This is a genomic window from Caulobacter sp. BE264 (assembly GCF_031457805.1).
In the GTDB taxonomy this organism is placed as follows: domain Bacteria; phylum Pseudomonadota; class Alphaproteobacteria; order Caulobacterales; family Caulobacteraceae; genus Caulobacter.
Genome location: NZ_JAVDXI010000001.1, coordinates 113,992 through 171,662 on the forward strand (window position 1 = coordinate 113,992; position 57,671 = coordinate 171,662).

The following is a 57,671-nucleotide window of genomic DNA, read 5'->3' on the forward strand; positions in this document are numbered from 1 at the left end:
CCCCAGGGCGTCGGCACGGATCTGCTCTTCGTCCATGATGGGCAGTTCGGCTTCAGTCTTTATACGCCGCTGCTGGCGCGCCTGATCGATGGTCTGGGGATCTCGGGCGGGACGCTTGCTGTCGTCCTCCTGACACTCGCACTTTGGTTCGCAGCCCTGGTGCTGCTGGTCGAGCGGCTGCTGGTTGATCGGTCGCCCGGAGTGCGATGGGCCGCCCTGGTCTTCGCGGTCGCCTTGCCCTCACTGTACGGACCGCTCGATGTGATCGGCTTCGGCGAGCCCTACGCCACGCCGCGGGGCCTGGCCGAGGCGATGGGCTTGCTGGGCATGGCCGCCTACCTTTCTGGGCGACGCGTCCTGGCTCTCTGCGTCTGCGCCGCCGGCATGCTCTTCCACCCGATCATGGGTCTTTGCGCGGCCGCCGCCATTAGCCTGGCCATCGCCTTGGAGGACCGCCGCTGGCTCTGGGCCGGTCTGGCCGCCCTCGCAGCCGTGACGGTTGGAGGGCTGCTGCACCTGCCCGTGGCCGACCGGATCGTGACGGTGATGGACCCTTCCTGGCGCGCCATCGTCGAGACGCGCAGCCCGATCCTCTTCCCCAGCCTGTGGTCTAGCGAGGCTTGGGGGCGACTGACGGTGCAGGCCTGCACCCTGGCCGCCGCCGCCAGCCTGTTCAGCGGCGCGCCGCGCAGGCTGGCGCTGGGCGCCTTGATCGCGGGGCTTGCCGGCGTCGTCGCTACGGCCGTCCTGGGCGATGGTCTGTCGTTGCTGCTCTTCCTACAGGCCCAGACGTGGCGAACCCTGCAGCCCTTGGCGGTTCTGTCGCTGATCGGTTTGACGGTCCTCTGCGCCGAGCTTCCCAGACGCGACGCAAGCGGTCTGATCGCGCTGGCGTTTCTTGGCGTGGCCTGGATGGTTCGTGACATTGGCGATCTTGGTCTGTTTGCCGCCCCGATCGGACTCGCCTTTGTGCTGCTAGGCGATCGGATGCGTCTGAGCCGGCCGCAGATCTACGCAGGCGCGGCGAGCGGCCTGCTGGCGCTGGCGGCTATTGGCTATGGGGCGCTCAGAAGCGTTGCACTGGAACGGGCTCTGGTGCGAATGCCAGACAGTTGGCCGTTCAGCCAGGGCTTCGTCTGGGGCAGCGATCTGCCCAGCATGGCGATCGCGATCGTAGTCGGGCTATCGCTAGCGAAAGGCTGGAAGGGGCCTAGCCTGTCCTTGCGCTGGGCGGGTCTCCTCGTTGTCGGCCTTCTGGCCTTGGCGCTGTGGGATGACCGATCCGCCTATGTCCGTCATCGTGACGCGGGGCGCGATCCGGACCTCACAGCCCTGATCGCTAGCCGGCCCGGCGAGCTGCTCTGGCTGGCCGGGGATGTCGAACCGTGGGTGCTGGCGGGGCGCCCGAGCTGGACGAGCAAGGTTCAGAGCGCTGGCGTGGTCTTTTCTCAACCCTTGGCCGAGGCGCTTTGGAGCAGGGCGCAGCGCCTGGAGGCGGCCGGTCTTGTCGGGCCCGATTGGATCCGGCCGCTGACGACGACGGCCCTGAAACCGCCGCCTATTGAAATGTCCAAGGTGCGGATCTTCTGCGCCGCGCCGGATGCGCCAGCCTGGATCGTATCGCCGATCTGGGACGGACAGGAGGCGCTCGTCTCACTCTCCGGCGTGCGTCAGTGGTCTCCGCAAGCCCCGTATGTCGAGGACCTCTCGGACGACGCAGGGCGTCGCTGGATGACGGCGCGCCGCTACGCGGTGATTCCGTGCCGAGCGGCCTGAACCGGTTCGTCGGCGGCGCGGGGCGCTGTCAGTCGGGTGGCGCCCCAGCAGACGAAATGCACAAAGGCGTCGGCGAGGCCAACGATCGCCGCCAGCACGAAAATGCTCGAAATCGCCAGGATCGCCAGAACCGACATGGTGGATTCTCCTCTTTTCCAACAAGTCGGAAGGCGCGCTGAAGTTCCTTGGGCGAGGCTTAAAACACCAGAAAATCCACGCATATGGTTGACAACGTTGTCACGTTTCCGGTGAATGCGACATCCGCGCGAAGACGGATCTGACATATCGTCACTAGGGAGTGGTGCAGTGATTGCGTTCCTGACGTTCAACCTCGGAGGTGTCGGCCAATGACCGACGCCGCGATCGCCAAGACCACGACCAAGGGCGGGGGCGTTAAACTCGCCGTCGTCTACGTGACGTGCCTGTTCTTTATCTGGGCGCTGGTCACGAACCTGCTCGACCCGCTGCTGAAGACCATGAAGACGGTCTTCACCCTGACGCCGGTGGAGGCCAGCCTGACCGGTTTCGCCTTCTTCATCGCCTACGGGATTATGTCGCTGCCGTCGGCGGCGTTTCTCTCCAAGCTGGGCTACGCCCGCTCGGTGATGGTGGGCCTGGGCGGCATTGTCGCCGGCTGTTTCATCGCTATCGCCGCCGCCAAGCTTCACATCTTCGGCGTCTTCCTGGTGGGTCTCTTCGTGATGGCCTCGGGCGTGACCCTGCTGCAGGTCGCCGCCAATCCGCTGATCGCCTCGATGGGCAAGCCCGAGGAGTCCTCGTTCCGCCTGAACCTTTCGCAGGCCTTCAACTCTCTGGGCGCGGCCTGCGGCCTGTGGTTCGGCGCGAACTTCCTGCTCAAGGGCGAGATCTTCGAGAAGGATGTGGTGATCACCGACGCCATGCGTGAGCAGGCGCTGGGCTTTGTCAGCAACGTCTACCTCGCCATCGGTCTGGGGCTGGCGCTGTTCATCCTGCTGATCTTCATGGTCCGCCAGAAGATCACCGACGCCGCGCCCAAGACCGGCCAGCTGGTCAATCCGTTCACCGCCCTGACGTCCAAGTGGGCGAACCTCGGCGCGATCGGCATCTTCCTTTATGTCGGCGCTGAAGTGGCGATCTCGCTGCACCTGCTGCTGTTCCTTGAGCAGGCGCACATTCTCGACATCTCGTCCGAGCAGGCCGGCAAGCTGACGACCTTCTACATGGTCTTTGCCATGATCGGCCGATTTGCGGGTTCTGCCCTGCTGAAGACGATCAAGGACTACACCATGCTGGCCATCGTGGCCGTGGGCGCGATCGCGCTCTGCGTGGTCGTCATCCTGACCAAGGACATGACGCCCAGCGCGCACGCCGGCACGGTGAACCTGCTGCTGGCCTCGGCGCCGGTGACGACGGGCCTGATCCCGGCCTTCGCGGCCCTGCTGGTCGGCCTGTTCAACTCGATCATGTTCCCGACGATCTTCACTCTGACCCTGCAGCGTTCTTCGGCGCCGACCTCGGCGACCTCGGGCCTGCTGTGCATGGCCATCGTCGGCGGCGCCTTCCTGCCGCTGGCCTTCGCCAAGATCGAGGAACTGACGGGCTCAATGGCCATGGGCTTCGCCGCCCCGCTGGTCTGCTACGTCTATGTTCTGTGGTTCGCCCTGGTCGCCAAGAAGGCTCCGACCCACGAGATCCAGGAGGGCGTGGCCGGCGGCCACTAACCCTTCGCCTGAAACTGCCCTGCAAGCGCCCCCGGGAGGTTCGTCCTCCCGGGGTTCTTTTTGGGGCGAGGGCGTGAGCGCCACGTAGAGGATCGCCACGTTTTTAGGCGCTTCAGTTTTCCTGGGGTCGCCCTTCGAAAAACCTCGCTCGTAAATCCGATTGCGCAACACGACATTGCCCGACGATACGATTGTCGAGGAACGTCATGGCCGCCACGAACACTAAGAGCAGCCGCTTCATCAGCGGGTTCGGGGCCCAGGTTCTGATCGCCATGGTCGCGGGTCTCGGCCTCGGGCTTCTGGCCCGGCACCTTGGACCGGCCGAAGGGCAGGGCGGCTACGCGCTTGCCGAGACGCTTCGACAGGTGGGCCAGATTTTCGTCCAGTTGCTGCGTGTCCTGGTCCCACCGCTGGTTTTCACCGCCATTGTCGCCAGCATCGCCAACATCGCCCAGATGCAGAACGCCGCCCGGCTGGTTTGGCGGACACTGTTCTGGTTCGCGGTCACGGCCCTGATCGCGGTGCTGATCGGGATCGCGCTTGGTCTCATCCTGCAGCCGGGCCTGCACGCCAGTCTCGACGCCGCCGCCGCCAAGGCGCCCAAGACGCATGGCTCATGGCTGGACTTTCTGACGGGTCTTGTGCCGGTCAACATCCTGGGCCTGGCGGCCTCCACCAAGATTTCCGACGCGGGCGCGGCTAGCACGTCGCTGTCATTCAATGTTCTGCAGATCGTGGTCATTTCGCTGGTCACGGGCGTCGCGGCCTTGAAGGTCGGCGAGGCGGGGGAGGCTTTTCTGAAGTTCAACGCCTCGGCCTTGGCGATTGTCCGCAAGGTGCTTTGGTGGGTGATCCGCCTGACGCCGATCGGCACGGTCGGCCTGTTCGGCAATGCCGTCGCCCAGTACGGCTGGACCACCCTGGGGCAGTTGGGCGCCTTCACGGTCGCCATCTATGCCGGCCTCGGTCTCGTGCTGCTGGTGGTCTATCCGAGCCTGCTGGCGTTGAACGGCCTGAACCCGATCCGATTCTTCCAGGGCGCCTGGCCGGCCATTCAATTGGGCTTTGTCTCGCGCTCGTCCATTGGCACGCTGCCGGTGACCGAGACCGTGACCGAAACGCGCCTGGGCGTGCCCCGCGCCTATGCCGCCTTCGCCGTTCCGCTGGGCGCGACCACCAAGATGGATGGTTGCGCGGCCATCTATCCGGCCATCGCCGCGATCTTCGTCGCCCAGTTCTTCGGCGTGCATCTGGCCTGGTCGGACTACGTCCTGATCGTCTTCGTGTCGGTGATCGGCTCGGCGGCGACGGCGGGTCTCACGGGCGCGACGGTGATGCTGACCCTGACTCTGTCCACCCTGGGACTGCCCCTGGAAGGCGCGGGCCTCCTGCTGGCGATCGATCCCATCCTCGACATGGGGCGCACAGCGGTGAATGTCGCTGGTCAGGCGTTGGTCCCGACTCTTGTCGCCAAGCGTGAGGGCATTCTGGACCTGGAGGCTTACAACGCCCCGGGTTCCTCGCCCGACGGCGTGCTCCACGCGGCCGAATAGGCGAGCGCGGTTGCGCGGCGATGCTTTAACGGCGAGTTTGCCCGCCTCGTGAAGCGTCCCCGGGGGATTCCATGGTTTTGAAGGCGAAGACCGGCGGCCCCGTGGGGCCGAGCCGACGCGGATTCCTGTCAGGCGCAGTCGCGCTGGCGGGGCTGGCCGTGACGGCGCCCCCGGCCTTCGCCCGCGCCTCGGGACGCGTCGAGGCCCTGCTGGCTCAAATGACGCTCGAGGAGAAGGCCGGCCAGCTTTCGTGCTTCGCCGACATGATCCGTCCGCCGATCGGCGACATCAACCCGCTGGTCAACATCCGCAACGCCCAGACACTGACAGCGGAGATTAAGGCGGGGCGGATCGGAACGCTGATGAACGGGGTCGGGGCCCAGGCCGCGCTCGAGACCCAGAAGGCGGCGGTCGAGGGCTCACGTCTGAAGATCCCGCTGCTGTTCGCTGCGGACGTCATTCACGGCTTCCGGACGGTCTATCCGATCCCCCTGGCCGAGGCGGCCAGCTTCGATCCGCATCTGGCCGAGCGCACCGCTCGCGCCGCAGCGATTGAAGCCTCGGCCTCGGGCCTGCACTGGACCTTTGCGCCGATGGTCGACATCGCGCGTGACCAGCGCTGGGGCCGCGTGGCCGAGGGCGCGGGCGAGGATGTCTATCTGGGCGAGGTCATGGCCGCCGCCCGCGTGCGCGGCTTCCAGGGGGGCGACCTGAAGGCCGACGACAGCATGCTGGCGACGCCCAAGCACTTTGCCGGCTACGGCGCAGTCATGGCGGGCCTCGAATACAACTCGGTGGAGATGTCCGAGGCGACGCTGCGCGAGACGCATCTTCCGCCGTTCCGGGCGTCTTTCGCCGCCGGGGCCATGACCACCATGTCGGCCTTCAACGACATCAACGGAATCCCGGCCACCGCCAACCGTCGCCTGCTTACGGATATTCTGCGCGGGGAGTGGGGCTTCAAGGGGGTCGTCATCTCCGACTACACCGCCGACCAGGAGCTGGTGGCGCACGGCTATGCGGCCGACGATCGAGACGCCGCCCGGCTGGCCATTCTGGCGGGCATCGACATCAGCATGCAGAGCGGTCTCTACATCCGCTATCTGCCCGAGCTCGTCTCATCGGGCGCGGTGCCCGTCGAGGCCGTCGACCAGGCGGTCCGGCGCGTTCTGGCGCTGAAGGAGGCGATCGGCCTCTTTGACAATCCGTACCGGTCGCTGAACCCTGAAGCCGAGCGGAAGCATACCGCCACTGCTGCGATGCGCGCGCTGAGCCGCGAGTCCGGGGCGCGGTCGATCGTGTTGCTGAAGAACGAACAGGGCCTGCTGCCCTTGCCTAAAAGCGGCAAGCGTCTCGCCCTCATCGGTCCGTTCGCTGACGATCGTGACAATGTTCTGGGCGCGTGGGGCGGCTTTTTCGCCGATCGCAGCCTGAACATCGACCTCGCCACGGGACTGCGCGCCCAGATGGCGGATCCGGCCAGCCTGATCGTGGAGCGCGGCTGCGAGGTCGAAACGACCATCGCCGGCGGCTTTGAGCGCGCCGTCGCTGCGGCGCAGGCCGCCGACATCGTCCTGCTGGCCGTGGGCGAAAGCCAGGACATGACGGGCGAGGCGAAGTCCCGCACCGACATCCGCATCCCGCCAGTGCAGCAGCGGCTGGCCGAAGCGATCGCAGCCACCGGCAAGCCCGTGGTGGTGCTGCTGCGACACGGTCGCGCCATCGCGTTGGAAGGTGTCGTCAGAGACGCACCGGCTATCGTGGCCACATGGTTCCTGGGCAGCGAGATGGGCCACGCGGTGGCTGACGTTCTGTTTGGAACGGTGAATCCGTCCGGTCGCCTGCCGGTCAGCTTTCCGCTGGATAGCGGCCAACAGCCGTTCTTCTACAACAGCCGCACGACCGGCCGCCCCGCGCCCGCTGATCCGAATGCGCAGGAGTACAAGGCGCGCTGGCGGTCGATCCGCAACGACGCCCTCTATCCGTTCGGCTTCGGGCTGGGCTATGCGAGCTTTGCGCTATCCGATCTCAGGCTCAGCACCGCGAGGCTGGGGTGGGACGAGACGCTGCGTGTCAGCGCCACGGTTCGCAACACGGGCCAGATCCACGGCGAGCATGTGGTGCAGCTCTACATTCGCGATCGGTTGGCCAGCCGTACGCGTCCGGTGCGCGAACTGAAGGGCTTTCAGCGGGTCGCGTTGCCGCCCGGCGCCGAGCATGAGGTCCGGTTCGAGCTCAAGCGGGAAAACCTGATGTTCGTCGGCGACAACGATTATTGGGTCGTCGAACCCGGAATGTTTGACGTCTGGATCGCCAATTCCTGCGTCGATGGGCTTATGGGCGGGTTCGAGCTCTTGCCCCTCGATCGGCGCTGATCACCGAATCGGGTGTCTTAACCAAACAACCGCTGAGACCCCTCGATCGTGCTTGGATGGGGTGATTTCACGGCGAATGTTAGTCCCCTAGTAAGAGATCGAGCGGTCTGCAGGTACTGCAGCGCCCTCAACTCAAACAGAGCGCGACGCTTTGACCTGAAAGGGTTTTTCCGCATTCGGGCCGCGGCGCGATGAGTTCTTCTGGTTGCGTAAAGCGGCAAAGTCGATCTGCGGCCGCGTGTCTCGTTGAAAGGTGTTGGAAAGGAAATATGGTTACCAACATGTGGCCGACTGTGGCCGCATGGGGGCGCTTGCGTATCGGGGCGTCTAAACATTGCTCGGACGCGCGTTGGGGGCGTCCACCAGCAAGGATGGACGAATGGCGATCTCGAGTCTTTCCGCCGCGCAGATCTCGGCCCTTTCGGTCACCGCGATCCAGGGTCTGACGACCACGGACATACAGTCCCTCAACGGCACACAGATCGCCGCGATCAGCGCGACCGGCATCGGCGCGCTCGCCGACACCCAGGTCGCCGCTCTTTCGACCACCCAGGTCAAGGCGCTGACGGCCACCCAGATCCCGAAGTTTGCAACTTCGGTGGTCTTCGACGTCACCCAACTGACGCAGCTTTCCACCCAGCAGGTTTCCGCGCTGACCTCCACCCAGCTGGCGGCGCTCGACACCTCCCACATCGCTGTTCTGAGCGCGACGCAGCTCGGCGCGCTGTCGGCGACCAACTTCTCAGGCCTGGACGCCACCCAGGTCGGCGAGCTCAATGAGACCCAGGTCAAAGGGCTGACGGCCAGCCAGATCAAGGGCCTGACCACCACAGATATCGCCGAGCTTGCTGGAACCCAGGTTGCGGCGCTTTCGGCCGACCGCGTCGCCGCGCTCAGCGTCACCAACCTGTCGGCGCTCGACGCGACGCAGGTCGGCGCGCTCAGCACCAGCCAGGTCGCGGCGCTGTCGACGACCCAGCTCAAGGGGCTCACCACCACCGATATCGGCGAGCTGGCGACGACCCAGGTGGCCGCGCTGTCCGCGGCGCAAGTCGGCGCGCTGTCGGCGACGAACTTCTCGGCGCTCAGCGCCACGCAGGTGGGCGCGCTGTCCGTGACTCAGGTCAAGGGCGTCACGATCGACCAGATCAAGGGGCTGACGACCACTGACATCGGCGAGTTGGCCGACACCCAGGTGGGCGCGCTCAGCACGGCGCAGATCGGCGCGCTGGCGACCACCCAGACTCAGCAGCTCTCAACGACGCAGCTGGCCGTCCTGGCCTCGACCCAGGTCGCCGCGCTGAGCGCTACGAATTTCTCGGCGCTGAACGCCACGCAGGTTGGGTCTCTCACCGAGACGCAGGTCAAAGGGCTGACGGTCGCGCAATTGGCCGCACTGACGACGACCGATGTCGGTGAGCTCGCGGATACGCAGATCGCGGCGCTGTCAGCGACCCAGCTGGGTGCGATTTCCGCGACCGCCTTCTCGGCGCTGGACGCCACGCAGGTTGCCGCGCTGTCGACCACCCAGGTCAAGGGTCTGACAACGACGCAGCTCAAAGGGCTGACGACGACGGATATCGGCGAGCTGGCCGACACTCAGATCGGCGCTCTCGCCACCAGCCAGTTGGCGGGCGTGACCGCCACCAACATCTCGGCACTGGACGCCACCCAGGCGGCCGCGTTGTCGGTGACCCAGATCAAGGGGCTGACGGCTGACCAGTTGAAGGGTCTGTCGACCACCGATGTGGGCGAACTCGCCGATACGCAGGTGGCGGCGCTCTCCGCGGACCAACTGAAGAATCTCTCGGCGACGAACGTTTCGGCGCTGAGCCAGACGCAAGTGTCGGCCCTGACCAACACGCAGGTCGCGGGCCTCACCACGACCCAGCTTAAGGGCCTGTCGGTCACCGACATCGAAGAGTTGTCCGCCACTCAGGTCGGCGCTCTGACGACGGCGCAGATCGGCGCTCTGGCCTCGACGCAGGTTCAAGAGCTGTCGACGACGCAGATTGGCGGACTGTCGTCCGCACAGGTCGGCGCGCTGACCCCGACGAACCTGAGCTTGCTTGACGCCACCCAGCTTGGCGCGCTGACCAGCACTCAGATCAAGGGGCTGACGAACGCCCAGATGTCGGGCCTGACGACCACGAACGTCAGCAACCTGGCCGACACCCAGGTCGCGGCGTTGTCGTCGACCCAGCTTGGCGCTCTGACGGCGACGGGCTTCTCGACCCTGAACAGTACGCAGGTCACCGCGCTGAGCGAGACCCAGGTCAAGGGCCTTACCGCCACCCAGCTTAAGGGCCTGACCACCACCGATATCGGGGAATTGGCGACTACTCAGCTGGCGTCGCTGTCGACCGCGCAACTGGGGGCCCTGACGGCTACGAACCTGTCGGCGCTGGATGCGACGCAGACGGCCGCGCTGACCACCACGCAAATCAAGGGTCTTACGGCCGATCAGCTCAAGGGGCTGACGACGACGGATATAGGCGAGCTCGCTGACACGCAGATCGCCGCCTTGACCGCCGATCAGATCAAGAACCTGTCGGCCACCAATGTCTCGGCGCTCAGCCAGACGCAGGTTGCAGCGCTGAACGCCACGCAGATCAAGGGTCTGACGACGACCCAACTGCAGGGGCTGACCACGACGGATATCGGTGAGCTGGCCGACACCCAGATCGCCGCCCTGGCCACCGCGCAGATCACGGCGCTTAGCCTGACCAACGTGAAGAGCCTGTCGACCACCCAGGTCGGCGCGCTGAGCGCGGCCCAGCTGGGTTCGCTGTCGGCGACGAACTTCTCGGCGCTGGACGCCACCCAGGTGGGCGTGCTGACCGAGACCCAGGTCAAGGGGCTGAGCACAGCTCAACTGGGCGGCCTGACCACGACCGACATCGGCGAACTGGCGACGACTCAGCTGGCGGCCCTGGCTTCGACCCAGATCGCCGCGCTGTCGGCGACGAACTTCTCGGCCCTCGACGCCACCCAGACCGCCGCCCTCACCACGACCCAGGTCAAGGGCCTGACCGCCACGCAACTGAAGGGCCTTTCCACCACGGACGTTGGTGATCTGGCCGACACGCAAGTCGCCGCCCTCAGCGCCACCCAGCTTGGCGCGCTGACCGCGACCGGCTTCTCGGCCTTGAACGCAACCCAGGTCGCGGCCCTGTCGACGACCCAGGTGAAGGGGCTCACCGCAGACCAGATCAAGGGCCTGACGACCACCGACATCGGCGAACTGGCCGACACCCAGATCGCCGCGCTTTCGGCCGATCAGATCAAAAATCTGTCGGCGACGAACGTCTCGGCCCTGAGCCAGACCCAGATCTCGGCGCTGAGCAGCACCCAAGTCCAGGCGCTTTCGACGACCCAGCTCAAGGGTCTGACAACGACTGACATTGACGAGCTTTCGGCCACACAGGTCGGCGCGTTGTCGGCGGCGCAGATCACGGCCCTGGCCTCGACCCAGGTGCAGGAGCTGTCCACCACCCAGATCGGTGGCCTGTCCTCGACCCAGATCGGCGCGATCACGCCCACAAACTTCAGCCTGCTGGACGCCACCCAGTTCGGCGCTCTGACCTCGACGCAGCTCAAGGGTCTGACGAACAGCCAACTCGGCGCGCTCAACACCACGAACGTGGCCAATCTGGCCGACACTCAGGTGGCGGCGCTTTCGGCCAGCCAACTGGGCGCGCTGAACGCGACCAATTTCTCGGCGCTGAACGGCACGCAGGTGGCCGCGCTCACCGAGACGCAGATCAAGGGCGTGACGGCGACGCAGCTCAAGGGGCTGACGACGACCGACGTCGCCGAACTGTCGAGCACTCAGGTGGCCGCGCTTTCGGCGGCGCAGATCGGCGCTCTGTCAACGACGAACGTCTCGGCGCTGGACGCCACGCAGGTGGGCGCCCTGAACGTCACCCAGATCAAGGGGTTCACGGCGGACCAGATCAAGGGCCTGACGACGACCGACGTCGCCGAACTGGCCAACACCCAGATCGCCGCCTTGACGGCCGATCAGATCAAGAACCTGTCGGCCACCAACCTGTCCGCACTGGACGCGACCCAGACGGCCGCTCTGACCGTCACCCAGCTGAAGGGCTTGACGAACACCCAGTTGGCCGGCTTGACGACCACCGACATCAGCGACCTGGCCGATACGCAGATCGCCGCGCTGTCGTCGGCGCAGATCACGGCGCTGAACGTCGAGGACCTGACGACCACCCAGATCTCGGGCCTCAGCTCCACGGTGATCGGCGCCATCGGCCCGACCAAGTTCTCGGCCTGGGACGCCACTCAGGTCTCCGCCCTGAACGCGACGCAACTCAAGGGCCTCACCACCAGCCAACTGACCGCGCTGACGACGACGGACATCGGTGAACTGGCCGACACCCAGGTGGCGGCCCTGACTGCGACCCAGCTGGGCGCGCTGTCGGCCACAGGCTTCTCGGCGCTGGACGCCACGCAGGTGGCGGCGCTGTCCAGCACCCAGATCAAGGGCCTCACCGCGACCCAGCTCAAGGGCCTGACCACCACAGATATCGGCCAGTTGGCCGACACTCAGGTGGCCGCCCTGACGGCGACCCAGCTTGGGGCCCTGACGGCGACCGGCTTCTCGGCGCTGGACGCGACGCAACTGGCCGCCTTGAGCGCGACACAGATCAAGGGGCTGAGCGCCGATCAACTCAAGGGGCTGACGACCACTGACATCGGTGAGTTCTCGACCACCCAGATCCAGGCGCTGACGACCGATCAGCTGAAGAACCTTTCGGCGACCAACATATCGGCCCTGGCCGATACGCAGATTGCGGTTCTGTCCAACACCCAGATCCAGGCGCTGTCAGCGACCCAGCTGAAGGGCCTCTCGGTGACGGACATCGAAGAGCTCTCGGCAACGCAGATCGGCGCGCTTTCGGCGGCGCAGATCGGCGCCCTGGCCACGACCCAGGTTCAGGAGCTGTCGACCACCCAGATCGGCGGTCTGGCGGCCACTCAGGTCGCGGCGATCTCGACGACCAATCTGAACCAGCTTGACGCCACGCAGCTCGGCGCGCTGAGCACGACCCAGATCAAGGGGCTGACGGCGGATCAACTGAAGAACCTGTCGACGACGAGCGTGGGCGCGCTGGCCGACACCCAGGTTGGCGCCCTGTCCGCCACGCAGCTTGGGTCGCTGACCGCGACGGGCTTCTCAACTCTCGACGCCACCCAGGTAGGCGCGCTGAGCGAGACGCAGGTCAAGGGGCTGACAGCGACGCAGCTGAAGGGGCTAACCACCACAGACATCGGTGAGCTGGCGACGACCCAGCTCAGCGCACTCAGCGCGTCGCAGATCGGGGCCCTGACCACGACCGGGTTCTCGGCGCTCGACGCCACCCAGGTGGGGGCGCTTAGCACCACCCAGATCAAGGGCCTGACGGCCGATCAGCTTAAGAACCTGACCACCACGGATATCGGCGAACTGGCCGACACCCAGGTGGCGGCCCTGACGGCTGACCAGATCAAGAACCTGTCGACCACCAACATCTCCGCGCTTTCGGCCACTCAGTCGGCGGCCCTGACGGCGACGCAGATCAAGGGGCTGACCAACACCCAGATCCAGGGCCTGAGCACGACGGATGTGGGCGACCTCGCCGACACCCAGGTCGCGGCGCTGCAGACTTCGCAACTTGCAGCTCTCGCGACGACCCAGGCTCAGACCCTGTCGACCACCCAGCTGGGCGCACTGAGCGCCACGCAGGTCGGCGCGCTGACCACCCAGGCCTTCTCAGCCTTGGACGCGACGCAGGTCGGCGCTCTGACGACGACGCAGGTGAAGGGGCTGACCAACAGCCAGCTGACCGCCCTGACGACCACGGATGTCGGCGAGCTTGCGGACACTCAGGTGGGCGCGTTGAGCGCGACGCAACTCGGCGCTTTGACGGCCACAGCCTTCTCGGCTCTGGACGCCACCCAGGTGGCGGCGCTGACGACGACGCAGATCAAGGGTCTCACCGCCACGCAGCTTAAGGGGCTGACGACCACCGACATCGGCGAGCTGGCCGACACCCAGGTGGGCGCCCTCAGCGCGACCCAGCTTGGCGCTCTGACGGACACGGGCTTCTCCGCTCTGAACTCGACCCAGGTCGCGGCGCTGTCCGCGACGCAGATCAAGGGCCTGACCGCGACCCAGGTGAAGGGCCTGAGCACCACCGATATCAGCGAGTTCTCGACCACCCAGATCACGGCCCTGACCGCCGATCAGCTGAAGAGCCTGTCGGCGACCAACATCTCGGCCTTGGCCGACACCCAGGTCGCGGCGCTCAGCAACACCCAGATCCAGGCGCTGTCGACGACGCAGCTCAAGGGTCTATCGGTGACGGACATCGAGGAGCTGTCGGCCACCCAGGTCGGCGCTCTGTCGGCCGCCCAGGTCGCGGCGCTGGCCTCGACCCAGATCCAGGAGCTGTCGACCACCCAGATCGGTGGCCTCTCGGCGACGCAGATCGGCGCGATCTCGGCGACCAACTTCAGCCTGCTGGACGCCACTCAGGTCGGCGCGCTCACGACGACCCAGGTCAAGGGGCTGACCGTTGGCCAACTGGCTGGCCTGACCACCACCAACGTTGCGGATCTGGCCGACACGCAGGTGGGGGCGTTGAGCTCGACCCAACTCGGCGCACTGACAGCCACCGGCTTCTCGACCCTGAACGGCACCCAAGTCGCGGCTCTGAGCACGACGCAGCTCAAGGGCATGACGGCGACGCAGTTGAAGGGCCTGACCACGACCGATATCGGCGAGCTGGCCGATACCCAGGTCGCGGCCCTGTCCGCCGCGCAGATCGCGGCGCTGTCGTCGACCAATGTTTCCGCGCTGGACGCTACTCAGGTCGCCGCCTTGACCACGACGCAGATCAAGGGCCTGACCGTTGATCAGCTCAAGGGTCTGACGACCACCGATATTGGTGAGCTGGCCGACACCCAGATCGCGGCCTTGGTCCCCAGCCAATTGCTGGCGCTGTCCACGACCAACCTTTCAGCCTTGGACGCCACCCAGATGGCGGCTTTGACCGTGACGCAGGTCAAGGGCCTCAGCGTCGACCAGGTGAAGGGTCTCTCGACGACGGATATCGGCGAGCTGTCCGGAACCCAGGTTGGCGCGTTGACCAATTCGCATATCGGCGCCTTGGCCACGACCCAGGCGCAGCAGCTCAGCACCACACAGCTCGCCGCCCTGACCAGCTCGCAGTTGGGCGCCCTGACGGTCACGGCGTTCTCGACGCTGGACGCCACCCAGGTCGGCGCGCTGACGAGTACGCAAGTTAAGGGTCTCGGTACGACCCAGTTGGCGGCTCTGACCACGACGGACATCGGTCAGTTCGCCGACACCCAGATCGCCGCGCTCAGCACGGTGCAACTCGGGGCTCTGTCGGCGACCAACCTCTCCGCGCTGGACGCCACGCAGACCGCCGCGCTCTCGACGACCCAGGTCAAGGGTCTCACCGCCACGCAGCTCAAGGGTCTCAGCTCGACGGACGTGGCGGACTTCGACGCCACTCAGATCGGCGCGCTGACCTCGACGCAACTTGGCGCTCTGACAACCACGGTGATCGACAGCTTGACCACCACCCAGATCGGGCAGCTGCAGACGACTCAGCTGACCGGCCTGACGACGACGCAGCTGGACTACCTCTCGACCACCAATATCGAAGCGATGACCAGCACTCAGGCCAACGCCCTGACCGCCACTCAGGTGCAAAGCCTGAGCGACGCCCAGGTCGTTTCGTACCTGACCGTCACCTGATCCTGATATCCGCCGCCAGCGTCTCCTAGCGCTGGCGGCGGATCGTCGCTCGGCCGATGGTCGAGTTTAAGCCCCCATGCCATGATCGCGTTCGGCCGACTCGCGCGCTGCGTTTCCTTGCGCCTGGCCGCCGCCGCCCTTCGGTTTCAGGAAGACAATGGCCAACGTCGACACTTTGGACATGCTCACCAAACTGACCGCAGACGGATGCGCGCTGGGCGATGTCATCACGCTTGCGACCGAGCTGAGTACGCAAGGCCAGCCCGCCATCGCGGATCAGGCCTACAAAATCTGGATCAAGTTCAACGCTGAGCATCCTCAACTCTGCGTCGCCCTGTTCAATCGATCCGTCCTTCAGGCGTCGCTCGGGGACAGCGCCGGCGCGGCGGCTTCGCTTGAGCGCGCCATCGCTATCAACCCGGACTTCATGCCCGCCTATGTGAACCTTGGGGGACTGCAAGAGCGGGCGGGCCTCAATGAACTGGCGATCGCGACGTGGGAGACCGGCGCCAATAGGCCGATCATCCTCAATGGCGTCGGCTCAGGCTACGCCTTCACCTGCCTCAAGCAGATCGCGCGCCTGCTCGGCGAGATGCATCAACCCGCCCGGGCCGAGCTCGCCCTGCAACGGGCTGCGGATATCGATCCGCACGCCATGGACGTCATCGGCCAACTGGTCGCCAACCGTCTGGCGCAATGCAAATGGCCCGCCGTCCAGCCGACCGAGCGCTTGAGCCGCGCGACCCTGCTGACCGGCGTCAACCCGCTATCGGTCGCCGCCTATTCAGACGACCCTCTCTTGCAGCTCGGGGCCGCCAACCGCTTCATCGAGCGCGAAGCCAAGACCTCCGCCGAGCAGATCCGAAACGACCGTCGCGATGCGCCTATCGACCTGACGGGGCGTCGTCCCAGGATCGGCTATATCTCGTCCGACCTGCGAGACCACGCCGTAGGCTACCTGATGGCCGAGCTTTTCGAGGTCCATGACAAGTCGAAGGTCGAGGTGTTCGCCTACTACTGCGGACCCGAGTCGAGCGACGGCCTCAACACCCGCATCCGGGCGGCGGCGGAGCATTTCATCGACATCCGGCCGATGAGCGACGACGAGGCCGCCCAGCGCATCGTCGACGACGGCATCGATATCCTGGTCGATGTGAATGGCCATACCCGCGACGCCCGCACGGCTGTCTTTGCGCGGCGGCCCGCGCCGATCCTGGTCAACTGGCTGGGCTATCCCGGCACGATGGGCAGCGACTATCACCACTACATCATCGGCGATCCGTGGATCATTCCGCCGGAGATGGAGCTGTACTACTCCGAGGCCGTTCGCCGGATTCCCTGTTACCAGCCCAATGATCGTCGGCGCATCGTGGCCAGTGAGGCCCCCACGCGCGCAGAGGCGGGCCTGCCCGAAGACAGCTTCGTCTTCTGCTGCTTCAACGGCACGCAGAAGATCACCCCCCACGTCTTCGACCGCTGGATGGAGATCCTCAAGCGTACGCCCGGCAGCGTGCTTTGGCTGCTGGACAGCAATCCGGAGACCAACGCCCGCCTGCGCGACGCCGCAGAGGTCAGAGGCGTTGATCGTACGCGACTGGTCTTCGCTCCGAAGATGCCGAACGCCCTCCACCTGGCGCGCTACCCGCTCGCCGACCTGTTCCTGGACACCACGCCCTACGGGGCCCACACGACGGCGTCCGACGCCCTCTGGATGGCCGTACCCGTGCTGACCTGGTCCGGCCGCTCTTTCGCTTCACGGGTCTGCGGCAGCCTGGTGCGCAGCGCCGGCCTGCCTGAGCTGGTCGTAGACAGCGCGGGGGCCTATGTCGAAAAGGCCGTCGAGATCGGCTCTGACCGCGCTCACGCTCAGGCCTTGCGCGCGACGCTGGAGGCCAATCGTGACACCTGCGTCCTGTTCGACATGGACCTTTTGGCTGACAAGCTGGAGACGCTTTACGGCGAGATGATCGCCGAGCATCAGGCCGGCCTTAGGCCGAGGCCCAACCTCGCCAATCTGGCGACCTATCTGGAGGTGGGGCTCTCGCTGGACCGTGATGACCGCGAGGCGCAGAACGAGCCGGACCTCGACGGCGTCTATCGCCGCGAGTTGGCGCGACGCCACGCCGTCAAGGCCATGGCCCCCGACGGGCGCCTGTGGGAAGGCGAGGGCCGGTGAACCGCGAGCAGCTGCAGGCCCTGAAGCTGGACGGCTATGCGCCGCGTACGATGCTCGACATCGGCGCTCACATCGGCAGCTTCACCCGCGGCTTCCTGCAGGTGTTTCCCGACTGCGCGCCGACGCTGGTCGAGCCCAATCCGTTCTGCGAGCCCGATCTTGCGGCCATGCCTTTCGAACGGCACATGGTCGCCGCCTCGAACGAGAACGGCGAGGCCGAACTGTTCCTGACCAAGGAATGGCTACAGTCGACCGGAACCTCGCTGTATCGCGAGAACACGGACTTCTTTCGTGACGACGTCATGATCCGGCGCGTGGTGCCCAAGGCGCGGCTGGACGACCTGCTGGCGGGGCGTCGCTTCGACTTCGTCAAGATCGACACCCAGGGCGCAGAGCTGGATGTGCTGCGCGGCGGCGAGGCCGTGTTGCGCCAGGCCGACTACATTCTGCTTGAGATCTCGGTGGTCAACTTCAACGAGGGCGCGCCGCCGGCCGAGCTGGTGTTCGATCAGCTAGGGGCGATGGGCTTCGTGCCGGCCGACGTCACCGATTTCCACCGTTTAAGGGGCGTGCGCGACGGCGGCCTCCTGCAGCTGGACTTCCTGTTCAAGCGCCGGGCGGCGCGGTCCTCGCAGTTTGGTCAGCTGACGGGCCTCAATGCGCTGGGCGAGCTCGTCGCTCATCTGCGCGCGCGCAAGGCGCAGGATCCGGCCTTCCGGGTGCTGCTGATCGGCGGCGGCCCACCCGGATGGCCCGAGGATCTGCGTGACGCCACGCTCGGCGGAGCGGCGGGCGCGTATGCCGGCGATCTCTCCGATCCGGACACGTACCGCGCCCTGTTGGCCCAGGTGGCGCGGGAAGGGCGCTTTGACTACGCCGTCGCGCCGCATGTGCTCCAGACGCTGGCCCGTCCGTCGGTCCTGCTGGAGCGTCTGCCCCTGATCGCCGAAGCCGGCTGGATCACGACGCCGTCGCGCTATCTGGAAGTCCTGAAGATCGAGGGCGCGCATCGCGGTTTCGCCCACCATCGGTGGGGCGTGGACAATAACCAGGGCGTTCTTGTCCTGGCGCCCAAGACGCCGCTGGTCGAGCGCATGACCTTTCCGGGCGAAGCGCAGTGGCGGCAAGCGACCGAACGCTTCGAGCTGCAGGTCGGCTGGCGGGGTGGGCTGCGCTACGAGATCCTGGCGGAGCAGGGCGTCCTGCCGGGTCAGGAAGCGGCGAGGGCCCTGCTTGGGCGTTTCTTCGAGGGCGTCAGCGCTGAGGACGCGCCGGTTCTCCCCGAGGCGGAGGCCCCGCTCGATGTCGCTGCAGAGCTGGCCAGGGCGGTGGCCGCCGCGCGCGATGCGACCTCCGGTCTGCACCCCCTGGGGCGCATGAAATACTATCATGACGCCGTCAGCCTGATCCTGTGCGAGCCGCTCACCGCCGACCGTCTGGCTCTGTTCGAAACGCTGCTCGACGAGGCGGCGGCGTTGCAGGTGGAGCCGCCCACGCCTGAGTGGCGCGACTGGGTGATCCACTACCAGGTGGTGATGGAAGCCTTGAGCGGCGCCAAGCTGGACGCGCCAACGCCCGAAGCGGTCGACGATGGCCCGCAACTCTTTTTGACCGGCGATGGCCGCACGCTCGACGCCGAAGAGCTGAAGGCGCACGCCGATGCCCTGGGCGCCCAGGTCGTGTTCTTCGCCGCCGCCGACGCGCGCTATGTCGAACTCTACGGCCGCTGGCTGGCCTTGTCGGTCATCAAGCACAGCGATGTGCCGTTCATGGTGATGATCCACGTGATCGGTGGGGCCGAACGCCTTGCGGACGCCGCCGCGACGGTCGGCGTGAACGATCCGCGCCTAGTCTTCACCGGCGACGCCTTCGACGCCTCGGCCGTCACCACCCGGTGCTATGAAGCGCCGCCCAAGGGGCTGATCGAGATCCCGGTCGCGCACTATCAGTCGGTGCGTTTCCAGCGCCTGGGCGGGTTGCTGGATTTGCTGCAAAGGCCCGTCTTCGTCTCCGACATCGACCTCTTGCTACAGCGGGGCGTCGGGGACCTTCTGGACCAGTGGCGCGACGCCGACTTCGTCATCAACGAAAACGAGCGCAACACCCAGGCGGGCTCGCGGATCACGGCCAACCTGCTCCTGGCGCGCCCGACGGCGACGACGGCGATCATGCTGCGCTGGCTGCGGGCCTATCTGGATGATCGACTGTCGCGGGAGACTGTCACCCGCTGGATCGACCAGATCGCCCTGAACCTGGCGCGCCATCACCTGGCGCTGCAGGTTCCGGACGCCAAGATCGGCGCCTTCGACACTCTGAGCGACATCAACAACGTGATGTTCAGCGAGTACGTGCCCGGCCATCCATTCCGGTTTCTGTCGCTGTATCACGGCTTCGATACGTCGACGCTGGAGGAGTAGGGCGCTCAGAACCCGACGTGGGCCCGCATCAGGGTGGCGTCGCCGCACCGGGCCCACAGGTCCGCGCCGTCGTCTGTCAGGCGCCCCTCCGCCGTGACCGTCTCGCCAGCGAAGGCGGGTTTGAGCGCACGGAACGAGAAACGGCGGATCGCTTGGCGGGGCATGGCGTCCAGCAGCAGAAGGGCGATTAGCGGACCATGCACGACAAGGTCTGGATAGCCCTCGACCTGCGTCGCATAGCCCAGGTCGTAGTGGATGCGGTGGCTGTTCGAGGTCGCAGCGGAAAAGGCGAACAGCAGGACCGGGTCGGTTGCGGTGTCCCGGCTCCAGTCGGCTGTCGCGGGAGGCTCGCTGTCAGCCACGCGCGGCGCCGGTGGCGCGCTCGTATAGACGATGGTCTGTCGCTCCCGGACGCGGATCTCGCCAGCCTGTGAGACCACGCGATCGACGGTGACGAAGGTGAGGGGGGCGCTGGCGCCGGGCTTCTCTTCAATATTGGCGACCGTCTCAACCAGCTCCGTCTCCTGGTCCGCCAACAGCGCGCCGGAGAAGGTCATGTCGGCCGAGGCGAACATCCGGCGCGGCGCTTCGATCGGCGGCAGGAACAGGCCGCGACGCGGGTGGCCGTCAGGGCCGAGATTGGCGCGCGATACGGGCTGCGCCAGGCAGGCCCAGTGCCAGGCCGGCGGAACCACGGCGGGCGGCGGGCGATCCAGCAGCGCGGCCAGCCTGGCGAGGTCGGAGGCCTCCAGCACGGCGGTCCTCTTGCGGGTCCGCCCGATCCAGCCCGCGTGCGGCGACATCAGTACGAGCGCGGCAGGCCGAGCACATGCTCGGCGACATAGGCCAGGATCAGGTTCGTCGAGATCGGGGCCACCTGATAGAGGCGCGTCTCACGGAACTTGCGCTCGATGTCGTACTCCTCGGCGAAGCCGAAACCGCCGTGCGTCTGCAGGCACATGTCGGCCGCCGCCCACGAGGCCTCGGAAGCCAGCATCTTGCCGATATTGGCCTGCTCGCCGCAGGGCTGGCCCGCGTCGTAGCGGGCCGCCGCGTCATAGATGGTCAGGCGCGCGGCGTGGGTCTGGGCGTAGGCGCGGGCGATCGGGAACTGCACGCCCTGGTTCTGGCCGATCGGACGTCCGAAGACGACGCGGCTATTGGCGTAGTCCCGCGCCTTGCCGATCAGCCAGGCGGCGTCGCCCAGGCATTCGGCTCCGATCAGGATCCGCTCGGCGTTCATGCCGTCGAGGATATAGCGGAAGCCCTTGCCTTCCTCGCCGATCAGGCTGTCGGCGGGGATCACCAGATTGTCGAAGAACACCTCGGTCGTGGCGTGGTTCAGCATGGTGGCGATCGGCTTGATCGTCAGGCCCTTGCCGAGCGCGGCGCGCATATCGACCAGGAACACCGACAGGCCGTCAGCCTTGCGGGCGACCTGGTCCTTGGGCGTGGTGCGGGCAAGCAGCACCATCAGGTCGGAGTGCTCGGCCCGGCTGGTCCAGACCTTCTGGCCGTTGATCACATAGGTCTCGCCCTCGCGGCGGGCAAAGGTCGAGATCGAGGTGGTGTCGGTGCCGGCCGTCGGCTCGGTGACGCCGAAGGCCTGCAGCCGGATCGAACCGTCGGCGATGCGCGGTAGCCAGGTTTCCTTCTGCGCCGTCGAGCCATGCCGCAGGACGGTGCCCATCGTGTACATCTGGGCGTGCAGGGCTGCGGCGTTGCCGCCGCTGGCGTGGACCTCTTCCAGGATCGCCGCCGCCGCCGTCAGACCAAGCCCGCCGCCGCCATATTCCTCCGGGATCAGAACGCCCAGAAGTCCGGCCTTGGTCATCGCCTCGACGAAGGCGGTGGGATAGGCCTTCTCGCGATCCAGGCCGCGCCAATAGGGCGGGGGGAAGTCGCGACACAGGGCCCGCACCGTGTTGCGCAGGGCCTCGATCAGTTCCGGGTCGGCGAGCGACATCAGACGCGCTCGAAGGCCAGGGCCGCACCCTGTCCGACGCCGATGCAGAGGGTGGCCAGACCCCGTTTGCCGCCGCTCGCTTCCAGTTGGCGGAGACCGGTGAGGACGAGTCGCGCGCCGGACGCGCCCAGCGGATGGCCCAGCGCGATGGCGCCGCCGTTGGCGTTCACATGGGCGCCGTCGTCAGGCAGGCCCAGCTGGCGCAGCACGGCCAGTCCCTGGGCGGCGAAGGCTTCGTTCAGCTCGATGGCGTCGAAGTCGCCAATGGAGAGACCCGTCTTGGCCAAGAGCTTGCGGACGGCCGGAACAGGTCCGATCCCCATGACGCGCGGCTCGACCCCGGCAGTGGCGTAGCCGGTGATCCGGGCGCGGGGCGTCAGGCCATGGCGCTTCACCGCGTCTTCGGAGGCGATGATCAGGGCGACCGCGCCGTCATTGACGCCCGAGGCGTTGCCCGCCGTGACCGTGCCGCCCTCGCGCACGATCGGTTTCAGCTTGGCCAGGGCCTCCAGCGTGGTCTCGCGGGGGTGTTCGTCGCGGTCGACGATGGTCGGGCCCGCCTTGCCGGGGATCTCGACCGGCGTGATCTCGCCGGCCAGGAAGCCGTTAGCCTGGGCGGCGGCCGCCCGCGCCTGGCTGCGCAGGGCGAAAGCGTCCTGGTCCTGGCGATTGACGCCGTAGTCGTCGGCGACGTTCTCGGCCGTCTCGGGCATGGAGTCGACGCCGTACAGCTTGCGCATGGCGGGGTTGATGAACCTCCAGCCGATCGTGGTGTCGAAGATCTCGGCGTTGCGGGAAAAGGCGCTGTCGGCCTTGCCCATCACGAACGGCGCGCGGCTCATGCTCTCGACCCCGCCGGCGATAACGAGGTCATTGTGGCCCGAGGCGATGGCGCGGGCGGCGTGGCCCACGGCCTCCAGGCCCGAGGCGCAGAGGCGGTTCACTGTCACGCCGGGCACCGAAACCGGGTAGCCGGCCAGCAGCAGCGCCATGCGCGCGACGTTGCGGTTGTCCTCGCCTGCCTGATTGGCGCTGCCCATGACGATCTCGTCAATCGCGGCCAGGTCCAGGCTCGGATTGCGCGCCGCCAAGGCCTTCAGCGGGATCGCGGCCAGGTCGTCGGCGCGCACCTTGGAGAGCGAACCACCGTAGCGACCGATCGGGGTGCGGATCCCGTCACAGATATAGGCGGTCGTCATGCGAGCTCTCCCATCGTCGCGATCAAACACTTGTTAGATGGGCGAGGTCAGCGCCTCAACGGTTTTCGAAATCGGGGCGCGCAGCGCGGGCCGAAGTCAGGATCAATTCACCAAGCGGAGTCGCTTGGCCGCCTGCGCGGCCCTCGTTCGCCCCGCTGATTTCACAAGAGAATGGTGGGGCGCCAGAATTTGAGCTTGGGTCCGCTGGCTAAGGGTCGCTTCAGGAAGTGCGCCAAGGCTCTAGGAAGCCGGGAGGCCAGCGGGTTTTGGCAAGCCCGCTGGCCGGCTTGAGAGCGGACTAAAGCAGCTCATAGGCTGGGAGGGTCAGGAACTCCTCCAGGCGATCTGAAAGGACCATCTGGGTGAAGATGTGGGCGGCTTCTTCCAGCCGGTGCGAGCCAAAGTCGCGCCGCAGGTCCGCCATCTCCTGGGTGAACAGGCTGACGAACAGTTCTGAGGATAAGACCCGACCATCGTCGAGATCGGCGCCGAGGCGCACCCATTGCCACAGCTGGGTGCGGCAGATCTCGGCTGTCGCGGCGTCTTCCATCAGGTTGTAGAGCGGCACCGCGCCTCGCCCTTCCAGCCAAGCCTGGGTGTAGCGGACACCGACCCGGATGTTTTCGCGCACGCCGGCCTCGGTGCGGACGCCCTCGTGCAACTCCAGCATCTGGGGTTGGGTGATGTCCAGCGAGCCCAGCTTCTTGGTCAGTTGGTTGGGCGTCGGCATCAGGCGATCGAACACCTCCATGGCCACGGGCACCAGGTCGGGGTGGGCGACCCAGGTGCCGTCGTGGCCGGCGCCAGCTTCGCGCTCCTTGTCGGCCTTGACCTTGGCGAAGGCGGCCTGGTTGGCCGCGTCGTCGCCCTTGACCGGGATCTGCGCGGCCATGCCGCCCATGGCGAAGGCTCCGCGCCGATGGCAGGTCTGGATCAGCTTCAGCGAATAGGCGCCGAGGAAGGCCTTGCCCATCACCATCGCCGAGCGATCCGGTGTCAGGAACTCAGGGCGACGGCCCAGTCGCTTGATGAACGAGAAGATGTAGTCCCAGCGGCCGCAGTTCAGGCCCACGATGTGGTCCTTCAGCTCGAACAGGATCTCGTCCATCTCGAAGGCGGCGGGGATCGTCTCGATCAGCACGGTCGCCTTGATCGTTCCCACCGGCAGGCCCAGCATCTCCTGGGCGCGGACGAACACGTCATTCCATAGCCGCGCTTCCAGATGGCTCTCGAGCTTGGGCAGATAGAAGTAGGGCCCCGAACCCTGGGCGATCGCGGCCTTGGCGTTGTGGAAGGCGTAGAGGCCGAAATCGAACAGAGCGCCGGCCACGACCTGGCCGTCGACCTCGACATTGCGCTCGGGCAGATGCCACCCACGCGGGCGGATTTTCAGGACGGCCGGGGTCTTACCCATGGCGTAGGCCTTGCCGGACTTGGCATCGACGTGGGTCAGTTCGCCCGACCAGCGGTCCTTAAGATTGATCTGGCCTTCGACGACATTGGCCCAGGTCGGCGCGGTGGCGTCCTCGAAGTCGGCCATGAACACCTTGGCCCCGCAGTTCAAGGCGTTGATGATCATCTTGCGGTCGACCGGCCCGGTGATTTCGACGCGGCGATCGAGCAGGTCGTCGGGAATGGTTGCGACGGTCCAGTCGGCGCTCCGGATCGATGCGGTCTCGTCCAGGAAGTCGGGCAGTTCGCCAGCGTCAAAGCGCGCCTGGCGCGCCTGGCGGGCTTCCAGCAGCTGGCGGCGACGCGCGTCGAAAAGCCGGTGCAGGTCGGCGACGAACGCCAGGGCCTCGGGGGTGAGTACTTCCGCAGCTCGGCCTTCAACGGGACCGATGACCTGGATGTTGGCGGCGATGTCGAGCGGCATGGGAAGCTTTCCGTGGGGTGGGATCGGCTCCCCGGAAGTCCGGGGAGCCGTCATCGGGACTCTGGTCGGTTCTTGGTGTTCAAGCGCTCTTTTCGGCGCCCTTTTCACGAACGGTCGGGACGATCTGGTCGCCCCAGTTGCCCGCGCCGTCATGATGGCGCGAGGTGCGCACCAGCTCCACCGAATAGCCGGCGGCGATGGCGCGACGCACGGCGTCGTTCAGGCGGTGGGAGGCCTCGGCGAGCCGTTCGACGGCGCGCTTTTCCTCATCGGCGTCGGGCATGGTGGCGGGAGAGAATGCGGTCATGGCTCTGCTCCTGGGGTTAATGTGTCCGGCCTATTCGGCGGCGAACTGGTTCATGGTGTTGGCGTGGCCGCCGGCCTTGAGGGCGCGCTCGCCGGCGACCATCTCCTTGAAGGTGTCGCCGAGATCCGAGCCGACCTCGTGCTGGTGCTTGACGGCTGACACGCCGCGGCGGATTTCCTCGCGCTGCACCGTGTTGACATAGGCCTGCATGCGATCCTCGCCGAAGTAGCCGCGCGACAGCTCATCCACGCTCTTGGCGGTCAGGTGGAAGGTCGGCAGGGTGATCAGGTTGTGGAACACGCCGGCGCGGGCGGCGATGTCGACCTGGAAGCGGGCCAGACGCTCATCGGCCTCGCGGCCCAGGTCGCTCTTGTCGTACTCGGCGGACATCAGCGCATTGCCGTCCGGGTAGCTGTCCTTATGGATCTTGCCCTCGGCGATCCACTGGTCACGCACCTGCTTGCGCAGATTGAGCGTCCAGTTGAACGACGGCGAGTTGTTGTAGGTCAGCTTGGCGTTCGGCACGACCTTGCGGACCTCGGCCACCATCGAAGCGATCTCGTCGACATTGGGGGTGTCGGTCTCGATCCACAGCAGGTCGGCGCCGCCCTGGGTCAGGTTAGCGATGCAGTCCTCGATGACGCGCTGGCGGCCGGTGCCGTCCTGGAAGGCGAACAGGCCGTTGGGCATGCGCACGGGCTTGACGAAGGCGCCGTCCTTCATGATCGCCAGTTCGCCGTCCTTCAGCGGGTTCTCGGCCGTGATCGGCTCGGTCTTCAGCCACTTGATGTAGTCGGCGGCGAGATCGCCTTCGCCCTGGCTGACCGGGATCTTCTGGGTCAGGCCCGCGCCCAGGCTGTCGGTGCGGGCGACGATGACGCCGTCGTCCACGCCGAGCTCCTCGAAGGCCAGGCGGCAAGCGCGCAGCTTTTCGATGAAGTCCTCGCGCGGCACGGTGACCTTGCCGTCTTGGTGGCCGCACTGCTTGGCGTCGCTGACCTGGTTTTCGATCTGCAGGCAGCAGGCGCCGGCCTTGATCATCTCCTTGGCCAGCAAGTACGTGGCGTGCTCATTGCCAAAGCCCGCGTCGATGTCGGCGATGATCGGCACGACGTGGGTTTCGAAGTTGTCGATCGCCTTGATCGCCGCCTGCTCGGCGACCTGGTCGCCAGCCTTGCGCGCGGCGCGCAGGGTCTTGAAGAGGTCATTGATCGCCACTTCGTCGGCCTGGCGCAGCGAGACGTAGATTTCTTCGATCAGGTCGACGACCGAGGTCTTCTCGTGCATCGACTGGTCGGGCAGGTGGCCGAAGCGGTTGCGCAGGCCCGCGACCATCCAGCCCGACAGATAGACATAGGCGCCCTTGGTCGTGCCGCGCAGGCGCTTGACCGCCTTGATCATCTGCTGGGCGTGGAAGCCCGACCAGCAGCCCAGCGACTGGGTGAACTTGGAGCTGTCACGATCATACTCGGCCATGTCGGCGCGCATGACCGGGGCCATGGCGCGGGCGATATCCAGGTGCGTGTTGAAGGTGTTTTGCAGCTTCAGCTGGATGATGTCGTCGACATCGACGCCGCCCGGCGTCACGCCTTGCGGGTAGCGCGCCAGCAGGGCGTCGCGGTGTTCGGCATAGGTCTTGCGCTGCGTCATGGTCGTTCGATCCCACTACAGTGGCCGAGGCGGTGAAGCCTTGCGGGTCCAGGAAAACTCGTGATGGAGAGCTAGCGCTGCGGTGCGGGATCGGTCGAACCTATTGAAGGTAATTTGTCAAAGATCGACTTTGTAATTTCTGTAAAGTCGTGACAAATTGACGGAATGGCTACGCTCGACAAGAAACAGAACGACAAGAAGCTGTTCCTGGGGGGGCGGCTGAAGCGCTTGCGGCGCGACTTGGGCGTGACCCAGGCGCGCATGGCCGAGGAGCTGGGCGTCTCCGCCAGTTATCTGAATCTGCTCGAGCGCAACCAGCGACCGGTCACGGCGCAGATTCTGCTACGCTTGGCCGACGCCTACGATCTGGATTTACGCAGCCTCTCGGCGGATGACCCGGGCGGCGGCGCGGGGCTGGAAGAGGTGCTCGCCGACAAGATGTTCACCGATCTCGGAGTCTCGCGCCACGAGGCCGCCGAGGTGGCTGAGCTATCTCCCGGCCTAGCCGAGGCTATGACGCGGCTCTATCGCGCCTATCTCGATCGCGGCCGGCTGATCGACCTGGGCGCGTTCGAGCGTCCGGATGGGACGGGTCCGGCTTCCGACCAGTCATCGCCGACCGACTGGGTCCGCGACCTCGTCGGCGCCCAGCGCAACCACTTCGCCGAGCTGGAGGTCTTGGCTGAAAAGATCGTCGCCCAACTGAAGGCCGATCCGCAGGACCTTGCGCCGGCGGTGCGCGAGCGCCTGCAGAGCAAGTTCGGGGTCCATACGCGGATCATGCCGGTCGAGGTGATGACCGGCTCGCTGCGTCGCTACGACCATCACCGCAAGCGCCTGATGCTGTCGGAAACCCTGGCCCACGCCAGCCGCACCTTCGGGATGTGCTACCAGTTGGGTCTCATGGAGGGCGGCGAAGTGCTGTCCGACATGACCGACCGGTTCAAGGCTCCTGACCGCGCCACGCGCCAGCTGCTGAAGGTGTTCCTCGACAGCTACCTGGCCGCCGCGATCATGATGCCCTACGAGCCGTTTCTGGCGGCCATGGAAGCCAGCGGCTACGATATCGAGCGCGTTCGCCCCCGCTTCGGCATCAGTTACGAACAGGCTGCGCAGCGCCTCACCACGCTGGGCCGCGCGGGCTCGCGGGGAGTGCCATTCTTCATGATGCGGCTGGACGCGGCGGGCAACATTTCAAAGCGCTATGCGGCGGGGCCTTTTCCGTTCTCGCGCTTCGGCGGCGCCTGTCCGCGCTGGAATGTCCACGACAGCTTCAAGACGCCTGGCCGGATTGTGACCCAGGTCATCGAGACGCCAGATGGCGAGCGCTACTTCACGCTTTCGCGCACGGTGCGCCGAGTGTCGGGGCTGCAGGCCGGACTGGAGGATGAACTGGTCGTGGGGCTGGGCTGCGAACTGAAATATGCGAGCAAGCTGGTCCAGGCGCGGGGGCTCGACATCGCCAACCCCATCACGGTCGAGATCGGCCCTTCTTGTCGGATCTGCGAGCGTCCAGCCTGTCCGCAACGCGCGGCCGCGCCGATCAATCGCACCCTCTTGGTCGAAGAGAGCAGCAAGTCCCTATCGCCGTTCCCGTTCGTGCAGTAGCGCCCGCTGCGAGGCGAAAGTCCGCAGACGTCGGCGAGCGCGCGCGAAACTCTGGAGGAATGTCGAGGCCTCTGATCCATCCCGAGTGTCTAAACCGCCCGGCGTCTTCGCCCGATCGCAATTCGGACACCTGCAGGCGGTCGTTCGCGCGATCATTGGCTAGGGCGCGCGTGCAGAGCTCGACGAAAGACGACGACGCATCGACGGCAGCGAGTCTAGCAATTCAGGAGGTTTTCAGGGACGGCGCCCAAGTCGGCCTCAGCGGAAGGCCAGGTTCTCCAAGAGGAGAATGGTGGGTGTACAAGGATTCGAACCTTGGACCCGCTGATTAAGAGTCAGCTGCTCTACCAACTGAGCTATACACCCATTCGACGATCCGAAGCACTTGCGAGCCCCGGCGGCGAGGCGCGGAACATACGCAATGATTTTGGGAGCGCAAGCGCTTTTTTCATGGCCAGACGAGATATTAGCGGCGCTGTGGATTTCGCCTACCTGGAAGGGTTCGCGGCCGGGGATTTCGCGGTGGTCGACGAGGTGCTGGCGTTGTTCCGCGAACAGGCCGCGTTGTGGGCGCCGATGCTGGATCCGTCGCATCCGGGGTGGAAGGACGCCGTGCATACGGTGAAGGGCGCGGCCCGGGGCGTTGGGGCTTTCGCTCTGGGCGAGGTCTGTGAGCGCTGCGAAGCGGGCCAGGAGAGCCTTGAGGGGGTCAAGACGGCCTTGGATGTCGCGTTGCTGGATATCGCCGCCTACGTGCACGAACAGGCCCTGCGTTCGCTCAAGAGCTAGCCCAAGAAAAAGGGCCGAAGCTTGCGCTTCGGCCCGCAGGAGGGTGGAGAGGATTGGCGCGCTAGCGCATTTTCGAGCGAAGTGGTCCCGGTTCGCGTGAAGAAAAATGCGTCAAAACAAGAGACTAGAGCTCGCGACCTGACGCAGTCACGTCGTGAAACGCTCTAGAAGGTGGCGCGCAGGGTCACCTGATAGGTGCGCCCGTCATAGTCGATGAAGCGCGGCAGCATCGGGTCGTTCTCGTACTCTGCGCGCTGGGCGTTGGTCAGGTTGAAGGCGTCCACAGACACGGTCATGCGGTCGCTCAGCTTGTAGGAGGCCGAAGCGTCCAGCTGGCTGCGCGCCTTGACGGTCCGGGCGTCGCCGACAAACGAGTTGCCAGCGGCCAGGTCGTACTTGTCGCGCCAATTGTAGACGAGGCGCAGTCCGCCCCAACCGGCTTCATAGTAGCCAATGAGGTTGAGGTTGTTCTTCGACACGCTCGGCAGGGTGATCTTCTTGCCCGCCGTGTCGACGCCATCGATCTTCGTGTACGAGTAGTTGAACGCGCCCCCGAAGTTTTTCCAGAAGCCGGGCAGGAAATCGAGGTTCTGCTGGATGTTGAACTCCAGGCCCGTCACCGTCATCGGTGACTGGTTGGTCCGGCCGCTGACGCGCACCTCGGCGTTTTTCAGGACGCCGCCCGAACCCACGAAGCGGTTAGAGCTGACGCACTTGGGGGAGCCGGCCGAGGTGTCGATGGTCAGCGTGCCGAGATCAACATCGATGCCGTCGATCTTGCCGCTGGCCGGGCAGAGCACCGAAGGGTCGGTGATCGGGCCGATATAGCCCTTGATCTCCTTACGGTACGCCGCCAGCGAGATCATCCCGCCGGGACGGTTGTACCACTCCAGCGACGCGTCGAACGAGTCGGCGGTGTAGGGCTTGATGTCCGTGGCGCCCAGCGTGACGGTGTACACAGGGTCGGTCGGCGGGTTCACGTCCACGGGGACCTGGACGAAGGTCGTCGGGACGTTGTCGCGCGGCTGGGGACGCACATACGTGCGATAGGCGGCGGCGCGGAACACCAGATCGTCCCGGAGGTCAGCCATGAAGATGGCCGACGGCAGCCAGTAATCGTACTCGTTCTTCCGCACCGAGGTGCTGAGCGAGTGGTTGATCGGACCGGCCTGGTTCGACAGGGCGGTGGTGCAGTTCTTACAGTTCAGTGCGACGATCTTCTGCTCAGTGCGCTCGTAGCGCGTGCCGACCGTGCCGCGGAACGGGATGCTGAGCAGCTCGCCCTTGAACTTCGCGGCCGCATACGCCGAGTAGACGTCGTTCTGGTTGCTGAAGTTGTTGTTCCAGTAATTGCCGTCCGTGTAGTTGTTCACGAACCCGTAGGGCGTGAGAAACACGCCCGGCGCGCCCAGCTGGAATTGATCGGGAAGGCCGTTGGGGTTCAGCGCCGTGCGAAGGTTGGTGTTCAGCGGCGTGATCGCCTTCAGCACCCGCTGGATGTCCACCGTCATCCAGTTGCTGGTCGCACCGGGCGCCTTGCCGCCGAAGAAGTCGTTCGCATAGGAGAACTGGAACGCCATGTCCGGCGTGATGTTCTGTGTCTGAGCGCCCAGAGCGGTGTTGCGCGAGCCGCTGGAGGTGAACTTGGCGTGCTCGGCGCGGCCGCCGAACTGCAGCACGGTGAAGAACCCGTCCAGGGTGCGTTCGAAATCGACCTGGAAGGCGTCGAGTTCGTTCTCGGCCTTGCCGTTCGTGCCGGTGACGCCAAAGCGGTCGGCGGCGGTCGTGGCGCTCTGGCCTGGCATCGGCGCGCCGGCCTGGGTGGTGGCCGTCGCGGTCGCCGGAATCGTGAAGCCGCCGCTGGGCAGGTGGGTCGCCTTGGGCGTCGTCAGGTTCGCCGAGTAGTTCGACAGGTCTGAGCCGCCAAGGTTCACCAGAGCAACAATGCCGTTCAGCCCTGCGGGCCCAAGATTGCGATACGGATTCTGGACGACGTCGAACTCGATCTGGTTGGCGTAGGCCTTGGCGCGCGAAACGGTCAGGGTGGCGGTCGCCTTCCAGTCGTCGTTCTTGAACTCCAGGCTTGGATTGATGGCCCAGGTCGAGTTCTCCGCCGGCTCGGAGCGGACGGAATCGAACGTGTTGATGTTCTCGGCCTTGAACGTGTTGATGTAGGCGCGGTCACCATTCGGCGTCTTGACGATAAACGGCGTGCCGATGTCGCTGATCTTGGCGACAGCCGAAGTCGCGGTCAGGCCCGTGTTGGTGCCGTTGCCGGCGCCCGCGTCGATATAGAGCAGGTGATTGGTGGCCTCATCCAGCTTGCGCTTGGTGATGAAGGCGTTGGTCCCGAACTTCCACGAGTCATTGATCCGGTACTCAAAGCCCGTCGAAGCCGACAGGGTCGAGCCGCGGTTATACTTGACCAGCTGGCGGGTCTGGCTGGGATAGTAAACGCCGCCGGGGTTCTGAGCGATCAGCGCGTCATAGACCGGGTTCGAGCCGGCGGCGGCCTGGTTGCCGACCTGGATTGCGCCCAGACGGTTGCCCCAGGAGTTCACCGTGATCGAATCCCGACGGAACTTCTCATCCTTCCAGGCCACGACGCCGAACACCGCGAAGTCATCCGTCAGGTGCTTGTTGTAGCCTAGCGACGCGAGCGGGCTGCCGAGGCTTCCGAGGTCATTGTACTCATAGGACAGCTTGGCGAAGCCACCGTCCTTGCGGGCCAGCGCAGGGTTGATCCGCAGGTCGACGTTGCCGGACAGACCGCCTGCCAGGTTCGATGCCGAGGGCGTCTTGATGACGTTGATCGCCGTGAAGATGTCCGAGTTAAAGGCCCCCAGCGGGGTCGAGCCGTTCAGGATCGGATCGGCGAAAGCGCCGCCATTCAGCGTGGTGCGGGCAAAGCTGCCGGGCAGGCCGCGCAGGCTGATCGTGGCGTTGCGGCTGCCGGCTTCGCGGTTGATCTGGACGCCGGGGATGCGCTGGATGGCCTCGCCGACATTGAGGTCGGGGAAGCGGCCCAGGCCGTCGGACGAGATGCCGTCCGAGATTTCCAGCGTCTCGCGTTTGGTCGCGATCGCGTTGGCGTAGGCTTGCCGGAAGCCGGTCACGACGACGGCCTCTACGGTCTCAGTGTCCGCCTTCTGAGCGTCGGTGGTCTGGGCTTGCGCGCCACCACCGACCGTTAGGGCGGCGCAGGACGCCAGCAGAGCGGCGCGCAGTGTGAAGGTGTTACGTGCATGGATCATGAGAATGCCTCCCCCGGCGCACTGACTGGCGCCCTGGGACGACTTATCCGACCAGTTCGCGCCGTTGTCAATAATTGGTAATGCCAATTTATCGATCAGGTCGCCGACTTGGTCAGGCCAGGCCTTTCGCACGGTAAAGCGGCTAGTTTTGCCTCTCCGAACGGCCTGAGAGCGCCTTTCGCGGCTTGTCCTGTTCGGCTCGATCGATTTCGGTAACATCGCTACCGGCCTAAAGGCCCGCCTAGCCCGCATTTGTGCGACCAATGGTCTGACCAGATAGCGAGGTGTGACTTGACCGCACGCACGCGGGCTCCGGCAGGCCCGCGGATAAAGGAAGCGTAATTGGCGGTTGGGCTCCACCGCGTCTAGAAGAGGGGCTCTGACATCAGGAGTCTTTCATGCCCACCAGCCCTTGGAGCCACCAGCGAAACGCCAATGTCGCTGACGACATCGACTTCGAGATCAAGGGCGAGGATCTCCAGTTCGTCGAGATCGAGCTCGATCCGGGCGAAAGCGCGGTGGCTGAAGCCGGCGCCTTTGTCTGGAAGGACGCCACCGTTCAGATGACCACGGTGTTCGGCGACGGCGCGGCCGACCAGGGCGGCGGCTTCATGGGCAAGCTGCTTGGGGCCGGAAAGCGTCTGATCACGGGCGAGAGCCTCTTCACGACGGTCTTCACGCATCACGGGACCGGCAAGGCCCGCGTGGCGTTCGCCTCGCCCACGCCCGGCACGATCCTGCCGCTGAATCTGGGCCAGCTGGGCGGGACGCTGATCTGCCAGAAGGACAGCTTTCTGGCGGCCGCGCGCGGCGTGTCGATCGGGCTTCATTTCCAGAAGCGGATGATGACCGGCCTGTTCGGCGGTGAAGGCTTCATCATGCAACGCCTGGAAGGCGATGGCTGGGTGTTCGTTCAGATGGGCGGGACGCTGGTCGAACGCACCCTGGCGCCCGGCGAGGAACTGCACATCGATACGGGCTGCCTAGCCGCCTACACGCCTGACGTCGACTTCGACCTCGTCATGGCGGGCGGCGTCAAAAGCGTGCTGTTCGGCGGCGAAGGTCTGTTCTTCGCCCGCGTGCGGGGTCCCGGGAAGGTCTGGATCCAGTCCCTGCCGTTCGCACGTCTGGCCGGCCGCATGCTGCAAGCGGCTAATCACCAGGGCGGCAACCAGGGCGAAGGCTCGATCCTCGGCGGCCTTGGCCGGATGATCGACGGGAACTGAGGTCTTAGAAACTGTCATCCCGGCCGCAGCCAAGCGGAGAGCCGGGACCGCGGAAAGCTCAGCGCTTCCGAAGGTCCCGGATCGGCGCGCTTCGCGCTTGTCCGGGATGACAGCTTTTACGGACTCTTCGTCCGGTCCCAGCTGTCGTATTCGTAGGCGATGCAGCGGTCGATCAGCGTGCGCCAGACCGGTTCCGCGATCGCCTCGGACAGTCCCGCTTCACGGGCGGCGGCCTTGACCTTGGTCACCACATCCTCGATCCGCGCGCGGTCGAAGACCTTGTTGCGGTCGGCCTTGATGCGCGCCGCCGCGTCCATATAGCCCTGCCGTTCAGTCAGGAGCTGGACCAGGGCCCGGTCCAGAGCATCCACGCCCTGGCGCACATCGACCATGGTCTGGCAGTCGGCGGGCGCGAGGCGCTCGTCGACCGTGAGAGTCGTCGTTTTCATGCGCCCCTTTAAGCGGTTTTGGGGCGGTCGGACCATCCCAAAACCTGACGATTGCGCCGTCAGATGCCCGCGCCGTTATCCATCGTGCGCAGCGCGGCCTCATGGGCCTCGGCTTCGGCCTTGAGCCAGTTCACGAAGGCCTTCACCTGCGGGAGGCGTCCCTTCGCCTTGGGGTGAACCACATAGTAGGCGAAGTCGACGGCGGTGGACGCCTCGAACGGGATGACCAGGCGCCCGGAGTCGAGATCGGCCTGGGCCAGGGTGCGCTTGGCCAGGGCGATGCCCCGGCCGTTTGCGGCGGCCTCGATCACCAGGCTGGACTGGTTGAAGCGGGGACCCCGTGCGCCATCGACGCCCTTGATCCCGCGCGCGGCCAGCCACATCGCCCAGTCGGGGCAGCTGTCGTCGGCGTCGGGCGAGCCGTCATGCAGCAGAATGTGATGCTGCAGGTCCTCGGGGCGCTCCAGCGCGTTCTGCTCGAGCAGCTCGGGGCTGGCGACCGGCACGACGGTCTCGTGCAGCAGACGGATGACCTCCAGGCCCGGATAGCGACCTGAACCATAGCGGATGGCCATGTCGACCTCGCCCGTGGCGAAGTCCACGACCTCCATGCCGGCGGAAAGCCACACGTCGACCTGCGGATGGGCCTGCTCGAACTTGCCCAGGCGCGGCACTAGCCACTTGGCGGCGAAGGATGGCGCGGCCGTCAGGGTCAGGCGACGGCCGTCGACGGCGGCGGTCAGCAGGCTGGCGGCCTCGGCCAGGCGGTCGAACGCCTCACGCAGGGCGGGTAGGGCGGTTTGCGCCGCGTCGGTCAGCAGCAGCCCCTTGGGCGTACGCTTGAAGAGGGCGGCGCCGACATAGTCTTCCAGGTTCTGTATCTGCTGGCTGACCGCGCCAGGGGTCACCGACAGCTCGTCCGCCGCCCGGCTGAAGTTTAAATGGCGCGCGGCGGCCTCGAACGCGCGCAGGGCGTTCAACGGCGGCAGGCGACGGCGCTCGTTCGGTCTTTCCATAGTTTTACTGAACGCCCCGGCAGAAGTCCTTGTTTGCGAATTGGCCCCTTCGAGCCGAGTTTGCAAGCGTTCGCTGGCGGATTGGCCCTTTTCGTCGGCGAGTGCGAGCGGGGTTGTCCTTAGGGGCGACCCCGCCTTGCGTTCCAGCGCTTTATTCCAAGCGGCCTGATAGAGGTTCTAAACGCATGGCCCGCCAGCCGGCCCGAAATCGCCCGCCCGGACTTGTCGTCGTCGGCGGAAAACATGCCGGTCGCGCGCTCGGCGCGGTCTGGCTTGTGGGAGCGGGGCCCGGGGACCCGGACCTGCTCACCTTCCGCGCGTTTAACGCCCTGCGGGCGGCCGACGTGGTGGTGCATGACGGCCTGGTCTCCGAAGAGATTCTCGATCTTGCACCCAGCCGCGCCCGGCGGATCAATGTCGCCAAGCGCAAGTCGCGCCATACTCTGCCGCAGGACGACATCAATCAGCTGCTCGTGGCCCTGGCGCTTGAAGGCCTGAATGTCGTGCGCCTTAAGGGCGGCGATCCGTTCCTGTTCGGCCGCGGCGGCGAAGAGTTGGCCGCCTGCCGCGAGGCCGGCGTCGACTGCCATGTGGTGCCGGGCGTCACCGCCGCCTTGGCGGCCAGCGCCGGCGCCGGGGCTCCGCTGACCCATAGGGGCTCGGCTCAGGCGGTGACCTTCGTCACGGGTCATGCGGCGCACGGAGAGCCTGACCTCGACTGGGTCGCGCTGGCGCGCCCGAACCAGACGGTCGTCGTCTATATGGGCGTCTCGACCGCCGGCTTGATCGCCGAGCGCCTTACGGCGGCCGGTCGCGCCGGGGCGACGCCGGCCCTGGTCGTCGAGAATGCGAGCCGCCAGGACGAGCGCCGGATCCTGACGACCCTGTCCGGACTGGCCGAGGCCGCCGCCTCTGTGCGCGGACCTGCGTTGCTGATGGTGGGCGAGGCCATGGCGATGGCGGAAGTCCGCAATACCGACCTCCCCGGCGAAGGCCGGGGTCCAGGTGAAGCCCACCAACCCCTCAGGATGAATCTGGGTCCCGGCCTTCGCCGGGAAATTCGGGTGAAATGATGAAAGCCGTAGTCGCCAATCGCCTGATCGACGGCGAGGTCGTGTTCTGGAAATCCGGGCAGTGGGTTGAGCGCTTCGGCGAGGCCGAACTGTTCGACTCCGAGGCGCCGGTCGAGCAGGCCGTCGCGGTCGGCAAGTCCCAGCCGACCGTCGTGGTCGACGTCTATCCGATCGACCTCGTGCAGTCCGAGGGGCGCTGGGCGCCGCTCAGCTATCGCGAACGCATCCGGGCGCTGGGCCCGACCAACGAACCCACGCACGGCAAGCAGGCCGAGGGCGGCGACGTCATCGAGGCGCTGCGTCACGCCGCTGGCGCGGCGCGCTCGACCGGTCGCGTCGATCTGATCCGCAGGAAGTAGGGCGGCATGTATCAGTACGATCTCATCGACAAGGAATTCCTGGCCGACCGCTCGGCCGAGTTCCGAGGGCAGGTCGCCCGCCGTCTGTCCGGCGAGCTGACCGAGGACCAGTTCAAGCCGCTGCGACTGATGAACGGGCTCTATCTGCAACTGCACGCCTACATGCTGCGGGTCGCGATCCCCTACGGCTCGCTGAATCCGACCCAGGCGCGCCGCCTTGCCGAAATCGCCCGCGACTACGACAAGGGCTATGGCCACTTCACGACGCGCCAGAACATCCAGTTCAACTGGATCAAGCTGAAGGACGCGCCGGAGATCCTGGACAAGCTGGCCGAGGTTGACCTGCACGCCATCCAGACCAGCGGCAACTGCATCCGCAACACCACGTCCGACCCCTATGCCGGCGCGACGGCCGAGGAGGTCGACGACCCGCGCGTCTGGTGCGAGGTGATCCGCCAGTGGTCGACCCTGCATCCGGAATTCTCGTTCTTGCCGCGCAAGTTCAAGATCGCCATCACCGCCTCGGCCAAGGACCGCACGGCGGCCAAGGTCCACGACATCGGCCTGCTGCTGCGCCAGGGCCGCGACGGCCAGCAGGGCTTTGAAGTGATCGTCGGCGGCGGCCAGGGGCGCACGCCCTATGTCGGCCCGACCATCAAGGAGTTCCTGCCGACCGACCGGCTGCTGAGCTATCTGGAAGCGATCCTGCGCGTCTACAACCGCCACGGCCGGCGCGACAATATCTACAAGGCCCGGATCAAGATCCTGGTCGCCGCCCTCGGGGCCGAAGAGTTCGCCCGCCAGGTCGAGGAGGAGTGGAGCAAGATCGACGCTGCGCGCGCCGACCTGCCGGCCGCCGAACTGGCCCGTATCCGCGCCGCCTTCGCCACGACCCCGTTCGAGACGCTGCCGGCGCGGTCCGAGGCCTTCGACACCGCCAAGGCCAAGGACGCGGCCTTCGCGCGCTTTGTCCGCAACAACGTTCGCCCTCATAAGCAGCCGGGCTATGCGATCGTCGAGATCTCGCTGAAGGCTCAGGAGCAGACGCCGGGCGACGCCTCGGCCGACCAACTGGACGTCGTCGCCGATCTGGCCGAGCGCTACGGCTTCTCGGACCTGCGCGTGACCCACGCCCAGAACCTCGTCTTGCCGCACATCAAGCTGGACGATCTCCCGACCGTGTTCGCGGCGTTGCAGGCGGCGGGCCTCGCCACGCCCAACATCGACCTGGTCAGCGACATCATCGCCTGCCCGGGCCTGGACTACTGCGCCCTGGCCAACGCGCGGGCCATCCCGATCGCCCAGGACATCGCCCGCCAGTTCGCCGATCTCGATCGCGCCGAAAAGGTCGGTGAGCTGAAGATCAAGATCAGCGGCTGCATCAACGCCTGCGGTCACCACCACGTGGCCCACATCGGCGTTCTCGGCGTCGATAAGAAGGGCGAGGAATTCTACCAGCTGTCGCTGGGCGGTTCGGGCGCGGAAGACGCCTCGATCGGCAAGATCCTGGGTCCGGCCCTGCCGGCCGACAAGGTCGCCACCGCCGTGGACCAACTGGTCGAAGCCTATCTGAGCGCCCGCGTCGACGGTGAGCGCTTCCTCGACACCTATCGTCGCGTCGGTCTCGAGCCCTTCAAGGAGGCGGTCTATGCCCAAGCTGATTGAGCTCGTTGACGGTCAGGCCCGCTGGGCCGAGGACAGCTTCGCGCATCTGGCCGACGAGGATCCGATCCCATCCGCCGGCGACGTGATCCTGTCGCTGGCCCGCTTCCAGGCCGAAGGCGACGCTCTCTTGGCCTCCAACAGCCGTCGCGTCGGCGTGCGGATCGAGCCCGACCAGGAGGTCGAGGTTCTGGCCTATGACCTGCCGCGCATCGCGGTGGTGGCGCTGGCCTTTCCGAAGTTCCGCGACGGCCGCGCTTACACGTCCGCGCGTCTGCTGCGCGAGCGGTTCAGCTATCAGGGCCAGATCCGCGCCGTGGGCGATGTGCTGCAGGAGCAGGCGGGTTTCATGGTCCGGTGCGGCTTTGATGCGTTCGAGCCCGCCGACGGCGCGACCCCGGACGTGCTGACCAAGGCGGCCAACCGTTTCCGGCATGTCTATCAGCGCGCGGCCGACGATCGGCCGATCGCGTTGGATGAGAGGGCTGTTTGATGGCCTACGACCAGACGAGCGCGACGGCTCCCGGCCTGGCCGCCCGGCTGGACGCCGAGCTGCGTGACGCCCATCCGAGCGAGATCCTCCGCACGGCCCATGAGCATTTCGGCGACAAGCTGGCTTTGGTGTCGTCGTTCGGCGCGGAGTCGGCGGTGCTGCTGCATCTGGCCTCAAGGGTCTCTCACGCCATTCCGGTGCTCTTTCTCGACACCGGCATGCTGTTTGGCCAGACGCTGGACTACCGGAAAAACCTCGCCGCCCGGTTTGGCCTGACCGATGTCCGCGACCTGCGGCCGGCCTTCGCCGATCTGGCGACCCAGGACCCCAATTCCGACCTCTGGCGCACCAGCGTCGACGGCTGCTGCCACATCCGCAAGGTTCTGCCCCTGGACCGGGCGCTGGGCGGTTTCGACGCCTGGATCACCGGTCGCAAGCGCTTCCACGGCGGCGATCGCCTGAGCCTGCCGGTGGTCGAGGAGGCCGAGGGCAAGATCAAGTTCAACCCTCTGGCCAACTGGTCCAAGGCCGAGCTTGACGCCTATGTCGCCGAACATGACCTGCCGGCTCACCCGCTGGTCGCCCAAGGCTACGCCTCGATCGGTTGCTGGCCTTGCACCCAGCCGTCGGAAGACGGTCGCGCGGGTCGTTGGGCGGGGCAGGAAAAGACCGAGTGCGGCATCCACGTCGCGCGCGCGCCGGGCGTCGCGCCGAACGTGGGCGGGGATATCTAGGATCTAAATCCTCCCCCCAGCGGGGGAGGTGTCCGCGCAGTGGACGGAGGGGGAAGTTTTGCGGACTTTGCCACTTCCCCCTCCGTCGTCTCTTCGAGCCGACACCTCCCCCGCTGGGGGGAGGATCGTCTGGTTCTACTCCCCAGGCCGGTACGTCCGCACCGCGTGCTTCTTGACGTCCTCGGGATAGAAATAGACGTCCCGCAGATTGCCGATCGCATAGCGCTGCGCCTGGTCGTTGAAGTGCGGAGAGGTCGGATCACCGCTCTCGCCGCCGGCCGAGATGGCGCGGGCGCGGACCTTGTCTCCGAACTGCACGACCGCCACGAAGCTGTTGCCCAGCGTGCCGTAGTACTTCTTCGTGCCCGGCCAACGCTTGGCCCCGAAGGAGGCCAGAGAACCCCACTGGGCCGAGGTGAAGCCCACCGTAAGGCTGGGCTTGCTGTCATCGAAGGTCTGGACGATGGCGCCGTCGTTGCGCTGGAAGCGGTTGATCTCGCCCCACGGAGTCTTCCACGAGCCGAAGTCGGCGGTCAGGCGGTCGGAGGCCTCGGCGAGCGCCGCCAGCTTGTCGGCGGGCGAGAGCTTGTCGGCCATGTAGTCATAGGTGTTGAGGCCCTCGGCCTTGGCGGCGGGCGCGGCCTTGGCCCACATCGCCTCGCCCCAGAACACCGCCAGCGATGTCTCCGTCGAGCGTGTCGACCATTTGCGATCCCAGCCGGCCAGGGCGGTGACCTGCGCGGCGACCTTGGCCTTGATCGGGTCGCTGTCCGGCGTCGCCGCATAGGCGGTCTCGAGCGTGGGGATCAGGCGCGCGAAGGCCGTCAGATAGGGATCGTAGGCCTTCTCGATCAGGCCGCCCAGCGTGAGGTTCTTGACGTCTTTCAGAACGAGTTCGGCGTGCAGCCCGCGCGGGTTTTCCCCGAACGTATCCATGTACTTCGGGAAGTTGGCCTGCTTGGGGCTGTACGGCCCGGCCGCCGTATAGGGCCAGTTGTTGGTGTTGAAGGCCCAGCCGTTCGGCGGGTTCAGCACATGGGGTGCGTCCTTCAGCGCATGCAGCCCCTTCCAGTCGGTCGCCGGATTCGAACCGTCTACGGGCTTGGTGTAGTCGAAGCGATCGTCGCGGACCGGGATGAACTGCGGGTGCAGATAGGCGATCTCGCCCCGGGCGCTGGCGAACAGGGTGTTGTTGGACGAATTGGCCTTCAGCTCGGCCACCTTCATGAACGAGGCGTAGTCGGTCGCCTTGGTCCGCAGGAACGATTGCTGGAGCGCGGCGACTGGCTTGTTCATCAGTGCGATGCTGATCCACTTGCCGTTCTCCTCGCGCACGATGGGGCCGCGATGGGTCTTGAAGACGGTGAACCTGCGCTCGGCCATCGATCCGTCGGCGGCGCGATAGGGGACGGTGATCACCTCCGTCTTCAACGGACGAAGCTGGTCGCCGTACTTGTAGAAGCGCTGGCCGTCCTTCTCGACGATCGTTTCGATGAACTCGTCGACCACGTCGACGCCGCTGGAGGTGTGCATCCAGCCTGCCTTGGCGTTGAAGCCCTGATAGATGAAGAACTGGCCCCAGGTCGTGGCGCCGTAGGCGTTCAGGCCCTCGTTACTTGAGACCTGCATCTCCGAGCGGAAGAAGAAGCTGGTGTGCGGGTTGATTAGCAGCATCGCCTCGCCGTCCAGGGTCAGCTTCGGCGCGATGGCGATGCCGTTTGAGCCGGTGGGTTCCTTGAACAGAAGGCCCTTTTCATCGGCGGTCATGGCCAACTGGCGCTTGCCGTAAAAGGCCTCCAGCTGGGTCAGCGCCACGCGCTCGATATCGCCGCCGATGCTGCCCTCGGAGAAGCTGAGCGCCATCCACGGCTCGAAGCGCTGGATCACGCGCGGCTTCACGGTCGGATGGGTTTCCAGATAGTAGTTCAGGCCGTCGGCCCAGGCGTTCATCAGCGCCTTCAACCAGGCGGGGCTCTTGGCGTAGTCGGCTTTCAGCACGGCCGGATCGATGAACAGCTTCTGGCGCAGGTCGGCCCAGATCGCCTTCTCGCCCTCGGCCTCGGCGGTGCGGCCCAGCGAGGTCATGAAGTTGGCCTCGACGCGGTTGAAATCATCCTCGGCCTGGGCGTAGGCCATGCCGAACACCGCATCTGCGTCGGTCTTGCCGTGGATATGGGCGATGCCCCAAGTGTCGCGGGTGATCTCGATCTTGGCCGCGCGGGCCTTCAGTCGAGACAGATCATCGCCGGCCTGCGCCGAGCCTGCGCAGAGTACGGCGCACAGCGCCAGGATGCTGACCGAGTAGCGGTGCATGACGACCCCCAAAAACTAATAGCTTCCCGAACCGGCGGGGATCCAAGCCGAGTTCGGGCGTCAATGCCAGTGCATCTCAGAGGGAGAAGCGCCTATTGGGGCGGACAGCCCTTGAACTCGCCAACCTTGGAAACCGAAAGGTTGGTGAGATCCAGACCGCGCAGCGCTTTCATCGAGCTGGCGCCGACGCCGCTGAACAGGTCCAGCTTGAGACCCTTGATCGCGCCGCCGATGTCCGAGGCGTACCAGTAGCCGTCGTGCTTTTCGCCATTCGGCATGGGCAGACCCACGGTCTCCTTGATGAAGATGACGGTGCGGCGTGGAATGACCTTCGGGTCGACGGCGACCGTGCGCATGGCGGCGACCCTGCAACCCAGCGAGTCGAACGCGCGGATGCCCTTGGCCCCGGCGTGATACATCGTCGCCTTCATCTTCCACTCGACCGAGCCGGGCAGGGCGCCGCCGCTCAAGGCCGAGGTGATGAAGTCGCCGAGCGGATCGGCGTGGGCGGTCGTCGTCGGCGCGGAGTCCGCCTCGGGAGCGGCTGCGGCGATGGCGGGAGCGGCGAACGCGGAGATGACCGCGGTGGCCAAAATTCCGGCGAGCTTGCGTCGCATCGAGGGGGTCCTCTTATCGGCGGTCTGTCGGGCGGCGTCTGGATAGTCCGATCACGGCTCTGTGACAACCCTGTGAGTCGATATGGCGCGGAGCGGCCTCGCGCCGCGCGGGAAAAACCGGCATCGATTCAGAGCGTTGAAACTTGGCCTTGGGGGAGTCGATTTTTCCTCTCGCGCCTTCGAAGGGGACGAACATGGCGTTGCGGATCTACGGCGACTCGATCTCCGGCAACTGTCTGAAGGTAAAGTGGACCGCCGACCGCCTGGGCCTCGCCTACGATTGGATCGAGACGAATGTGCTGACCGCCGAGACGCGGACAGCCGAGTTCCTGGCCTTGAATCCCGCCGGCCAGGTACCCCTGGTGGTGCTCGCCGACGGACGGCCTCTGGCGCAATCCAACGCGATCATCTTTCACCTCGCGGAAGGCTCGGCTCTGATCCCCCGCGACGCGTTCGATAGGGCGAAAATGCTCGAGTGGATGTTCTGGGAGCAGTACAGCCACGAGCCGTACATCGCTGTGGCGCGGTTCCAGATGCGCTACCTGGGTAAGCCGGCCGAGAGCCTGGAGACGCGTTTGGTGGAGCGCGGGGCGGCCGCTCTGGCGCGCCTCGAAACACAGCTGAAACAATCGCCGTTCTTGGTCGGAGAGAGGGTCACTCTGGCGGATGTCGCTCTGGTGGCCTACACCCGCGTTGCGCACGAGGGTGGGTTCGATCTGTCGCTCTATCCCGCCGTCGAGGCCTGGGTAGGTCGCGTCGAAGCCGACCTCGGCATAAAATAGTCTTCCGGAGTTTAAGTCCTTGCGCCTGTCGTCCAGCCTGAAAGTCCTTGCTCTCGCCGCCGCTCTGGCGACGCCCGCCACCTCGGCGCTTGCCTGGGGCGCTTCAGGCCATCGTGTTGTCGGTGTGGTCGCGGCCAGCAGCCTGCCGGCGGATGTGCCTGCCTTCCTGCGCACCCCGACCGCCATCGCGGCCATCGGCGAGTATGCGCGCGAACCAGACCGCTGGAAGGGCTCTGGCAAGATCCACGGCACAGATCGCGATTCCGCCCACTTCCTGGACCTCGACGATGAGGGACGCATGTACGGCGGTCCCATGTTCACCGTGGCGACCCTGCCGCCGACGCGGGCTGACTACGAGACTGCGCTGCGAGCCGTCGGCCAGGACAGCTGGAAGGCGGGCTACCTGCCTTACGCGATCATCGACGGCTATCAGCAGCTGGTGAAGGACTTCACCTACTGGCGCATCCTGACGGCGGTGGTGAAGATCGAGAAGGACGCCACCAAGCTCGCCTACTACAAGGCCGACCTGAAGCGCCGGGAAGAGCTGCTCCTGCGCGACCTGGGCGTCTGGGCGCATTATGTGGGCGACGCCAGCCAGCCGCTTCACCTGTCGGTGCACTACAACGGCTGGGGCGACTACCCCAATCCGAACGGCTACACGAACTCGCGCCAGATCCACTCGCAGTTTGAAGGGCCCCTGGCCAAGGCCTTGGGCGACCAGAAGTCCATCCAGGCTCTGGTCCCGGCATACAAGTCTTGTGCATGTTCGATCGAGACGCGCGTTGTTGGCTATCTGACCGAAACCTGGAAGCAGACCGAGCCGCTCTATCAGCTGGAGAAGGCCGGCGCTCTGGTTCCCGCTGATCCGCGCGCCAAGAGCTTTGTCCAAACGCGGATCGCCGCCGGCGCCACGGCGCTGCGCGACCTTGTCGTCGACGCCTGGACCGAGAGCGCCAGCGGCAAGATCGGCTACCGCCCGGAAATCAGCGTCGCTGATGTCGAGAGCGGCAAGGCCGATCCGTGGCTCGATCTCTACGGCAAGGACTGATCCAGCGATGCTGGCCTTCGGCGCGCCCGTCGCGGGGCTAACCTACAAGGATCGTCCCGCAGCATTCGGTATCGCCGAGAACAGTCTGGGCCAGATCGCGCTGGCCCAGGTCACCAAGCCCGGGAAGGCGCCATACTTTGATCTTCCGGGCGGCGCGGTCGACGGCGATGAGACCGAGCCGCAAGCCGTCGTTCGGGAGTTCGGTGAAGAGACCGGGCTTGTCGTGGAGGCGGGCGCGCTTATCGAGCGCGTCTCGCAGGTCTTCCTGAAATCCGACGGCCAACCCGTCAGAAACTTTGGCGGTATTTACGTCGTGAGCGTCGTCCGGTGGGTTGAGGACCTCAAGGTCGAGGACGATCACGTCCTTGTCTGGTTGGACCCTCGCGATGCGGTCGTCGCCCTTCGCCACGACGCCCACGCCTGGGCGGTCGCGGCGTGGATGCGTCGCGGCTAGAGCGTGAGGCCGAAAGTGGAAACCGGTTTCGGCCATTATCACGCTCTAAGTCTTTGATTTAGAGCCTTTTTAGCGCCTGAAATCGATTCCGATTTCAGGCTAAAGGCTCTAGTTCGAGGCCAGCGCGACGTCGGCGCCTTGGCGTCGGGCCTGCTTCAGGTCGGCCCGCTGGCCGTCGGACAGGGCGGCTTGAAGGTCCTCCTGGAACTCCAGCAGGCAGGCCTTCGCCGACAGGCCGCGGAACCCCTTGGCTTGGCAAGTGTGGAACATCGCGACCTGGGCGCGCTTCTCGAACTCGCGCGCGCCGGCGGGGCTCGAAAGGTCCAGATCGCCGACCTTGATCCGCACAACCGGCGTTTCGGCCCGGTCTCCCGCGTGGGCGGCTGTGAGGCCGATGATCGGCATGGCGGCTAGGGCCAGCGCGGCGGCGACGGCGATGCGGTTGACGAGTTTGCTCATGTCCTGATCCTCGGTCTGGGGGGGCGCTTGGCGATCCGTTGGGTCAGGATTTAGAACAGCGGTCGCCGTAACACCCGTTACGAGTGCTTCATGACGTCGAATTAAGTCTATGAATGGGAAGTAATATTTCGCCTTTGCCGGCCAGATTGCGAACTGTGGCTGAGGCGTCCCTTCGGCTTTGGTAAATGATTAACCGCAAACCTTGGGTCTTCATTAGCCCGTTTCTGCGACAAAGCGTCCATCAACTTTGTTCGCCAGAAGGGATGGGCGGTTATGAAACTCTCGATCGTGATTGCCGCGGGTGTCGCTGGCAGCTTCTTTGTCGCTCAGGCCGCCTCGGCTGGTGGCGGTTTCGAAGACCAGATGGCCCGCTGCCTGCAACAGCACGCCAACACGCGCGACGCCGCGCAGGTGATGCTCGAGTGCAACGCTGACGGCGGCAAGCTGTCGGACTGCAAGGTCGTCGACAACAGCGCCGCCGGCAAGGGCTTCGACAAGGCCGCCATGTGCATTGCTGAAAAGCTGCCGATGGGCGCCAAGACGGGCACCGTGAAGGTTCCGTTCCGCTTCCCGGGCGGCGCGTAAGCTCCGACGCGTCAACCGACGAAGCGCACCCCCGCCGGTTCACCGGCGGGGGTTTTCGTTTCAGGCCGCCACGAAGTCGCGTGTGAGCTTCTGTTCGCTGTGTCGCACGGGCAGGGTGAAGCTGACCGTCGTCCCTTCGCCGGGCGTCGAGTGCATTTCCAGCACGCCGTCGTGCATGGTGATGAGCGACTTGGTGAGCGCCAGGCCCAGCCCTGTTCCTTGGGTCGTTTTCGAGAACTGGCTCTCGACCTGTTCAAACGGTTTGGCCAGTCGCGCCAGATCTTCCTTGGCGATCCCGATGCCGGTGTCCGTCACGGAAACCTTGACCAAGTCACCGAACGGATCGCGACGGACTTCCGCGCGCACGGTTACGCTGCCGGCGCGGGGTGTGAACTTGATGGCGTTGGACAGCAGGTTCAGCAGCACCTGTTTGACGGCGCGATAGTCCGCCTCGATCTCGGGCAGTTGCGGGAAGTCGATGGTCAGCTTGAGGCCTGCCGCCTCGGCGCGGTTGCGCACCAGCCTCACCGCGTCCTCGGCCACGTCCTCCAAGTGGATCGGCTCGAACTTCAGGTTCATCTTGCCGGCCTCGATCTTGGACATGTCGAGGATGTCGTTGATCAGGGCCAGCAGGTGTTGGCCCGATGAGTGGATGTCCTGGCTGTACCCCTTGTAGCGCTGGTCTCCGAGCGGGCCAAACATCTCGTTCATCATGATCTCGCTGAAGCCGTTGATGGCGTTCAGCGGCGTCCGCAGTTCGTGGGACATGTTGGCCAGGAATTCGCTCTTGGCCTTGTTGGCGCTCTCGGCCTTGACCTTCTCGGTCTCGTACTTGCGCGCCAGTTCGGCCAGTTGCTCCTGGCTGCGCTCCAGGCCTGCAACGGCGTTTTGAAGCTGTTCCTCGTTGCGCCGCCGCGCCTCTTCCTGGGTCTTGATCGCTGTGATGTCGGCGGCGGTCATCACGAGCCCGCCTTCGGCGGTGCGGCGTTCGCTGATCTGGATCCAGCGGCCATCCATTAGTTCGGCCTCGCGAACGCCCTTGGCGCCGTCAGGCGCGGGGTGGTCCTGCTTGATGGCCAGGGCGGCGAAGCGATTGACCTCGGCGCGCGCCGCGCCCGGCTTAAGGATCTTGGGCTCGAGTGAGAACACGCTGCGATAGTTGCGGTTGCACATCAGCAGACGACCCTGCCGATCCCACAGCACGAAGGCCTCGGACACGCTTTCGATGGCGTCGCGTAGGCGATTTTCAGCGGCTTGGGCGCGCGCTTGGGCGATCCGTTCTTCGGTGACGTCCAGCGCCACGCCGATGATCCGGGCGTGGCCTTCGCTTCCGGGTTTGCCAAATCCTTGGCCCCGAGCGTCGATCCAGAGCGATCGAGCGCCCTGTTCCGTCGCCGGGACACGGAACGACACGTCGAAGGCGCCGTACATCGCCGCATTGGCGAGCGCCTGACGAACGCGTTCACGATGGTCGATCGAGATGCGTTCCAGCAGATCCTGACCCGAGACGACCCCGCCGCCGCCCCAGCCGAACATCGCGCCGGTCACGTCGGATAGATAGACTTGGTCGCCGTTTAGGTCCCATTCCCAAATCCCGCACCGCGCCGCCTCGACGGCGAGGCGAAAGCGACGTTCGCTGTCGATGAACTCGCGATGGGCGACCTCAGCCTTCCGGCTCTGGATCATGAGCAACAGCGCTAGCGCGATGCCCACGCCAAGCGGAACCAGGAGGCTGAACGCGCCCTCCATGACCTGCCGATCCAGGTTCGCCACCGATCGTGTGGGCGCGGCCGCAACGGCGAGCAGAGCACCCTCGGCGATCGGACGCACGGCGACGTCCAGGACAGCGCCATCGGCGCCCTGACCGCGCACGGCGGCGGGCCCGTCCCCGAGGTCCTCAACCGAGACGGCGAATGCCTCGCGCAGGGCGCTCGCGCCTTGGACGCCACGCCCTTGCGCGGCGATCAGTTTGCCGTCTGGCAAGGCGAGAGCGCCGCTCTCTCCCTTCTCGGGATTGGTGACGAGCCGCGAGGCGTCGCCGCTTGAAATCACGAAGGCGCGGGCGCGATCCAGGGTCGTCGTGGTGGCCACATAGAGGCGGCCCGTTTGACCGACAGATCCAATCCAGTTGGTCCGTCCGGAAGCGCCTGCGGCGGTGGCGGCCGCCTTCCAGTCGGCGCCCTCGTCCCGACCCGCGACGGCGACGACGCCCGCCTGGCTGACGACCGCTACGGCGGCGGCTTCGCCGCCCGCCGCGCGCAAGGTGGTCTCGGCGGCGTCCATGGTCGCGCCGGGGTCACGTCTCAGAAGATCGGCGGCGGCGGAGAGGCCCGCGCGTTGGGCGGCGAGGTTGGCGTCCACGCGGCCGGCGATCAACTGCGCCTTCGCCGCCAGCGGAGCGCCGCCCGGCTGAGTCAGGGCTTCGCGTTGCAGGCGATGGACCCCGAACGCGGTGTAGACGGCCAGAAGCAGGAGGGCGGCGAGGATCGCAACACGGACGAGAGTCTGAGAGGGCGCGCCTACAGGCTTGGCGCGCACGGCCGCCGGCGCGGTCGGCCCGGCTGCCGCCGGCCCTCCGTGTCTGGCCATGCCCTTGTTCAACGCGCCCGACTCCCGTGGATCCCCATGGCGAGTCACTTCGCCAGAGTGTGAATCTAACGTACCGCCGCCGTGCGCGTCACCGCAGAAGCGGCGGATTTCGAACGTGTGAGCCTATTGGTCGCAATCGCGCGTGGCCGGCGACCGCGAAGACTCGTCAGCCGAGCGCCTTGCTCGCCAGTTCCAGAACGTTCTTGGAGAGGTTGGGCTGCGCAACGATGCGCTCCAACTGGGCCCGCATGAGCTGTCCCAGTTCCGGTTTGTACCGCCGCCACCCCCCTAGCGGCTCGACAAGTCTCGCCGCCGTCATCGGGTTGAAGGCGTCGATCTTGAGGATTTCATCCGCCAGGAACGTGTAGCCGGCGCCGCTGGGATCGTGGAAACGCGCCGGGTTGAAGTTGGCGAAGGTCGAGATGAGGGCTCGCAGCCGGTTGGGGTTCGTGGGCTCGAAATCCGGATGCCGCGTCAAGGCGATCACGCGCTCCAGAGCATCCGGGTTCGGGTCCCGGCCTTGCACCGCGAACCATTTGTCCAGCACCAGCGGCTCGGTGCGCCAGGCATGGTGGAAACTCTCAAGCGCCTTTTCGCGCGGAACGCCGCCCATGGCGACCATCGGATAGAGGCCGCCGATCATGTCCGTCATGTTTCGGGCCGCGCCGAAATGGCCGAGGAGGCGGGTGAGGTTCTCGGCGTGTGGATCTGCCGACAGGGCTTCGGCGCATGCGTTGCGTAGCGCTCGTCGACCCGCGGCGGCTGCATCTGCGGAGAACTCGCCATCGATCTGCATCTCTCCGTGCAGGCGTCGCAGCAAGTCGCCGAGGTGCACGGCGATGCGGGTGCGAAGATGGTCGCGGGCTTCGTGGAGGGCCGCCGGGTCGGCGGCCTCGAACATCAGCGCCAGGTCCGGCTCGGACGGCAGCGCCAGCAACAGCGCCTTGAACGCCGGCTCAGCGGCGTCGTCGACAAGCGCGCGACCCAAGGCGTCGGCGTAGCGCTCCTCGCCGACCTCGTCAGGCGCGCCGGCCGCGCGCGTCAGGATCAGGTCCCGCGCCAGGGTCTGGCCGGCCTCCCAACGATTGAAGAGGTCGGTGTCCGACGCGAACAGCACGTAACGGTCCGAGGGGCGGGCGTCGGTCGACAGGTTCACCGGCGCAGAGAAGCCGCGAAGCGCCGAGAGCACCGGCGGCTCGGGAATCTTGTCCCAGCGCACCGTCATCTGGGCTTGATCCAGAAGAACGATCTCGGTGTCGCGAAGCACCGCGCCGTCCGGCGAGAGCAAGCCGATAGCGATCGGAATCGGGAGGGGCTTCTTCTCGGGCTGGCCCGGCGTCGGGGGCGTGGTCTGGGCAAGCGTCAAGGTCAGGGCGCCGGCGGCGGCGTCATAGTCCGTCGCGATGGTGACCGCCGGCGTTCCGGCCTGCTCGTACCAGCCGAAGAACGCCGAAAGGTCGCGGCCCGACGCCTCGGCGAAGCAGGCGATGAAGGCCTCCACCGTGGTCGCTTCGCCATCGTGGCGCTGGAAGTAGAGATCACAGCCTTTCCGGAACGCGGCCGCGCCCAGGATGGCCTTGAGCATCCGAATGATCTCCGCGCCCTTCTCATAGATGGTCGCGGTGTAGAAGTTGTCGATCTTCAGATAGCTGGACGGACGAACCGGGTGGGCGAGGGGGCCGGCGTCTTCAGCGAACTGGCGCGCGCGCAGGGCGCGCACGTCCTTGATCCGCTGCACGGCGGCGCCGCGCATGTCCGCGCTGAAGCCTTGGTCGCGGAAGACGGTGAAACCCTCCTTGAGGCACAGCTGGAACCAGTCGCGGCAGGTGATGCGGTTGCCGGTCCAGTTGTGGAAGTACTCGTGGGCGACGACGGCCTCGATGCGTTCGTAGTCGAGATCGGTCGCGGTCAACGGATCAGCCAGGAGCAGGGAGCTGTTGAAGATGTTCAGCCCCTTGTTCTCCATGGCCCCGAAGTTGAAGTCGCGCACGGCGACGATCATGAAGAGGTCCAGGTCGTATTCGCGGCCGTACGTCTCCTCGTCCCACTTCATCGCGCGCTTCAAGCTGTCCAGCGCATAGGCGGCCCGCGAGGCCTGACCGGGGTCGACAAACACGCGCAAGGCGACCTCACGCCCGCTCATCGTGGTGAACTTGTCGGCCAGAACGTCGAGGTCGCCGGCGACCAGCGCGAAGAGATAGCTGGGCTTGGGGAAAGGGTCAGACCATTCGGCGAAGTGTCGCCCGTCGCCCAAAGAACCCGAGGCTACGGGATTGCCGTTACTCAGCAGGTGCGGAAACTTGCCGTCGGCTTCAATCCGGACGTTGTATCGCGAGAGAACATCCGGGCGATCAGGGAAATAGGTGATCGTGCGGAAGCCTTCGGCTTCGCACTGGGTGCAGAAACGGCCGCCCGACATATAGAGGCCCATCAGGGCCTTGTTCGACGACGGATCGATCGTGACCTCGGTCGACAGGACGAACTGGTCCGGCGCATCGGCGATGGAGAGATGTTCGGCGTCCACGGCGTACTGGCCCGCCGCCAGCGGCTGGCCGTCGATCGCGATCGACACCAGAGTCAGGCGCTCGCCGTTCAGAACCAACGGTTCGCTCTTGCCGCCGGTCCTCCGGATCGACAACTCGGCCGTGACGCGGGTCCGCGTCGGATGCAGGTCGAAGACCAGACGCGTGGTTTCGATGGCGAACGGGAACGGGCGATAGTCCGCGAGGTTCACGGCTTGGGGCGTATCGGTGCGCATACGTTCTATCTAGTCCTGCTCGCCGCGCTCTGCGAGGGACCTTCACAAACCCGTTCGAATTAATGACCGGCTTGCCCCTGAAACGGTCTAGTCGCCGGAGGGCGGCGCCGAGGGCGACTCTTGCAGATATCGCTCCACCGCCACGATTTTCTGCGCCAGCGCGCTCAGAGCGGGCGGTGCGTCTTCGGGGTTGTCGGCGACGAGCGTCAGGATTTCGCGAGCGATCGCGTGCAGGCGCGGCGCGCTGGCGATCAGTCTGGCCTGGTACTCCATCTTGTGCGGATCGCGATCGTACTCAGCGCCAGGGGTCCGCCACCCGCCCCAATCGTTCGGATCGGTGACCACGACCGGATAGGTCCCCGGGTAGGGATGGTGGGCGCAGTCGCCCTCCTGCTGCCACTTGTTACGAGCCCGCAGCACACGCCAATTGGACGCAAACCCGCTTTCCTGCGGATCAACCTTGTCCTCAGGCTTCAACTCGGCTGCCTGGAACTCACGCCCCAGGCCCACGTCATAGGTCACGCGCACCGGTTCGTCGAAACCCTTGGCCCAGATGGGCACGATCCGTTCGACGATGGCCCAGCAGCCGACGCTGTCGACCCAGACCCGCTGGTTCTTCTGGAAGACGGTCTTGGCCATGGCGCGCGACGGGTCCGAGCTTGCGAAACTTTTGCCATAAGAACCTGAAATTCTTGACGCCGGGTCAATCTTTCCCTTCGCGTGAACGTCGTTCAGTGTGCCCTCCGTGACGCGCCCGAGAGCGCGGCCAGGGAGGTTCCAGTGGATTTCGACTATTCGGACGATCAGAAGTTCCTGAAGGAGGAGGCGCGCAAGTTCCTCGCCGGCAATTGCGACGTGAGCGTGGTGCGCGGCGTGCTCGATAACGCCGATCGCTCGTTCGACGAAAAGCTTTGGAAAGGCGTCGCCGAACAGGGCTGGCTCGGGGCCTGCATCCCTGAAGAGCATGGCGGGCTGGGCTTGGGCCGTGTCGAGCTCTGCGCCATCGCCGAGGAACTGGGGCGCGCCGTCGCGCCGATCCCGTTCGCCTCGACCGTCTACGTTCTGGCCGAGGGCGTGATGGCCTACGGCTCTGACGCCCAGAAGGCCTCGATCCTGCCCCGTATCGCGGCTGGCGAGGTGATCGGTTGCCTTGCGACCTCGGAAGGTCCGGGCGTGGTCGGGCCGGCGACGCTGCAGTGCCGCGTTGACGGCGGCAAGCTCAGCGGAACGAAGATCCCGGTCACTGACGGCGACGTCGCCGATCTCGCCTTGGTCTTGGCCTCCGAGAGCGGTCGTCCGGGCCTGTTCCTGGTGGACCTGAACGGAGCGGGCGTATCTCGCGAAACCCTCAAGAGCCTGGATCCCACCCGCGGCGTCGCCAAGATCGTCTTCGACGGCGCGCCGGCTGAACGGATCGGTGACGCCGGCGCCGGCTTCGAGGTCGTGCAGGGCATCCTGGACCGCGCGGCCGTCCTCCTGGCCTTTGAGCAACTGGGCGGCTCTGACCGTTGTCTGGAGATGGCCAAGGAGTACGCTCTGGGCCGTTACGCCTTTGGTCGCGTGATCGCCGGCTATCAGGCCATCAAGCACAAGTTGGCCGACATGTACGTCAAGAACGAGGTCGCGCGCTCGAACGCCTACTACGGCGCCTGGGCGCTGAACGACGGCGCTCCGGAGCTGCCCGTCGCCGCCGCCGCCGCGCGGATCGCCGCCTCGGAGGCCTTCTGGTTCGCCAGCAAGGAGAACATCCAGGTGCACGGCGGCATGGGCTTCACCTGGGATGTCGACTGCCATCTCTACTATCGCCGCTCACGTCAACTGAGCCTCGTGGCGGGAGCCCCGAAGGTCTGGAAAGAGCGGCTGGTGGCGGAACTCGAAAAGAAGAACGCGGCGTAAGGAGCGGAAGATCATGGATTTCAACGATTCCACCGAAGAAGCCGCCTATCGCGAAAAGGCTCGCGCCTGGCTGGCCGAGAACGCCGCTGCGCATCGCGCCAAGTGGGGCGAACTGAAGCCGAACACGCCGGAGCACATGGCGGCCGCCAAGGACTGGCAGGCCACCAAGGCCAGCGCCGGCTATGCCTGCATCACTTGGCCGGCCGCCATTGGCGGCGGCGGCGGCACGCCTATTCAGTCCGTGATCTTTGGCCAGGAAGAAACCAAGGCGGGGCTCGGCTACGGCTATTTCACGATCGGCCTGGGCATGTGCGTGCCCACGGTGATGGCCTTCTCGGACGGTGAGACCAAGAAGCGCTTTGTGGGTCCCGCCGTTCGTGGCGAGGAGATCTGGTGCCAGCTGTTCTCGGAGCCCGCGGGGGGCTCTGACGTGGCCGCGTTGCGCACCCGCGCCGTCAAGGACGGCGACGAGTGGGTGATCAACGGCCAGAAGGTCTGGACCACTGGCGCTCACTATTGCGACTACGGCATCCTGCTGACCCGCACCGATCCGGACGTGCCCAAGCACAAGGGCCTGACCATGTTCTGGATCGACATGAAGGATCCGGCGGTCGAGTGCCGCCCCATCCACCAGATGTCGGGCGGACGTGAGTTCAACGAGGTCTATTTCACGGACCTGCGCGTGAAGGACAGTCAGCGTCTGGGTGAGGTCGGCGACGGCTGGAAGGTCGCGCTCGTCACCCTGATGAACGAGCGTCTGGCGGTCGGCGGTTCGGCTGGCCCGAACTATCGCGAGATCATGAAGCTGGCCCGCGAGCTGGCGGGACCCACCGGTCCCTCGCTCAAGGACCAGTCTTTCCGCGAAAAGCTGGCCGATTGGTACGTGCAGTCCGAAGGGCTGAAGTTCACACGCTTCCGCACCATGACCGCGTTGTCGCGCGGCCAGACGCCTGGGCCGGAAAGCTCGATCGGCAAGATCATCTCGGCCAATCAGCTGCAGGAGTTGGCCAACACCGCGGTCGAGATGGAGGACCAGTACGGCATCCTCTCGGATCCCGAGGTCGCGCCCGCCGAAGCGGCGTTCCAGCAGAGCCTGATGTGGGCGCCTGGCCTGCGGATCGCCGGCGGCACCGATGAAATTCTGAAGAATATCATCGCAGAGCGCGTGCTTGGGCTGCCCGGCGACGTCCGAGTCGACAAGGACGTGGCGTTCAAGGACATGCCGACGGGACGTTGATTTCGTCGAATCTATAAATGACTTCAAAATAGGCGAGTCGATAGCTGACTAGGTTAGCAGTCGACTCGCCGACACTTCGCCTAGTTGTTTCCGACCTTTGGAAACCTGCGGAAATCCCCAAAATTCGCCTGCCAAGCGAACCTTGGCTGTCATGACGAAGACTTCATTGCTTCGCGGGTTGAGCTGACCTTGACAGTGGCCAATCCCGGGCACATGAGAGATCGTTGTTTTATGGTTAACGGCGACGGCTGAAGGGGGATTCATGCGCGAGGCCGGGGACGCAAATACGCGCCTTCGCACGCTCCGCGACGCGGCTGAGCGTCTTGTCGCCCGCCGCGCCTCCCTGTTGCGCCGGGCGCCTGTGGGGCTCGTCGTCGCAGCGGTGGTGATTCCGCTTGTGGGCTGTGACACCGGCCCCAGCTTCTGGTTCCACAAGCGGGCCAGCGCATGCCCGCGGCCGCAGGTCGCTCAAGGCGTTTCGGGACAGTTCAACCAGCAGCAACAGGAAATCCGCTCGCTGCGTCAGGGCGGTTTCCGCGGCGATTTCTTCGCGCAACTCGAGCTTGCGCGGCGCTATGAAGGCCAGCGCGCCGCCGACAAGAACCTGGAAGATCCGGTGGAAGCGGCGGTTTGGTACGCCATGGCGCTGGCTAATTCTGGTGGCTACGCGCCGATCGCCGCCTACGAGCGTCGTGGCAAGGAATCGCGGGCGGTTTCGCGCTTCGACGACTGCCGCGCCTTCGAACGCCGCAGCGCCTATGGCGCCCTGGACCGCTTGCTGTCGCGCATGTCGACCGAAGAGCGCGAGAAGGTCCGCAATCGCGTGATCTATATCCTGTCGACCCAGAGCGCGGACGGATTCCGGACCCTGGCGCGGATGCACGACGGCTACTTCGGCCCCTTTGGCGAGCCTTCGGACAACCTTCAGGCCATCGAGGCCTACGGAAAGCCCAGCCAGCCTGGCGCGCCGGCGGCCTTGGACCTCTTCCGCCGCAATGACGTCGACGCCTATCTCTACAACTATCTGGCGGTGCAGACGGGCGACGTCTCGGCCTATGTGATGCTGAAGGACTTCGAGCGGTCCTCGCCGCAGCGGGCGTCTTACGGCTCGTTCGTGGAGACCAAAGCCAAGCGCTGGATCCCGCCCTACGAGTTCTATCCGCCCGAATCGCCGGACTCCGGCGTGCCCCACTCCGACGAGGCCGACCTGTCGGGCGAGGCGCGCGAGGCGGCGCTGTATCGCATCTCCGAACTGCCCTTCGTCCACGTCGGCGAGGCGCTGTCCTACCTGCGCGTGATCCCCACGGCGGTTTTGGACGAGAAGATGCTCAGCATGACCGAAGTCCAGACCCTGCAGAGCATGATCGGGCGTCCCAACACCGGTCGCCTGTCGCCCATCGAAAAGGTGCGCGCCGTGCAGTACGCGGCGGTGAATGGCTCCTCGAAGGCCCAGCTGGTGCTGGCGGTGATGTACTCGGAAGGCGTCGGCGTGCCGCGCGACTACGCCCGCGCCTACCACTGGTACGAAGAGGCCGAGCGCCAGGGATCGGCGGAAGCTAAGTACGCCATGTCGACCTTCTTCTCGCTGGGGCTGCAGGGCGTGGCCGATCAGGATCGCGCCAAGGCGGTGGTCTACCAGATCGATGGCGCCCTGGCCGGTTTCAAGCCGTCGGCCTGGCGGCTGCAGCAGTTGCTGGCGCAGGTTTCCCGGCCGCCGCGTGGCGCTGGCGAGCGGCCACAGCCCCGACCGATCTACGGCGCCGACGACTATCGCGCCGCGCCGCGCGCCGAAGACCGTGACCCGCGCCAGGAGCAGCCTGGACCCGACAGGGGCGGGCGTCCTTATAACGAAGGGAATTACTAGATGCGCCGCCTCAGCCGCCTGCTGGCGCTTTGGGCCGCCTTGACCCTGGGCGCCGCCGTCGCCTCCGCGCCCGAGCTGGCCGTCGCCTCGCCGGACGCCAAGATTGATCAGCAGATTCGCCCCTGCTTTGGCCTGCTGCTGCAGCCCAACCTGGCCCACGGGTGCAAGGTGCGTGACGTGCGCCCCAAGCCCTGTCCCCGGGGCACGATCCGCTCGAGGGGGCGTTGCGTCGTGCCGTACAACAACGGCGGCGGCTACGCCTACGTCTCGCGCGAGATCAACTGCGACTACGCGTATCCGGGCCAGATTTCCGACACGCTCTATCGCCTTTACGAAGGCGATGTGCTGACCCTGACCTCGACCAACGGCGGCGCCTGCGTCGACTCGCTGAACATCACCAAGGCGATCAGCATCGTGGTGCGCGACTATTCGCCCAGCCGCACGCGTCCGATCCTGATCGCCGGCAGCGGCCAGCCCTGCATCAAGATCCAGGCCGGCGTCCAGTACGTCGTGCTGGACGGTCTGGGCATTGAGGCCACCCGCGCCGGCGCCGCCTCGTGCATCGTTGGCCGCGCCACCGAGATCGCGATGCGCGGCGTGACCGTTCGCTATGACGGCGAGGGCTCGGCCTTTGACGTCGGGGACAGCCGCATCGAGCTGGCCCAGACCACCTTTATCGGTCGCACGCGCCAGCCCGTGGTCAAGGCGACCGGCACGATCATGGCCGCCGATGTCGAGATCGCCGCCACGGCAATTGGCGCAGCGCTGGAGACCTCGGGCGACAGCCGTCTGCGCGACGTCCGCGTCTCGCGCCTGGGCGACTGGACGGGTTCCTCGCGCACCCGCAACTCGGCCGGCTTCATCATCGCCGGCATGAACCGCCAGCAACTGGTCCAGATCGACGGTCTGTACGTCGACGGCTTTTCGCGCGGGATCTATGTCGGCGGCGGCGACGAGACGACGCTGTTGCGTCCCGTGGTGCGTGACAGCGACTGGGCCGTGACGCTCGAGAACGCCAACCTGCGTGTGGTCGAGGGCGAGCTGGAAGCCGTGGATGTCGGCATCTACGCCGCATCGGGCGTGGTGTTCGCGTCGAACAACAAGATCATGGGTGTCATGCGCTCGGGCATCTACGCCGATGCCGGCGGTCAGGTGCGCGCGGTCGACAACCGTGTCTATGCGCGCCCCGAAGGCTGTCGCGCTCTGGTGACGGGCTTCTTCAATGGCGAACTGACCTGCCGTCCGTGGTTCGAGGCGCCGGAGCTTTATCGCACGCCGCGTGACCGCGCTCGCCTGGACTTCGACAGCTATTGGCCCGCGCCCGCCGTTGTCGCTGGCGTGACCACCCAACCGCCGGCGGAACTCGCCGGCCCGCCGCCCGCCGGCGCGCCCGTTTCCGCGCCTCAGCAAGGGGGAGCTCCGCGATGAGCACGTCTGTTCACAGCCGACTGACCGTTTCCCTCTGCGCGCTGGTGACGGTGTCCAGCCTCGTGGCGACGCAGGCCTGGGCCCAAAGCGGTCCGGGCGCTCCTGGCGGTCCAGGGCGTGGACGCGAGGTCTGTGGTTCGCCCATGACGGGCGCTGCGCCCGACATCATGAGCTATGACAGCGCCACCGGC

41 protein-coding genes and 1 tRNA gene (2 of these 42 only partly in view) are annotated in these 57,671 nt (G+C 66.0%); 25 read left to right on the plus strand and 17 right to left on the minus strand.

Annotation, left to right across the window (positions count from 1 at the left end):
- A protein-coding gene (locus tag J2X45_RS00530) for a hypothetical protein (protein WP_310209807.1) crosses the window boundary here: on the plus strand, positions 1 to 1,776 show its 3' portion. The gene continues 141 nt to the left of window position 1, outside the view; 1,776 of the gene's 1,917 nt are visible here — the last part of the coding sequence; its start codon lies off the left edge, out of view; it ends in the stop codon at positions 1,774 to 1,776.
- Here the strand turns inward: J2X45_RS00530 and J2X45_RS00535 are convergent.
- Positions 1,746 to 1,913, minus strand: a complete 168-nt coding sequence (locus J2X45_RS00535) for a hypothetical protein (protein ID WP_310209812.1) — start codon at positions 1,911 to 1,913, stop codon at positions 1,746 to 1,748. The genes J2X45_RS00530 and J2X45_RS00535 overlap by 31 nt on opposite strands.
- A gap of 169 nt (positions 1,914 to 2,082) precedes the next feature.
- Here J2X45_RS00535 and J2X45_RS00540 point away from each other — a divergent pair, with 169 nt between their 5' ends.
- The 7 genes from J2X45_RS00540 (at position 2,083) to J2X45_RS00570 (ending at position 19,789) form a co-directional block, all read left to right on the plus strand.
- The gene (locus J2X45_RS00540; protein WP_024265671.1) at positions 2,083 to 2,127 is read left to right on the plus strand and encodes a hypothetical protein; all 45 of its coding nucleotides are present in this window, start codon (positions 2,083 to 2,085) and stop codon (positions 2,125 to 2,127) included.
- Positions 2,124 to 3,479, plus strand: coding sequence for a sugar MFS transporter (locus tag J2X45_RS00545; RefSeq protein WP_310209815.1), 1,356 nt, complete (start codon positions 2,124 to 2,126; stop codon positions 3,477 to 3,479). The genes J2X45_RS00540 and J2X45_RS00545 overlap by 4 nt, the downstream gene beginning before the upstream one ends.
- Positions 3,480 to 3,685: 206 nt before the next feature.
- The gene (locus tag J2X45_RS00550) at positions 3,686 to 5,032 is read left to right on the plus strand and encodes a dicarboxylate/amino acid:cation symporter (RefSeq protein WP_310209818.1); all 1,347 of its coding nucleotides are present in this window, start codon (positions 3,686 to 3,688) and stop codon (positions 5,030 to 5,032) included.
- A 71-nt stretch (positions 5,033 to 5,103) separates the two neighbouring features.
- Positions 5,104 to 7,407, plus strand: a complete 2,304-nt coding sequence (locus J2X45_RS00555) for a glycoside hydrolase family 3 N-terminal domain-containing protein (RefSeq protein ID WP_310209822.1) — start codon at positions 5,104 to 5,106, stop codon at positions 7,405 to 7,407.
- Between the two features lie 349 nt (positions 7,408 to 7,756).
- Complete coding sequence (locus J2X45_RS00560; RefSeq protein WP_310209825.1) at positions 7,757 to 15,196, plus strand: ice nucleation protein; 7,440 nt, start codon at positions 7,757 to 7,759, stop codon at positions 15,194 to 15,196.
- 157 nt (positions 15,197 to 15,353) lie between these two features.
- Complete coding sequence (locus J2X45_RS00565; RefSeq protein WP_310209828.1) at positions 15,354 to 17,372, plus strand: N-acetylglucosamine transferase; 2,019 nt, start codon at positions 15,354 to 15,356, stop codon at positions 17,370 to 17,372.
- Positions 17,351 to 19,789: an FkbM family methyltransferase gene (locus J2X45_RS00570; RefSeq protein WP_310209831.1), complete on the plus strand. Its 2,439-nt coding sequence runs from the start codon at positions 17,351 to 17,353 to the stop codon at positions 19,787 to 19,789. The genes J2X45_RS00565 and J2X45_RS00570 overlap by 22 nt, the downstream gene beginning before the upstream one ends.
- A gap of 5 nt (positions 19,790 to 19,794) precedes the next feature.
- On the opposite strand, the gene J2X45_RS00575 is transcribed toward J2X45_RS00570, so the two are convergent.
- The 6 genes from J2X45_RS00575 to J2X45_RS00600 form a co-directional block, all read right to left on the minus strand.
- Positions 19,795 to 20,592, minus strand: a complete 798-nt coding sequence (locus J2X45_RS00575) for a hypothetical protein (protein WP_310209835.1) — start codon at positions 20,590 to 20,592, stop codon at positions 19,795 to 19,797.
- Positions 20,592 to 21,755, minus strand: coding sequence for an acyl-CoA dehydrogenase family protein (locus tag J2X45_RS00580; protein ID WP_310209839.1), 1,164 nt, complete (start codon positions 21,753 to 21,755; stop codon positions 20,592 to 20,594). Before J2X45_RS00580 ends, J2X45_RS00575 begins: the two co-directional genes overlap by 1 nt.
- Positions 21,755 to 22,954, minus strand: a complete 1,200-nt coding sequence (pcaF, locus tag J2X45_RS00585; protein ID WP_310209842.1) for a 3-oxoadipyl-CoA thiolase — start codon at positions 22,952 to 22,954, stop codon at positions 21,755 to 21,757. Before pcaF ends, J2X45_RS00580 begins: the two co-directional genes overlap by 1 nt.
- Before the next feature lie 298 nt (positions 22,955 to 23,252).
- On the minus strand, positions 23,253 to 24,830 hold the full coding sequence (gene aceB / locus J2X45_RS00590) for a malate synthase A (protein WP_310209845.1): 1,578 nt from the start codon (positions 24,828 to 24,830) through the stop codon (positions 23,253 to 23,255).
- A 79-nt stretch (positions 24,831 to 24,909) separates the two neighbouring features.
- Positions 24,910 to 25,137 carry a hypothetical protein gene (locus J2X45_RS00595; RefSeq protein WP_268066585.1) on the minus strand — a complete coding sequence of 76 codons (228 nt, stop codon included), beginning with the start codon at positions 25,135 to 25,137 and terminating at the stop codon, positions 24,910 to 24,912.
- A gap of 30 nt (positions 25,138 to 25,167) precedes the next feature.
- A complete protein-coding gene (locus J2X45_RS00600; RefSeq protein WP_310209851.1) occupies positions 25,168 to 26,787 on the minus strand; it encodes an isocitrate lyase in 1,620 nt (539 codons plus the stop codon).
- Between the two features lie 165 nt (positions 26,788 to 26,952).
- Between J2X45_RS00600 and J2X45_RS00605 the strand changes: the two genes are divergently transcribed.
- Positions 26,953 to 28,395, plus strand: coding sequence for an XRE family transcriptional regulator (locus J2X45_RS00605; RefSeq protein WP_310209853.1), 1,443 nt, complete (start codon positions 26,953 to 26,955; stop codon positions 28,393 to 28,395).
- A gap of 290 nt (positions 28,396 to 28,685) precedes the next feature.
- Here J2X45_RS00605 and J2X45_RS00610 read toward each other — a convergent pair.
- A tRNA-Lys gene (locus J2X45_RS00610) sits at positions 28,686 to 28,761 on the minus strand.
- Positions 28,762 to 28,845: 84 nt separating this feature from the next.
- Between J2X45_RS00610 and J2X45_RS00615 the strand changes: the two genes are divergently transcribed.
- A complete protein-coding gene (locus J2X45_RS00615) occupies positions 28,846 to 29,184 on the plus strand; it encodes an Hpt domain-containing protein (RefSeq protein WP_310209856.1) in 339 nt (112 codons plus the stop codon).
- Positions 29,185 to 29,348: 164 nt separating this feature from the next.
- Here the strand turns inward: J2X45_RS00615 and J2X45_RS00620 are convergent, their stop codons facing one another.
- Positions 29,349 to 32,438, minus strand: a complete 3,090-nt coding sequence (locus tag J2X45_RS00620; protein WP_310209860.1) for a TonB-dependent receptor — start codon at positions 32,436 to 32,438, stop codon at positions 29,349 to 29,351.
- Between the two features lie 398 nt (positions 32,439 to 32,836).
- Between J2X45_RS00620 and J2X45_RS00625 the strand changes: the two genes are divergently transcribed.
- Positions 32,837 to 33,664 (plus strand): AIM24 family protein, encoded by an 828-nt coding sequence (locus J2X45_RS00625; RefSeq protein WP_310209863.1) that lies wholly within the window; start codon positions 32,837 to 32,839, stop codon positions 33,662 to 33,664.
- Positions 33,665 to 33,780: 116 nt separating this feature from the next.
- On the opposite strand, the gene J2X45_RS00630 is transcribed toward J2X45_RS00625, so the two are convergent.
- Both J2X45_RS00630 and gcvA read right to left on the minus strand, forming a co-directional pair.
- On the minus strand, positions 33,781 to 34,113 hold the full coding sequence (locus J2X45_RS00630; RefSeq protein WP_310209866.1) for a chorismate mutase: 333 nt from the start codon (positions 34,111 to 34,113) through the stop codon (positions 33,781 to 33,783).
- Between the two features lie 59 nt (positions 34,114 to 34,172).
- Positions 34,173 to 35,129, minus strand: coding sequence for a transcriptional regulator GcvA (gene gcvA / locus J2X45_RS00635; protein ID WP_268067046.1), 957 nt, complete (start codon positions 35,127 to 35,129; stop codon positions 34,173 to 34,175).
- A 185-nt stretch (positions 35,130 to 35,314) separates the two neighbouring features.
- Here gcvA and cobA point away from each other — a divergent pair, with 185 nt between their 5' ends.
- Genes cobA through J2X45_RS00660 form a run of 5 tightly spaced genes read left to right on the plus strand, consistent with a single transcriptional unit; the run spans position 35,315 to position 39,450 of the window.
- Positions 35,315 to 36,202 (plus strand): uroporphyrinogen-III C-methyltransferase, encoded by an 888-nt coding sequence (gene cobA / locus J2X45_RS00640; RefSeq protein ID WP_310209872.1) that lies wholly within the window; start codon positions 35,315 to 35,317, stop codon positions 36,200 to 36,202.
- A complete protein-coding gene (locus J2X45_RS00645; protein WP_310212046.1) occupies positions 36,202 to 36,561 on the plus strand; it encodes a DUF2849 domain-containing protein in 360 nt (119 codons plus the stop codon). The genes cobA and J2X45_RS00645 overlap by 1 nt, the downstream gene beginning before the upstream one ends.
- 6 nt (positions 36,562 to 36,567) lie before the next feature.
- On the plus strand, positions 36,568 to 38,226 hold the full coding sequence (locus J2X45_RS00650; protein WP_310209875.1) for a nitrite/sulfite reductase: 1,659 nt from the start codon (positions 36,568 to 36,570) through the stop codon (positions 38,224 to 38,226).
- Positions 38,210 to 38,716 (plus strand): DUF934 domain-containing protein, encoded by a 507-nt coding sequence (locus tag J2X45_RS00655; protein WP_310209878.1) that lies wholly within the window; start codon positions 38,210 to 38,212, stop codon positions 38,714 to 38,716. Before J2X45_RS00650 ends, J2X45_RS00655 begins: the two co-directional genes overlap by 17 nt.
- The gene (locus J2X45_RS00660; RefSeq protein WP_310209882.1) at positions 38,716 to 39,450 is read left to right on the plus strand and encodes a phosphoadenylyl-sulfate reductase; all 735 of its coding nucleotides are present in this window, start codon (positions 38,716 to 38,718) and stop codon (positions 39,448 to 39,450) included. Before J2X45_RS00655 ends, J2X45_RS00660 begins: the two co-directional genes overlap by 1 nt.
- 135 nt (positions 39,451 to 39,585) lie before the next feature.
- Here the strand turns inward: J2X45_RS00660 and J2X45_RS00665 are convergent, their stop codons facing one another.
- Together J2X45_RS00665 and J2X45_RS00670 are read right to left on the minus strand one after the other, a co-directional pair.
- Positions 39,586 to 41,763 (minus strand): penicillin acylase family protein, encoded by a 2,178-nt coding sequence (locus J2X45_RS00665; RefSeq protein WP_310209884.1) that lies wholly within the window; start codon positions 41,761 to 41,763, stop codon positions 39,586 to 39,588.
- Positions 41,764 to 41,855: 92 nt separating this feature from the next.
- Positions 41,856 to 42,380 (minus strand): 3D domain-containing protein, encoded by a 525-nt coding sequence (locus tag J2X45_RS00670; RefSeq protein ID WP_310209886.1) that lies wholly within the window; start codon positions 42,378 to 42,380, stop codon positions 41,856 to 41,858.
- Positions 42,381 to 42,574: 194 nt separating this feature from the next.
- Here J2X45_RS00670 and J2X45_RS00675 point away from each other — a divergent pair, with 194 nt between their 5' ends.
- The 3 genes from J2X45_RS00675 to J2X45_RS00685 are packed head-to-tail and all read left to right on the plus strand — an operon-like array spanning position 42,575 to position 44,664.
- Positions 42,575 to 43,162: a glutathione S-transferase family protein gene (locus tag J2X45_RS00675; RefSeq protein WP_310209890.1), complete on the plus strand. Its 588-nt coding sequence runs from the start codon at positions 42,575 to 42,577 to the stop codon at positions 43,160 to 43,162.
- 19 nt (positions 43,163 to 43,181) lie between these two features.
- The gene (locus tag J2X45_RS00680; RefSeq protein ID WP_310209893.1) at positions 43,182 to 44,210 is read left to right on the plus strand and encodes a S1/P1 Nuclease; all 1,029 of its coding nucleotides are present in this window, start codon (positions 43,182 to 43,184) and stop codon (positions 44,208 to 44,210) included.
- Positions 44,211 to 44,217: 7 nt separating this feature from the next.
- On the plus strand, positions 44,218 to 44,664 hold the full coding sequence (locus tag J2X45_RS00685; protein ID WP_310209896.1) for an NUDIX domain-containing protein: 447 nt from the start codon (positions 44,218 to 44,220) through the stop codon (positions 44,662 to 44,664).
- Between the two features lie 108 nt (positions 44,665 to 44,772).
- Here the strand turns inward: J2X45_RS00685 and J2X45_RS00690 are convergent, their stop codons facing one another.
- Positions 44,773 to 45,123, minus strand: coding sequence for a UrcA family protein (locus J2X45_RS00690; protein ID WP_310209899.1), 351 nt, complete (start codon positions 45,121 to 45,123; stop codon positions 44,773 to 44,775).
- A 273-nt stretch (positions 45,124 to 45,396) separates the two neighbouring features.
- On the opposite strand from J2X45_RS00690, the gene J2X45_RS00695 reads away from it, so the two are divergent.
- Entirely contained in the window at positions 45,397 to 45,708 is a 312-nt protein-coding gene (locus J2X45_RS00695) for a hypothetical protein (protein ID WP_310209901.1), read from the plus strand.
- Positions 45,709 to 45,768: 60 nt separating this feature from the next.
- Here the strand turns inward: J2X45_RS00695 and pleC are convergent, their stop codons facing one another.
- From pleC to J2X45_RS00710, 3 genes are all read right to left on the minus strand, one after another.
- Positions 45,769 to 48,297 (minus strand): cell cycle histidine kinase PleC, encoded by a 2,529-nt coding sequence (gene pleC, locus J2X45_RS00700; protein ID WP_310209904.1) that lies wholly within the window; start codon positions 48,295 to 48,297, stop codon positions 45,769 to 45,771.
- Between the two features lie 166 nt (positions 48,298 to 48,463).
- Positions 48,464 to 51,055 (minus strand): aminopeptidase N, encoded by a 2,592-nt coding sequence (gene pepN / locus J2X45_RS00705; protein WP_310209907.1) that lies wholly within the window; start codon positions 51,053 to 51,055, stop codon positions 48,464 to 48,466.
- 87 nt (positions 51,056 to 51,142) lie between these two features.
- A complete protein-coding gene (locus tag J2X45_RS00710) occupies positions 51,143 to 51,694 on the minus strand; it encodes a hypothetical protein (RefSeq protein WP_310209910.1) in 552 nt (183 codons plus the stop codon).
- A 141-nt stretch (positions 51,695 to 51,835) separates the two neighbouring features.
- Between J2X45_RS00710 and J2X45_RS00715 the strand changes: the two genes are divergently transcribed.
- From J2X45_RS00715 to J2X45_RS00735, 5 genes are all read left to right on the plus strand, one after another.
- Positions 51,836 to 52,951 carry an acyl-CoA dehydrogenase family protein gene (locus J2X45_RS00715; protein WP_310209915.1) on the plus strand — a complete coding sequence of 372 codons (1,116 nt, stop codon included), beginning with the start codon at positions 51,836 to 51,838 and terminating at the stop codon, positions 52,949 to 52,951.
- A gap of 13 nt (positions 52,952 to 52,964) precedes the next feature.
- The gene (locus J2X45_RS00720; protein ID WP_310209918.1) at positions 52,965 to 54,188 is read left to right on the plus strand and encodes an acyl-CoA dehydrogenase family protein; all 1,224 of its coding nucleotides are present in this window, start codon (positions 52,965 to 52,967) and stop codon (positions 54,186 to 54,188) included.
- Positions 54,189 to 54,450: 262 nt separating this feature from the next.
- Positions 54,451 to 56,052 (plus strand): tetratricopeptide repeat protein, encoded by a 1,602-nt coding sequence (locus J2X45_RS00725; protein ID WP_310209921.1) that lies wholly within the window; start codon positions 54,451 to 54,453, stop codon positions 56,050 to 56,052.
- Positions 56,053 to 57,480 (plus strand): hypothetical protein, encoded by a 1,428-nt coding sequence (locus tag J2X45_RS00730; RefSeq protein WP_310209924.1) that lies wholly within the window; start codon positions 56,053 to 56,055, stop codon positions 57,478 to 57,480. It begins immediately after the preceding gene.
- A protein-coding gene (locus J2X45_RS00735; RefSeq protein WP_310209926.1) for a hypothetical protein crosses the window boundary here: on the plus strand, positions 57,477 to 57,671 show its beginning. It continues 444 nt past the right edge of the window; the window shows 195 of its 639 coding nt (coding positions 1–195); the start codon lies at positions 57,477 to 57,479; the stop codon falls past the right edge of the window. The genes J2X45_RS00730 and J2X45_RS00735 overlap by 4 nt, the downstream gene beginning before the upstream one ends.

Bases quoted from the DNA above. Each gene is read 5' to 3' on its own strand.
- J2X45_RS00535 (WP_310209812.1), bottom strand. From the start codon at position 1,913: ATGTCGGTTCTGGCGATCCTGGCGATTTCGAGCATTTTCGTGCTGGCG.
- J2X45_RS00545 (WP_310209815.1), top strand. From the start codon at position 2,124: ATGACCGACGCCGCGATCGCCAAGACCACGACCAAGGGCGGGGGCGTT.
- J2X45_RS00550 (WP_310209818.1), top strand. From the start codon at position 3,686: ATGGCCGCCACGAACACTAAGAGCAGCCGCTTCATCAGCGGGTTCGGG.
- J2X45_RS00555 (WP_310209822.1), top strand. From the start codon at position 5,104: ATGGTTTTGAAGGCGAAGACCGGCGGCCCCGTGGGGCCGAGCCGACGC.
- J2X45_RS00565 (WP_310209828.1), top strand. From the start codon at position 15,354: ATGGCCAACGTCGACACTTTGGACATGCTCACCAAACTGACCGCAGAC.
- J2X45_RS00575 (WP_310209835.1), bottom strand. From the start codon at position 20,592: ATGTCGCCGCACGCGGGCTGGATCGGGCGGACCCGCAAGAGGACCGCC.
- J2X45_RS00580 (WP_310209839.1), bottom strand. From the start codon at position 21,755: ATGTCGCTCGCCGACCCGGAACTGATCGAGGCCCTGCGCAACACGGTG.
- pcaF (WP_310209842.1), bottom strand. From the start codon at position 22,954: ATGACGACCGCCTATATCTGTGACGGGATCCGCACCCCGATCGGTCGC.
- aceB (WP_310209845.1), bottom strand. From the start codon at position 24,830: ATGCCGCTCGACATCGCCGCCAACATCCAGGTCATCGGTCCCGTTGAA.
- J2X45_RS00595 (WP_268066585.1), bottom strand. From the start codon at position 25,137: ATGACCGCATTCTCTCCCGCCACCATGCCCGACGCCGATGAGGAAAAG.
- J2X45_RS00600 (WP_310209851.1), bottom strand. From the start codon at position 26,787: ATGACGCAGCGCAAGACCTATGCCGAACACCGCGACGCCCTGCTGGCG.
- J2X45_RS00605 (WP_310209853.1), top strand. From the start codon at position 26,953: ATGGCTACGCTCGACAAGAAACAGAACGACAAGAAGCTGTTCCTGGGG.
- J2X45_RS00615 (WP_310209856.1), top strand. From the start codon at position 28,846: ATGGCCAGACGAGATATTAGCGGCGCTGTGGATTTCGCCTACCTGGAA.
- J2X45_RS00620 (WP_310209860.1), bottom strand. From the start codon at position 32,438: ATGATCCATGCACGTAACACCTTCACACTGCGCGCCGCTCTGCTGGCG.
- J2X45_RS00625 (WP_310209863.1), top strand. From the start codon at position 32,837: ATGCCCACCAGCCCTTGGAGCCACCAGCGAAACGCCAATGTCGCTGAC.
- J2X45_RS00630 (WP_310209866.1), bottom strand. From the start codon at position 34,113: ATGAAAACGACGACTCTCACGGTCGACGAGCGCCTCGCGCCCGCCGAC.
- gcvA (WP_268067046.1), bottom strand. From the start codon at position 35,129: ATGGAAAGACCGAACGAGCGCCGTCGCCTGCCGCCGTTGAACGCCCTG.
- cobA (WP_310209872.1), top strand. From the start codon at position 35,315: ATGGCCCGCCAGCCGGCCCGAAATCGCCCGCCCGGACTTGTCGTCGTC.
- J2X45_RS00645 (WP_310212046.1), top strand. From the start codon at position 36,202: ATGAAAGCCGTAGTCGCCAATCGCCTGATCGACGGCGAGGTCGTGTTC.
- J2X45_RS00650 (WP_310209875.1), top strand. From the start codon at position 36,568: ATGTATCAGTACGATCTCATCGACAAGGAATTCCTGGCCGACCGCTCG.
- J2X45_RS00655 (WP_310209878.1), top strand. From the start codon at position 38,210: ATGCCCAAGCTGATTGAGCTCGTTGACGGTCAGGCCCGCTGGGCCGAG.
- J2X45_RS00660 (WP_310209882.1), top strand. From the start codon at position 38,716: ATGGCCTACGACCAGACGAGCGCGACGGCTCCCGGCCTGGCCGCCCGG.
- J2X45_RS00665 (WP_310209884.1), bottom strand. From the start codon at position 41,763: ATGCACCGCTACTCGGTCAGCATCCTGGCGCTGTGCGCCGTACTCTGC.
- J2X45_RS00670 (WP_310209886.1), bottom strand. From the start codon at position 42,380: ATGCGACGCAAGCTCGCCGGAATTTTGGCCACCGCGGTCATCTCCGCG.
- J2X45_RS00675 (WP_310209890.1), top strand. From the start codon at position 42,575: ATGGCGTTGCGGATCTACGGCGACTCGATCTCCGGCAACTGTCTGAAG.
- J2X45_RS00685 (WP_310209896.1), top strand. From the start codon at position 44,218: ATGCTGGCCTTCGGCGCGCCCGTCGCGGGGCTAACCTACAAGGATCGT.
- J2X45_RS00690 (WP_310209899.1), bottom strand. From the start codon at position 45,123: ATGAGCAAACTCGTCAACCGCATCGCCGTCGCCGCCGCGCTGGCCCTA.
- J2X45_RS00695 (WP_310209901.1), top strand. From the start codon at position 45,397: ATGAAACTCTCGATCGTGATTGCCGCGGGTGTCGCTGGCAGCTTCTTT.
- pleC (WP_310209904.1), bottom strand. From the start codon at position 48,297: ATGGCCAGACACGGAGGGCCGGCGGCAGCCGGGCCGACCGCGCCGGCG.
- pepN (WP_310209907.1), bottom strand. From the start codon at position 51,055: ATGCGCACCGATACGCCCCAAGCCGTGAACCTCGCGGACTATCGCCCG.
- J2X45_RS00710 (WP_310209910.1), bottom strand. From the start codon at position 51,694: ATGGCCAAGACCGTCTTCCAGAAGAACCAGCGGGTCTGGGTCGACAGC.
- J2X45_RS00720 (WP_310209918.1), top strand. From the start codon at position 52,965: ATGGATTTCAACGATTCCACCGAAGAAGCCGCCTATCGCGAAAAGGCT.
- J2X45_RS00725 (WP_310209921.1), top strand. From the start codon at position 54,451: ATGCGCGAGGCCGGGGACGCAAATACGCGCCTTCGCACGCTCCGCGAC.
- J2X45_RS00730 (WP_310209924.1), top strand. From the start codon at position 56,053: ATGCGCCGCCTCAGCCGCCTGCTGGCGCTTTGGGCCGCCTTGACCCTG.